Raw genomic sequence first — 57,671 nt, 5'->3', positions numbered from 1 at the left:
GGTGAGGCATTCACTCGAACTATTCGATTCTGATCGCTATAAATCGGAAGGAGCTTCTTCGCCCCAATAAAACTTATATAAAAAGTTTTACAAGCACTACTCGCACCCAATAAAAGTACAACTTAAAATAATTAAAAAAGTTCTTGCCGCTTACTTGTTTCGTGTATTAGTTTTTTCTACGTCGCGCTTCCATCGACGCTGAAAAACCTCACAGAGAAACCAGAAACAAAGGCCGCAAAGCCAGCAGCACGCAATTACTGCGAACACTTTAGTTATTCATGGACTCCGGTTCAGGCACCCGCTCGCCTTGATTAAATCTCGAGCCACCTTCCGGTCAAACATCATTGATGAGGACGTTCCAATGCAGCCAACCAAAGAGCAACTTATCCTGAAGAAACGTGAACTTGGCCTACATCCGGTTTTTTCCGAAATAACTTCAATCGACCTGTTGCGCCGCTTTATGGAAAGTCACGTGTTTGCCGTGTGGGACTTCATGTCGCTGACCAAGCGGCTGCAACGGGAACTGACCTGCGTCCAGCTACCCTGGCTGCCACCCGCCGACCCCCATGCCGCCCGGCTGATCAACGAGATCGTCCTGGGCGAAGAATCGGACGATCGTCCGGGGGCGGGCTATTGCAGCCATTTCGAACTGTACCTGGACGCCATGCGTGAGGTCGGTGCGGACACCCGGGCGATCGAGCGATTCATTGCCTTGCAACAGGAAGGCGTCAATCCCGATACCGCGCTGGACAGTGTCGAGGTGGAGCCAGCGGCGGCGCGGTTCGTCCGCCAGACCCTGCATACCGCCTTGCACGCCCCGGCCCACAGCGTGGCGGCCGCGTTCGTACACGGTCGTGAAAGCGTCATCCCGCAAATGTTCCAGCGGATGCTGGACGACTGGGGCATTGGCCTGGACCAGGCGCCGACGTTTCGCTATTACCTGCAACGGCACATCGAGGTGGATTCGGAAGATCACGGCCCGGCCGCGGAAAAACTGCTGGCCCGGCTGATCGACGGCGACCCGCAGCGCGAGACCGAAGTGCTGTCCGCCGCGCTCGCCGCGGTTCACAGCCGTGCGGCCTTGTGGGACGGCTTGCACGAAAGCATGACCCAACCGGTCGCGCAGGTGATGCCATGAGCGCGGTCCAGTACCAGTCCTTCGCCGACGCCTGGGAAACCCGCGCCACGATCCGCACCCGGCCTCGACGCTGGGTGGAAAACGACGACAAGTTGATTTTTCCCATGAGTCGTCAACCGCTGGTGCACAGCCAGACCTTTCTCAGTCATTGCCCGCAATTGCGCGACTTTGCCTTGGTGCAGAGTCTCTACAAATTCATCAACGATGTGGTGATCTTCGAGACTGAACTGGTGGACCACACCGCCCGGCGCATTGCCAAGAATCGTTTCGGCATCGAGTTCCCGTTCGCCTGCCGCTACGACGCGATGACGGTGGTGGTGGACGAGGACTATCACGCGCTGGTGGCCATGGATTTCATGCAGCAGACCATCGACATGACCGGCATAGAACCGATCCCGTTGCCTGCACAGATCGAGTTGAGTCGCGCCATACCGGCGACCCTGGCCCAGGCGCCCGGGCATTTGCTCAGCGCCGTGGAGCTGATCTGTATCGCCATTGCCGAAAACACCGTGACCAACGACGTGGCAGCCTTCGCCCGGGACGATTCGGTCAAGGCGTCGATCAAGGGACTGATGGCCGATCACCTGCTGGACGAAGGCCGGCACTCGGGTTTCTGGACGCGACTGGTGCAGATGTACTGGCGCACCGCTTGCGAAGAAGACCGCGAAGCGATCGCGCGCCTGATGCCCGGCTTCATCGTCCAATACCTGGCGAGCGACCTGCAGCAGGCCTTCGATTTCGAGTTGATCGCTCACCTGCCCGTCGACGAATCCGTGCGCCAGTCGCTGCGCGAAGAGGCCGGCGCACTGGCCTATCCCATCAATCGCTTTCACCCGCTGGTGGGCAACATCACGCGGTTTTTCCGCGGCAGCTCGATGCTCGCCTCGCCCTGCGTGCGTGAGGCCCTGGCCGACTACCTGACCCCATGAGGAGAAGCCGATGAGACGTCTCGAAATCGCAGTGTCTGGCACCAGCCTGGCCATGGCCGAACTGGCCCGCGAACTTGAATTGCACGGCCACGGTGTCGTCCACTTCCAATCTCCGGCCGACCCTGGCGCGGTCGACCTGTTGATCGACGATGCGACCGTGCCTGGCGCCATTGCCGCCCGTTCGCACCTTCACGTGCGGATGGCGTTACTGGCCGTGCCCGGCGAAGTCCTGCCGCAACCGGTGGTGGTGTTTCTCGACGCCGGGCAGCGTCCGTTATGCCGGGAGGTCGTCGCCCCGGAAAGCTCGGGCAACGGCCAGTCGTTGCGGTTGCGCACAGTGGCCGTGGTAGTGGAACACGCGGCGCGCCTGGTCAGCCATTTGTCACGGGACGAAGCCTGCTTCGCTCACTGGTCGACGGCCCCGGCCGATACCGTCGAGTCCCCCTTGCACGGCCTCGATATGCTGGAGGCGCTGGCCTTCGAGCACCGGCTCAACGGTCCAGCGGTGCCGTGGCTGCTGGCGGCCGCCGAGGTGCCGGTCATGCACGACATCGAACAGCGCATGCTCGATGACGCAACCCGATCGGCGCTTTGGGTCGAAGGCCGGCTCATCGATTACCGAGACTTGCGTAGCCTGGCGTTGAGGTTGCAGCAAGCGATACTGGAGCGGATCGGTCCATGCACTTCCCCCAGGGTGATCGGCGTCTGCCTGCCCAAGTCCGCGCCGCTGTATGCGGCCATTCTCGCGGTGCTCGGTTGCGGCGCCGTGTACCTGCCCCTGGACCCGCAACACCCGGCGCAGCGGCGGCGCTTCATCCTGGAGAATGCCGCCGCCGACCTGCTGCTGCACGATGGCGACTGCGACCTGGGCGAACTGGCGATGCCTGCGTTGGACGTGCATCGACTGCCATCGTCCCGGCCTGGCTTTCCCGCCTCGCTGATCCGCCGCAGGGTGGAGGTCGACGAGCCGGCCGTGGCGATCTACACCTCCGGCACCACCGGCCGGCCCAAGGGGGTATTGCTCAGCCATCGCAACCTCAGCCACTTCTGTGCCTGGTACGCCGATTATGTCGGGTTGCAGCGAGACAGCAGGGCCCTGCAGTTTTCCACCATCAATTTTGATGCGTCGTTGCTGGATATCCTGCCGACCTTCCGCCAGGGCGCGCTGTTGGTGATACCCGACGAGGACCAGCGTCGCGACCCGCGGCGGTTGGTGACATTGATTCGTGAGCAGCATGTCACCCACGCCTTCCTTCCGCCGGCGCTGCTGAGTGTGATGCCGCTGGATGCACCGCTGGGCCTGGAGCACCTGATCACTGGTGGGGATGTCTGCGAGCCGTTCGTGATCGAGCGCCTGGCGCCGCAGTGCCAGTTCCATAACATCTACGGCCCGACCGAAACCACCGTGCTCGCCACCACGCGACAATTCGCCGTGGGCGACAACAACCGCAACCTCGGCGTGGCCATCGCCAACGCTCGCCTGCTGATTCTGGATGAGCACCGGCAACCGGTGCCCCAGGGCACACCCGGCGAGCTCTACATCGCCGGACCGGGGGTAGGCCTGGGTTATCTGAATGACCCGGCGCTGACTGCGGGCCGCTACCTCGACCTCACACTGCCCGGCGAGAACACCCTGCGCACCTACCGTACCGGGGATATCGGCCAGTGGACCGACAACGGCATCGTGCTCTGCGGCCGGCGCGATAACCAGGTGAAGATCCGCGGCTTCCGGGTCGAGCCGGAAGAGATCGAGCATTGCCTGCGGCAAAGCCATTGGTTTCGGCAAGTGGCGGTGGGGGTGGATGAGCGGCGACGGATCCTGGCGTTTCTCGTCCATCCCCGGGAAGACCGGCCCGGCGCCGCGCTCCAGGCCTTGCGCGAGCATGTGCAACAGACGCTGCCCGCCTACATGCATCCCGCCGCCTACGTCGAATTGCCCAGCCTGCCCTACACCAGCAATGGCAAGGTCGACCGCCGGGCCCTGCTTGCCCTGCCGGTGCAGGTATCGTCCTCAGGAGAGCATCGACAGCCACAGAACCCACTGCAGGCACAGTTGCGACAGCTGTGGGCCGAGCTGCTGGAGTTGCCTGCCGAAGACATTGCCATCGATGAGAGCTTCTTCAACCTGGGGGGACATTCGATCCTGCTGTCGCAGATGTTGCTGAATATCCACCAGGCGTTCGGCCGCAGCCTGTCGATCAATCGCTTCATCGAAGCGCCCACCCTGATCACCCTGGCCAAGTTGCTCGACGATCCCGGAGCAAGTGGCGCATCGGTCCTCAGCCCGCAGGCGTTCATCGATGCCGAGGCCGAACTGGACATCGATCCGTTGCCCATCAGCCAGTGCGGGGATGTGCACAAGGTGGTGGTGACGGGAGCCAACAGCTTTCTCGGGGTGCACATTGTCGAGGCCTTGGTGGCCTGGGGTGCCACGGAGGTGGCCTGCCTGGTGCGTCCATCCGCCAGGCACAGCGCCGCCGAACGTTTTGCCCAGGCCTTGCAGGACAACCGCCTGACCCACCTGGACCTGAGCCGGGTCAGCGTCCATGCCGCCGACATCACCCAGCCGCAACTGGGCCTGCCCGATGACGTCTATGCCCGTATCGACCAGACCTTCGGCGCGCTGGTGCACAACGCTGCCCACGTCAATCACGTGCTCGACTACGAGTCGCTGGCACGGGACAACGTGGAACCGATCTTCGAATGCCTGCGCCTGTGCGAAGGACGCAGCAAGAAGGTCTTCAACTTCATCTCCACCCTGTCGGCCTCCAGTGCCCTGGACGCCGACGGCCAGGTCCTGGAGCAGCCCGCCGCAGCGACGCCGCCGATCTACATCAAGAACGGCTACAACCTGTCCAAATGGGTGGGCGAACGGATCCTGCAACGGGCCCGGGAGCGTGGCGTGCGGGTCAATCTGTTTCGCCCCGGCAACATCAGTTTCAACAGCCTGACCGGGGTCTGCCAGCCCCACAAGAATCGCCTGATGCTGATGCTCAAGGGCTCGATCCAGTTGGGCCAGGTACCGGCCCTGTCACTCAACTTCGACTTGATGCCGGTGGACTTCCTGGCCCGCTTCATCGCCTTCCACGCCAGTCGCTACCAGCCGACCCAGGCGGTGTTCAACCTGCACAATCCCGAGCCTTTGAGCTGGGACGCCTATGTGGCGTCGTTCCGTGAAAGCGGTCGTGAGTTTTCCCTGGTGAGCGTCGCGGACTGGCAGCGGCAACTGGGCCGCGTCGATGCCGACAACGCGCTGTTCGGGGTACTGGGCTTCTATCTCAACGGGTTCGAGGAAGACATCGGCGACATCTCGATGATCCGTCATGACAACGCCCGGACCGGCGTACGACAGATGGGCGCCCGCTACCCGGAAAAGTCCCCGGCGCTGCTGCGCCGCGGCGCCGACTACCTCAAGGCCATCGATTTCATCTGAAACACCCAACCGCAAAAAAAAGGAGCAAGACCATGAAGACATTCCAACCCGACACCCTGATCAGGAACCCCCGGGCCTGCCACGTCGAAACCTCGGTGGAGGTCGCCGACGATGCGGCCCGCGTCTGGGAACTGGTGGGTGATTTCGGTGGCTTCAACCGATTCATCCCGGCGCTTGCGCGCATCGAAATGACCGGCGAGGGCGTGAGGTCCCTGCGCAAGAAATTCTTCGCCGATGGGCAGAACCTGGTGGTGGAGCAGCTCAACAGCCGCGACGATCAGGCCATGCACATGACCTGGACACTGGTCTACAACACCCTGGGCATCGATAACCTGTGGGCATCGATGCAGGTCGAGCCCTTGGCGCCGAAGCGCTGTCGCGCCACCTGGACCATCATCGCCGACCACACCGACGCCCATTCGCCCTCGGGCTTCAGGGACTTCCTGCAGGGCTTCGCCGATGAGGCGATGGGCAATGTGCAGGGAATGTTCACGTAAGCACCAGCCCCTTGCTCGCGAAGGTGGTGATGCAGTCGGCGGTGATGCCCGCTGTACCGACGTCATCGCGAGCAAGCTTTCGCATTGAGTCGCAGCGAGCTCAAGATCCAGGCTCACCGCCAATCCCCTTGGGGTGCGAGCTTGCTCGCGATGGCGGTGGCCCGGCGACTGGGTCAGATCTTGAAGCTGTCCACCAGTTGCTTCAGGCGGTTGGCCTGCTGGGACAAGGCATCGCAATCCTTGAGGGTCTCATTGAGATTGGCCACGCTTTGCTGGTTCAGCAGGTTGATCTGGCTGACGTCCATGTTGAGAGTTTCCACCACGGCGCTCTGCTCTTCGGTCGCGGCGGCGACCGACTGGTTCATGCCGTCGATTTCGCCGATGCGCTGCGTCACGCTGACCAGCCGCAGGCCGGCCTGGTTGGCGACCTCCACGCTTTCAGCGCTGGATGCCTGGCTGGCGTTCATCGTGGTCACCGCTTCACGGGAACCCACCTGCAGGGAGGTGATCATCTTGTGGATCTCTTCCGCCGACTCCTGGGTGCGGTGCGCCAGGTTGCGCACCTCATCGGCCACCACCGCGAAACCGCGCCCGGCTTCGCCGGCACGGGCTGCTTCGATGGCGGCGTTCAGGGCCAGCAGGTTGGTCTGCTGGGAGATGCCCTTGATCACATCCAGGATGTGCCCGATGTTGTCGGTGCTGGCGTTCAGCGTTTCGATCTGGGTGCAGGAGAGGCTGATTTTCTCCGACAGTTCGGACATCGCCTGGATGGTTTTTTCCACCACCTGGCGGCCGTCTTCAGCCTGTTCGCTGGCACCGCTGGCATGCTGCGAGGCATCGGCGGCGTTGCGAGCGATTTCCTGGGTCGCGGCCCCCAACTGATTGATGGCCGCCGCCACGCTGTTGGTGCGGGCACTCTGCTCATCCGAACCTATGATCGACGCGTTGGACGAAGTCATCACCCGCTGCGACAAGTCGTGCACCTGCCGGGTAGCGGAGGAGACTTCAGCGATCGAGGCGTGGATACGTTCCACGAACTGGTTGAACGAGCTGCCCAGCTCACCGAACTCGTCCTTGCTCTGCACCACCAGGCGCCGGGTCAGGTCGCCTTCGCCCTGGGCGATGTCCTGCATGGCGCGTCCCATGGTGGTGAGCGGGCGCATCAGCACCTGGATCAACAGGCTCAGCAGCAGCGCAATGGCCGCCACCGCGACGAACATCGCAATCAGCGCCGAGGTACGGAACTGGCTCAGCGGTGCATAGGCCTTGTCCTCATCGATCGACAGGCCGATGTACCACTGCGCATTCGGCAGGCCCGCCACCTGTGTGAACGAGAGGATCCGGTCCTGTCCGTTCAGTTCCACTTCCTGGATGCCTTTCTCGATGCGCACCGGCGTGCCGGGGTAGATGTCCTTGAGGTTCTTCATCACCTGGTCCTTGTCCGGACTGACGATGACCTGACCGTCGCCGCTGACCAGGAAGGCATGCCCGATGCCGCCGAAATCCACCGAGTTGATGATTCTCACCAGGGTTTCCAGGCTCAGGTCACCGCCCACCACGCCCAGCAGCTCGCCGTTGCGTTTCACCGGCAGGGCAATGGTGACCACCAGGCCGCCGACCGCGGCCATATAGGGCGGGGTCAGCATGGTGCGGTCGGCGGCGACCGCCTGTTTGTACCAGGGACGCTGGCGCGGGTCGTAGCCGTCGGGCATCTTCGCGTCGGGGCGCTGGGTGAACACACCGTTGGCCTGGCCCACGTAGGTGAACTGGAAATTGGAGGTCAGCGCCGGCTGGTCCACAAGCCCCGGCAGGTCGGCACTGACGCCTTGATGGGCGATGTTCTGCGCCAGGTTTTCCAGCACCAGCACCCGGCCGCTCATCCAGTTCTGGACGCTGCTGGCCGTCAACTCGCCGGATTGCTCGATGGACGATTCGAGACTGCGGCCGATGGTGTTGCGCTGCAGATAATCGTTGTAGAGGGTGAACAGGGCGAAAGCCAACACTACTACACCAGAGGCGGCCAGCAGGATCTTATGGCTGAACTTTAGATTCATCGATGAGGACTTCTTCTGCAGAGAGTGGGGGTGCATTCCGGGTTGCAACATTCCATGTGACAGCGCGGGCGGGAGGGAACCCCGCTCCATTTTGGTGCACGCATATTCCTCTGTCGGCAAGTTCGGGAAAAAAATTAGGACTTTAAAAAACTGGGCGACGGAAGGCCGCGACAGTCGAACGGTGGTTGCAAATTCTCCGGACGCTGATGACAATGCGACCTATTATCATTTGTGACACCCAGGGCGTCGCGTTCATGTCATCTCCCGAGTTTGCAGTGCAGGCGCTCTACATCAACCATCACGGCTGGCTTCATACCTGGTTGCGCAATCGGCTCGGCAACGCCGCGGATGCGGCGGACCTGGCCCAGGATACGTTCGTGCGCCTGCTGCAGCGCACCGAGCGCCTGGAACTCAAGGCCCCGCGTGCCTTTTTGCGTACCATTGCCCAAGGCCTGGTCATCGACCACTGGCGGCGGGAAGAGATCGAGCGGGCATACCTCGAAACAATAGCCCATCTGCCGGAAGCCGAAGTCCCTGGCGCCGAAGCCCAGGCCCTGATCCTGGAACTGCTGGAGGCCATCGCCAGGATGCTCGAAGGCCTGAAGCCAAAGGTGCGCCGGGCCTTCCTGCTGGCCCAATGCGAAGGCCTGACCTACAAGCAGATCGCCGAACACATGGGCATTTCCCTGCGCTCGGTGGAACGTTATGTCGCCGATGCGCTGTATCACTGCTACGTGTTGCGCTATGACCACTGACCCCATGGGCCGCCGCAACGGACCCTCGCAGCAAGTGGTCAGGCAAGCGATCAATTGGGTGCTGCGCCTGCGCAACCACGCCGCTCATCCGAGCCTGCGTCAACAGTGCGAGGTCTGGCGCGCTGTCCATCCCGAACACGAACTGGCCTGGCAGCGGGTGCAATCGCTGCACAGCGAACTGACCTCGAACCTGCGAGCCGTGCCCGGCGCCCACATCGCCCTCGAAACCCTGGAGAACAGCGCCCGGCGACTCGACCGCAGGCAGGCCTTGAAACTGCTTTCTGGCGTGGCACTGGTGGGCTGCGCCGCGTGGTTGGGCAAAGACCTGGGCGGGCAGCCATGGACCGCCGATTTCGCAACCGCCACCGGCGAACGCCGAGGCTTCCAGTTGCCGGACGGAACACGGCTCGAACTCAACACCCACAGCGCCGCCGATCTGGATTACACCTCGCAGCAACGCCTGATCACCCTGGCCCGCGGTGAAATCATGGTCACCTGCGGGCGCGATCCGGCGCGACCGTTGCTGGTACGAAGCCGACAGGGATTGTTCGAAGGCCAGGAGGGACGCTTCATCGTGCGCCAGGACAGCGATTGCACGCGCCTGAGTGTCAGCAGTGGCCGGGTGGTGATCCGTTCCCACACTGGCAGCGATGGCGCGCCGATCCAGGTGAATGCCGGGCAGCACTATCTCGTTTCCGCCTCCACGGCGACCGTGGCACCGCCGCTGGACATGGACGCTGGTGCATGGGCGGATGGATTGATCGTCACCCGCAACATGCGCCTGGAGGACTTTCTCAACGAAGTAGGACGCTACCGCCGGGGCTACCTCACATGCGCCGCATCGATCGCCGACTTGCGGCTGTCCGGCGTCTTCCGCCTGGAGGACACCGACAGGCTGCTGGCCGTCCTGCCTCGCACGCTCGGGGTGCAGATACGTTATCGGACCCGCTGGTGGGTCACGGTGGAACGCCCTGCCTGATTTTTTGGCGGGTTTTGGGCGGCTGTCCGGCTAGGAAGGTAAGCAACGCTTTTCTGCCTTCAGCGACTCCAACGGAAACCTGTAAATGACTGAGCGCGTACACTTCAAGACCCTCTTTGGCGGCTCCTCGGACACCGGCCTGCTGCGCCAGGCCATCCGCGCCGCGCTACTGACCACGGCGCTGAGTGCCGGCGTCGCGCCGATGCTGGCGGTCGCCGCCGACAGCGTCAGCACCAGCCGCCAGAGCTACAACATTCCCGCCGGCCCCCTCAGCGATGTGTTGAACCAGTTCGCGCGCCAGGCGGGCATCACCCTGGCCAGTACCCCGGAGCAGACCCGTGGCGTGCAGTCCCCTGGCCTGCAAGGCGAATATTCGGCAGACCAGGCCCTGAGCCATCTGCTCAGCGGTTCAGGACTGGTTGCCGTCAGCCAGGACGGCAGCAGTTATGTCCTGCAGACCGAGGCCGAGGTCAGCACCTTGGCGCTGCCCACCACCGATATCAAGGGCTTTGCCCTGGGTAATGCCCTGGGCAGCATGGAGGGCTACAACGCCACCCACAGCCAGGTCGCCACCAAGACCAGTACCGCCCTGCGGGAAACCTCCCAAAGCGTATCGGTGGTCACCCGCGAGCAGATGGACGACCAGGGTGCACAGACCGTGTCACAGGCCATGCGTTATACCCCAGGCGTATTGACCAACCCCTACGGCGCCACCCACCGCTACGACTACGTGGCGATGCGCGGCTTCAACGATGGCTCGGTGGACAACATCTACCTCGACGGCCTCAAGTCCATGGGCGACAGCGGCACCTACAGTTCGATCCAGATCGATCCGTATTTCCTGGAGCGGGTCGATATCCTCAAGGGACCGTCCTCGGTGCTCTACGGTCGCAGTTCTCCTGGCGGACTGGTGGCGCTCACCAGCAAGAAGCCCTTGTACGAGGCCTATCACCAGATCCAGGCGACGGTCGGCACCCAGGGCCAGCGCGGCATGGGCTTCGACTTCACCGGCCCGGTGGACGACGACAAGCGCATCGCCTATCGCCTGATCGGCCTGGCGGACACGTCCGACACCCAGTTCGACCATAACAAGGAAAAGCGCTTCGCCCTCGCGCCCACCGTGAGCATCGACTTCACCGAAGACACCTCGCTGACCCTCCAGGCCTACCTGCAACATGACCCCGACGGCGGCTACCATGGCGGCATGCCGGCCGACGGTACCCTGCACCAGCGCAACGGCCGACGGATTTCCGAGAACTTCTTCGAGGGCGAACCGGGGGTCGATCGCTATGAGCGTGACCAGCAATCGTTCGGCTACCAGTTCGAGCACCGTTTCAATGATGTCTTCACCGCCCGGCAGAACTTCCGCTACCTGGATTCGGAGGTCAAGAACGACCAGGTCTATGCCTACGGCTGGACGACGCCCACCAGCAACGAGCTCAATCGCTATTACACCGGCGCCGAAGAAAAGCTCCACGCCTTCATCGTCGATAACATGCTGCAAGCCGAATTCTTCACCGGCGCGACCAAACACACCGTGCTGATGGGCGCCGACTACCAGCGGCGCAAGACTGTGGTGGACTGGACCAGCGGCAGCCTGGCGCCGATCAACGCCTTCGATCCGGTCTACGGCAACTCGACCATCACCTACTCCAGCCCCACCAGCTATCTGCGGCGCCTGGAGCAGACTGGCGTCTACCTGCAAGATCTGGTGGAAATGGACAAATGGCGCTTCTCTCTAGGCCTGCGCCAGGACTGGGTCGAGACCTCGGATGAAAACCGCATCGCCGAATCCGGTCGCCCGCAAGGCACCGAAATCAACGACAAGCGCACCAAGCTCACCGGTCGCGCCGGCGCCTTGTACTTGTTCGACAACGGCCTGGCGCCGTACATCAGCTATTCCGAGTCGTTCAACCCCAACTCCTACGCCGACAGCGCCGGCAATCCACTGCCACCCACCGATGGCAAGCAATGGGAACTGGGCTTGAAGTACCAGCCACCGGGCACGGATGACTTGTACACGGCGTCGCTGTTCCGCATCGACCAGGAAAACCTGGCGACCAAGCTGCCCCAGGAGAACTTCTACCGCGCCGTGGGTGCCGTGCGCTCCCAGGGCCTGGAACTGGAAGCGCACCTGCAGTTGACCGAGCAGCTCAAGCTGCTGGGCAGCTACACCTTCACCGATATCGAATACTCCAAATCAATGGTCAGCACCCTGAGTACCCCCACCGACATCATCGAAAACAAAGGCAACTCACCGACCCAGGCCCCGCGCCACATGGCATCGGTGTGGGCCGACTACAGATTCGACAGCGGCGCCCTCGATGGCCTGCGACTGGGCGGTGGCGTGCGATATGTCGGCTACAGCTGGGCCGATGCGGAGAACACCATGAAAGTGCCCTCCTACACGCTGTTCGATGCTTCGGTGGGGTATGACCTGGGCAAGGTCGGCTTGAAGGGCATGGACGTTCGCCTGAACGCCAACAACCTGACCAACGAAACCTACGTGGCCTCCTGCGCCAGCTTGAGTTACTGCTACATGGGCGAAGAACGCAACGTGGCGGCTACGGTGAGTTATCAGTTCTGACTCATTCTTCAGGTCACCCACGCCCCCCCTGTGGCGGGGGGATTTATCCCCGCTGGGCTGCGCAGCAGCCCTTTGACTGCCGCCTCGTGGTGTCAGGCCTGATTGCACTCAACCTTTTTGGGGCCGCTGCGCGGCCCAGCGGGGGTAAAGTCCCTCGCCACGGGTTGTTTTCCATCCCTGAAATTGTGCACCTCAAACCCGAACGGCCTTGCCTTCCTCCCGCACCACACCCTCCTGGCGCACGAACCGATTCGCCCGCCCGAACGTGCCAACGTCATTGAACCGCACGCCCATCTCCCGCATCACCTGGTGAGCCACCGGCACCGTCAGTTGGCGAATGTAGAACGGCTCCTTCACCACGAAATGATGGATCCCGTGACTACTGCCGAAGTTGAAGCAGAAAGCTTGCAACGGCCACAACCACCAGGGATTGAGCACCTGGGTCTGCTGGATGACATTGCCTGGCTCGATGTCGCCGTAGTAGTGCATGTTCGAGCTGATGAAGTGCAGGCAAAAGGTACGCAATACATTCGGGCCGATGATCACCACCGCGGCGATGTCGATCACGTGCATGACCGACAACGTGGTCGCCGACCAATCGATCGACGTACCCATCAGGCTCGCGACGCCGTTGGCCCCATGAAAACCGAGGAACACATACCAGGCGCCCCAGTGCAGCAACGCCAGCGGGAAGTACACCTTCAGCGTGCGCTTGAGAATGCTGCGCCTGTGGGCCCAGGTCCTGGCCCGAAGCAGGCGGATGAACGCCGACATGACGTTGTCCCCCACCATCAGCAGCCTCGCCAGCCCCCAGGGCTCGCCGTTGGTGATGGCCCGCTCTTCCAGGTCGGCTTCGCTGCCGGATACCTTGTGGTGATTGAGGTGCAGGTGGCGGCGGATCCACGGGTTGATGGTGCTCGGCCGCGCCAGCCAGACCAGCCCCATCATCAGGTTATGGGGCAGGCGTTGCTTGCGAAAATACATGCTGTGGATCAGGTCATGCTCCAGCTCATGGGTCAGGGAGGCGAAAAAGGCGTTGAGCAGCAAGCACGCCCAGCCGGCCAGATGCCCGTTGATATAGAGCAGCGCCGATCCGATCATCCCCGCCAGGGCGAACGCCAGGATGCCAGCTCCCATCGCATCCTGATGCCGCAGGATCGGATAACGCTGGCGTAACTCATCGCCCCGGGCCAGCACGACCTGGCGGATATGGGCGGCGCGTTGTTGTGCATTCAATCGGTCGGGACTTGCGCAAGTGCCGTGCATGGCTTACATCCTCTGATAACGATGTGCTCATCCTGACGGGCGTTGTTCCACAGGGTAGTAGCCGTAGACGCCAACCTGTTGACCGCAAGCGCCAATTGTCATGACTGAACCGACCACCCTTGCCAGCTGGACCCGGGCCCTGCGCAAACAGCTCGATGCGCTGGGGCTGGACAGCCACGCCCTGTGCCTGGAGGCCGGCCTCGACCCACAATTGATGGACGACCCGAACGCCCGCTACCCGCTCTCGGGCACCAGTCGCCTGTGGACCCTGGCCGTAAAGGCCAGCGGCGATCCGGCCATCGGCCTGCGGGTATCGCGCTTCGTCAGTCCCACCACGTTCCACGCACTGGGTTACGCCCTGGTGGCCAGCGGCAGCCTGCGGGAAGTGTTCGAGCGGATCGTGCGCTACCACCCGGTGGTCAGCGACGCGCTGACGCTGCAATTGCGTCGCTGTGAAGACCGCTACCGCTTCAGCCTCGACACGCCCCAGGACCATCCGGCCCCGGCCTTCGAAGCCCTCGATGCATTCGCCGCGATCTATGTGCGCACCTGTCGCAACCGGCTGGGCCGCGACTATGCGCCGTTGGCAGTCTACCTACGGCGGCCGGAGCCGGCGGACCCCGAGCCCTGGCACAAGGTGTTCCGCTCGCCGGTGCATTTCGCCGCCGCGCAGGATTGCCTGGAGTTCAGCCTCGTCGACTTCGACAGGCACCTGGACGACGCCAACCCGGAATTGGCCGAACACAACGAAACGGTACTCAAGCGCACCCTCGCCCAGCTCCAGCCACTGACCTGGGAACGCAAGGTGCGGGCCGCTATCGAGGCCCAGTTACCCGAAGGCGAACCCAGCGCCGAACGCATCGCCCAGACCATGCACCTGAGCCTGCGCAGCCTGCAACGACACCTGGCCGACGAAGGCTGTCGCTTCGATGCCTTGCTCAACGAATGCCGGGAGAACCTGGCGCTGCTGCACTTGCGCGATCCCCAGTGCTCGCTGAGCGAAGTCGGCTACCTGCTGGGCTTTGCCGATGCCAGCAGCTTCAGCCGCGCCTTCAAGCGCTGGACCGGCATGACCCCGGGGCAGTTTCGCGAGGGGCTGCGCTGAACCGGATGCGTGCGCCTCGAACTGCCGTCGTTCAGGTCCTGGTCAGGGCCCGCAAACCCTCGATGTCGAGAATCTCGATCTCGCCATAGCCCAGGTGAAGAATGCCCTGGCTCTGCAGGTCCTTGAGGATCTGGTTGGTGGTCTGGCGCGACAGCGATACCATCAGTGCCAGCTGCTCCTGGGGCAGTTGCAGGACCTGGCGCACCGCGTCGGTCTCGCCGTAGCCTTCGGCGATCAGCAGCAGGCGATGAGCCAGGCGAGCCGGGGCGGGCATCAGGCTCAGGTGCTCCAGGTTGATGAACGTGAGGCGCAGCTTGTGGCTCATCAACAGCGCAAGATGCCGCCAGTAGACCGGTTGCGCCTGCAGCAACGCCAACAGTGCCGCCTGGGGCAGGTGCAGCAGGGTGCACGGGCCGACACACACGGCGTCATGGGTCCGCGGCTGGCCGTCGAACAGGCAGATTTCCCCGAACCAGTGGGGCGCCTCGATCACACTCAACAGTGCCTCCTTGCCCTGCTCGTTCACCGCGCCTACCCGTACCGCGCCTTCCAGCACGGCATACAGGCCGCACGGCGGATCGCCGCGCTTGAACAGCCGATGGCCTGGCAGCAGGCGGCGCTCGCGGGCCATGTCCAGCAGGCTACTCTGTAACTCAACGGGCAAGTGGCTGTACCAGTGGCCGGCCATCAGCGGTAAGTGCCAGGGATGCGAATTCATGGAAACTCCGGGACAAGTGTCGGCTAACTGACAGAGCGTCGTGCAAGACCTGATGCATCATGCAGGCATCACCACAGGAGGAACAACAATGAAAAGCCTCGTCGATCATCTCAGTCAATACGCCACCTATCACCGCGATCCTCGCAATATCGCCACTCACTTTGTTGGCATTCCGCTGATCTTCGTCGCCGTCGCCGTGCTGCTGTCGCGGCCGGGCTGGTCGTTGGGTGCGCTCATGCTGTCGCCGGCCCTCCTGGTAGCGGCGGCCAGCGCCTGGTTCTATCTGCGGCTGGAGTTGCGCCTGGGTGCGCTGATGACCGTACTGCTGGGCCTGGCCGTATGGCTGGGCCAGATCCTGGCCATGCAAAGCACTCCTGTATGGCTGGCCAGCGGCCTGGGCATGTTTGTGCTGGGCTGGGTGATCCAGTTCGTCGGCCACTATTACGAAGGCCGCAAGCCGGCATTCGTCGACGATCTCTCCGGCCTGATCGTGGGGCCGTTGTTCGTGGTGGTGGAAGCAGGTTTCCTGCTGGGGCTTCGCGGTGACCTGAAGCGGGCCATCGAAGAGCGCGCCGGGCCCGTGGCGATGCGCAACCAGCGCTCGGCGGCCTGAAAAGAACACGCCATATCCAACTGCCCCTCTGTGGAAGCGCGCTTGCTCGCGATTGCGCTCGGCCAGGCACATCCGTGCCGACCGACCCACCGCTATCGCGAGCAAGCTCGCTCCCACAGGAGTTAGGCCTTACCACTCAAGCGTTACAGCGCACCGAACTCGACCCGGATGGTCAGGGCGCCGGTGTTATCGCTCAAGCCAGCTCCGTGCTGCCCGGTCAAATCATCATTGATGCACAGTTGCAGTTCCCCTTGCTGGTTTCCTGGAACCTGCGCCAGATCCCCTACCAGGAACGGCGCTCCGCCATTGCCCACACGACCGATCAGGGCGCCTTCGGCAGCACCGGGCAAGGCATAGCTGCTGTAGTCGATGTGCCTCGAACCACCCTTCCCATCGACATTGCCGCCTTGCGGGCTGGCACACCATAAACCGCTGACGTAGCGAACCAGGCGCGGCACCAACCCGTTGACCTGCACACCGGTGCCCTGCCAGGCGACGTTGGATTGGACCTGCATCGTCACCGCCTTCAGGTCGTTGGCCACGGTGTCTGCGGCCAGGAACGACAACGCTGCGATGGTCAGGCTCGGATTCGAGGTCCCGCTACTGGGAAAAACACCATCGCCCACCAGGAACAGGTTCTTGTGGTCCCAACTGCGCTGGTCCTTGTCGACCACCGATGTGGCCGGGTCACTGCCCATGCGATAGGTACCCATCAGGTGCCCGGCACCTTGGAAGCTCATAGGTTCGTTTCCGTAAGTGAACGTCCCTGGCGTAAGCGGTTTGGTCAGCTCCACGGCGCCGAGCAGGTCTTTGATAATGTGAGTGGCCAGCCGTTTTGCTTCCAGGAACCCCTTCTGGGTGTACTTGGACAATTCATAGTGGATTTCCGGCCGGGGGATACCGAGCAGGTCCTTGTAGTCGGCCGACGGCACGATGTAGCACTTGGCGTTATCCGGATCGTCTTCCACCTGCTCCACCAGGAACGCGATGCGGAACTGCCGGACGAAGATGTCGTTGAGTTTTTGCACCAGCGCTGTTCCATAAAGCGCCTCGGTAGCGGCTTTGGAGTCTTGGTCCGACTTCACCGGGTTGACGCCGTTGTTGTTCGTACCGTCGATAAAATCGGCCACCGTGTCGTAGGGATCGTTTGCCGGCCAGTTCCAGCCCTCGTTGCCGATCTCGATACGCCACGCCGCGCGTTCGCTGCGAAAGGCACCGTCACGCAAGCTCTCGATACCCGCGGTGGACAGGGGGCCACGGTAGGGAAAAATCGCCTTGCCTTCAGGCATCAGCCCCCAAGCCAGGTAGATCGGGTGGTCGGCCAGGTTACGCCCCACCTGACCGCTGCTGTTGGCCACGCCCTTGGGCCAGGCGGGCGTGACGGAGTTGAGCAATAGCTTGGGGGTTTCGATGGCATGGGCGGCGATGACATAACGTTGAGCAATGGCCTCGCCAAAGCCGGTCATCGGTCCATCACCCAATTGATACTGCTTGAATTCCACACCGAAGATGGTGCCGTCCAACCCTACGTTCAACTTGGTGGCAACCGTCCTGTACAGCACCTTGACCTTGCCGGTGGCCAGGGCCTTGTTCATCGTCACGGTGGCGTCGTACTTGGCCTGGATCGGGCAGATCGGTGTGCAGTTGGTATTGCCGGCACACACCCGGCGCCCCGCGTAGGGTTGGGAGTTGCGTCCGGCCGGCGTCGGGCTGACCACCAGCGGCAAGCCATCGAAGGTCTGCCCCGTCACCGCCGCGACAAAGCTGCCGTCGACCAAGGACAACGGAATGCTGTGCATGGGAAATTCATAGCCCTCGGGAAACGTCATGCCCAGGTAGGCCTGGTCGGCGACGTTGGCCGAGACGCCGATTTCCGCTTCGGCCCGGCAATAGGCGCTCTGCAGATCATCGTAGCCGATAGGCCAGTCCACCCCGACGTTGTATAGGGATCGCAGGCGAAAATCGTTCGGCACCATGCGCAGGCAGGTTCCGACCCAGTGCCAGGTGGTCCCGCCGCCGACTCGCTCATAAGTGCTGGTGAAAGGCATCGGGCCCTTTTGCACCAGGTAACTGACCTCTGGTTTGTCCCATCCCAGGATCAGGTCGGCGATGGTCGCACGCGGGGCGTTCTGGCCGGCCGGGTTGCGGGGCGGGTCCAGGGTGGTGACCGGTGGATAGGGCGATTCGGGGGTTTTCAGCGTGGTGGTGTAGAACCGCTCCAGGTATTGCGTCCGATTGGCAGGAATCTCCGGTCCCGACTCGAGCACCAGCACCTCCACGCCGGCCATGGCCAGTTGATAGGCAACGATACTGCCCGCCAACCCGGCGCCTACGATCACTACTTCGGCTTGTTCAATAGTCATGACCGGTCTCCTTGTTGTGCTTTGGAAGACGTGCTGGCGGGTACGCCGGTCAGGTCCTCCAGGCTCGACGGCTGTTCATTCCAGTAGCCGAAGAACGATTCGCTGTAACCCATGGGGTGGGCCTGGGCCACTTTCCACGCCCAGCTGTAGATGTAGGCCTGGTCGGATACCACCGCCGAGTCACCCTTTTTGTAGTTACCGGCGTCATAGGGTTGGTACCACACACCCAGAAACCACAGTTTCATGATGGCTCGCGCGGCTTGCGCGGCCTGGGTCGCCGCCGGCGCAGTCCCGGCCATCAGCACGCGCCGGGCGATCTCGTCCGGCGGCACCTTGTCGGCCGCCAGCGTGGCGTATTGCGCCAGCAGCGGGTCGAGTACCGCGTGGGTGATCCGTGGGGTGACGTAATCGAGAAAAAGCGGCGGCAAACCCACCGGATCGAGCTGTGGCGCCAGGCGTTCGACGGGAATACCGGTCAGGGCCGACGACAGGCCGACGAAATTGTCCAGGTCAACGCTCATTGCTTGGCTCCTTGTCCGGTGGTGGACTGTGCGCGTTCGAGCAAATAGGTGAAGTCCGCGAAGCTGGTACGCGGGGATTCGGTGACATGAGTAGCGGCGTTGCCATGGCAAGCCATGCAGCTGGAGGAAGCCTGGGGCGTGGTGCCCTGGATGTAGGTTTCCAACGTGGCATTGGCCAGGAACGACGGAGCAGGATTGCCCAGGGGGTTGGCGGCCGAGATCTGGCAGTCGGGCTGTGGTGTAGCGGTCGGCCACTGGGTGCTGATCAATTGATAATTGGCCCACACACTCTGCGGATTGACCGTGCGCAGCAGCGCCTGGTAGGTGGTGTTCAAGGCCTTGGTGGCGTCGGTCAACGGCACCTCGCGCACGATCTGCGAAGGTGTCGCCTTGACAGCCGGGTTCCAGGGCCGTGGTGGGGGCTGGTTGATCGTACTGTCGCTGGCGGCGTTGTAGAACAGGTACGGCCCTGTCCGCTGCGCCACTGGGGTGGATTGCTCCGGCACGTTGTTCACATGCTCGAATGTCGACCAGACCCACTGCGGTGCGCTGGCGGTCTTGTGGACGATGTGCAGGCCCACCAATCCGACCGACTGGGAGGCACACGACTCTTCGACAATCGGCCCGTGGCTCGGATCGCTGTTGCCCGGCGTGTAGACCAACGCATCGACCGTGTGGAAATCCTGCGGGCGGTCATTGGCACCCAGCACCTTCCACGAGGCCTTCACCATCACGGAACCGACCTGGCTCGTGTCGTTGGAGCCACAACTGAACGCCACCGCGTTTTTCGGGTTGCTGGCGAAGAACTTCTGCTGGCCTTCGATGCTGTACAGACCGTTGTCGACGATACCGTTGAACATCGATTGATTGACCACGATTTCGTTGCGCGTATAGACACCGTTCTGATCCACCAGCGGGCCGCTTTCGAAGGGCTGGATGAACTCATCCAGCACGTCGGGGACCTTGCCCATCTGTTGCAACAGGCGGCCCGGCTTGAGCTGCTTGCAGACTTCAGGAAGTGTCGCCGGAGCGTCCCAGGGCAAGGGCGCCTGCCCCTTGGCACGAAAGATCTGGTAGCTCTCCTTCCAGCTCTCCCAGACCGTGGCTCCATCCTGTTTCCCGATGGAAGTGCCGGTGTCGGGAGCGCCGTTATCCAGCGCAGGCCAGTTCAGGGCGATGAAGGTCTGCCACGACAGCGTGTCGAAATTGTCCTGCAGGCTGGCCAGCGAGATCGGTTGGGTGGCCGTGACATCGAAGGGTATCTGCGGTGATAGCGCGGGGGCGGCGCTGGCGGACGGGCACAGCAATACACTCAACAAGGCACAGCCCAGCGGGCCATGCCGACTGACTTCCATTCTCATGCTTTCTCTCCTTGGCATCAGGGTGCCAGGAGAAATCACCGGTCCGTCGTGGACTCTTACTTGCCTCCTGGCAGGTCAGAGTCTAGGTAGGGTTTGATGAGAGAATTGCGGCAGAAATAGAATCAATCGAAGCAAAGCCAGGCGGCATTATTCGGATCGCAGCGAACAGCGAGGACGCCATCGCAGGCGAGCCTCGCTCCCACACAAGGATTGAAGTGAATCCGGAATCTGCCCACGAGGCCGATCCATTGCGGGCTTGCTCCCCCAGGGATCAGCGCCGCCTTCACAGGTTGGCGACTTTCTGCCAGACCTTCGGCTTGAAGAACAGCGTCTCGCCCTTGGCCAGGCCCACCAGGCTGTCGTGATCCTTCACCACTTCGGCTTCGATCAGCTCGCTCTGGCCTTCCACTTTCAGAGTCACCCGGGTGGTCGCCCCCAGCGGACGGATATCCCGCACCTCGGCGGCATGGTGGTCTTCCAGTTCCGAGCGCGACAGCGAGACTTCATGGGGACGGAACAGCACATGCCGATCCTCACCCAGGTGCAGGCGGTTCGAGTCGCCGAGGAAGTGGTACACGAAATCGCTGGCCGGGTTCTCGTAGACGTCCCCCGGCGAGCCGATCTGCTCGATCACCCCCTTGTTCATCACCACGATCCGGTCAGCCACTTCCATGGCTTCTTCCTGGTCGTGGGTCACGAACACCGAGGTCAGGTTGATATCCTCGTGCAGCCGCGCCAGCCAGCGACGCAGCTCCTTGCGGACCTTGGCATCGAGGGCACCGAATGGTTCGTCCAGCAACAGCACCTTCGGTTCCACTGCCAGGGCGCGGGCCAGGGCGATACGCTGGCGCTGGCCGCCGGACAGCTGCTCGGGGTAGCGATCGGCGAGCCAGTCCAGTTGCACCATGTTTAACAGTTCGTGAACCTTGGTCGCGATCTGGCTTTCGTTCGGACGCTGGTTCTTGGGCTTCATCCGCAGGCCGAAGGCGACGTTGTCGAATACCGTCATGTGGCGGAACAAAGCGTAGTGCTGGAACACGAAACCGACATTGCGATCACGCACGTCATGGCCGGACACGTCCTCGCCGTGGAACACGATGTTGCCCTGGTCAGGGGTTTCGAGGCCGGCGATGATCCGCAGCAGCGTGGTCTTGCCACAACCCGACGGGCCCAGCAGCGCTACCAGCTCGCCGCTCTGGATGTCCAGGCTGATATTGTCCAGGGCCTTGAAGGCATTGAAATTCTTGCTGACGTTACGGACTTCGATGGACATGACTTATTCCTCCGCGGCGCTGGCGCGCAGGCGGTTGATTCGGTTTTCGCTCCACTGCTTGAGCAGCAGGATCAAGAGCGCCAGGATCAGCAACAGGCTCGCCACGGCGAACGCGGCCACATGGTTGTATTCGTTGTAGAGAATCTCGACGTGCAGCGGCAGGGTGTTGGTCACCCCGCGAATGTGCCCGGACACCACCGACACCGCGCCGAACTCGCCCATGGCCCGGGCGGTACACAGCACCACGCCGTAGATCAGGCCCCACTTGATGTTCGGCACGGTGACATGCCAGAACATCTGCCAGCCATTGGCCCCCAGCAGGCGCGCGGCTTCTTCTTCCTGGGTCCCTTGTTCCTGCATCAGCGGGATCAGCTCCCGGGCCACGAACGGAACGGTGACGAAAATTGTCGCCAGCACGATGCCCGGCAAGGCGAACACGATCTGGATGTCACGGTCCGACAGCCACGGTCCGAACAGGCCCTGGGCGCCGAACATCAGCACGTAGACCAGGCCCGCGATCACCGGCGATACCGAAAATGGAAGGTCGATCAGGGTCACCAGCATGCTCTTGCCGCGGAACGAGTATTTGCTCACGCACCAGGCGGCACTGACGCCGAATACCAGGTTCAACGGTACCGAGATCAGCACCGCGATCACCGTAAGCTTGAGCGCCGACAGGGCGTCGGGTTCGAGGATCGCCGCGAAGAACGTCCCCAGGCCCGACTTCAGGCCCTGGGACACCACGATGAACAACGGCAACAGCAAAAACAGTGCAAAGATCAGCCAGCCGAGGCCGATCAGGATGCGCCGCGAAACCGCGCTGCCGCGACGGGCTGCGTTGGTGGAAGCGGCGGCAATGGACGATTGGGACATTTTCGCGCCTCCTCAAGGGGTTTCGATGCGCCGCTGCAGCAAGTTGATCAGCAGCAACAGGACGAAGGAAACCACCAGCATCAGCACACCGATGGAGGTGGCGCCGGTGTAGTCGTATTGATCGAGCTTGACCATGATCAGCAACGGCAGGATCTCGGTTTTCATCGGCATGTTGCCGGCGATGAAAATCACCGAGCCGTATTCGCCCACGCCACGGGCAAAGGCCAGGGCGAAGCCGGTCAGCCAGGCTGGCAGCAACGCCGGCATCAGGATGTGGCGGAACACCTGCCAGGGCTTGGCACCGAGACAGGCCGCCGCCTCTTCCACCTCACGGGGAATATCGGCCAGCACCGGCTGTACCGTACGCACCACGAACGGCAGCGTCACGAAAGTCAGCGCCAGGGTGATGCCCAGCGGGGTATAAGCGATCTTGAAGCCCAGGTCGGTGGCGAACTGGCCGACCAGGCCGGTCGGCGCATACAAGGCGGTCAGGGCGATACCGGCCACGGCGGTGGGGAGGGCGAATGGCAGGTCGATCATCGCGTCGATGACCTTGCGGCCTGCAAAGGTGTAGCGCACCAACACCCAGGCCAGCAGCGTGCCGATCACGCCATTGATGATCGCGGCACACAGTGCCGTGCCGAAACTGAGTTTCAGCGCCGCCAGCACTCGTGGCGCCGAAATGATCGTCCAGAACTGATCCCAGGTGAGTTGGGCGGCATGCACGAACATGGCCGCCAGCGGTATGAGCACAATCAGACTGAGGTACACCAGGGTGTAGCCCAGCGTCAGCCCGAAGCCGGGTATGACGGGGGATATGCGACGCGACATAGAGGTCCTTGGTTTGCTGTGGGAGCGAACTTGCTCGCGATAGCGGTGCATCAGCCAACATCGATGCGTGAACCGACGCCATCGCGAGCAAGCTCGCCCCCACAGTTTGTGGCTTAACTGGCAGACACTAAGACAGACCGCAGCTTACTGCGCCTGATAGATCTGGTCGAACACGCCGCCATCGTTGAAGAACTTCGGCTGGGCGGTTTTCCAGCCACCGAAGTCCTTGTCGATGGTCACCAGCTCCAGTTTCGGGAACTGCCGGGCGTACTTGGCCGCCACTTCCTTGTCCCGGGGACGATAGAAGTTCTTCGCGGCAATTTCCTGTCCGGCCGGGCTATAGAGGTGCTTGAGGTACGCTTCGGCGATCTCCAGGTTGCCCTTTTTCTCGGCGTTCTTGTCCACCACCGCCACCGGTGGTTCGGCAAGGATCGACAGCGATGGGACGACGATGTCGAACTTGTCGGCGCCACCGTCCTCTTTCAATGCCAGGAAGGCTTCGTTTTCCCAGGCCAGCAGCACATCGCCCTGGCCGTTGTTCACAAACGTAATGGTCGAGCCGCGGGCACCGGTGTCGAGGATAGGTACGTGCTTGAACAATGCCTGCACGTATTGCTTGGCCTTGGCTTCGTCTCCGCCATTGGCCTTCAGGCCATAGGCCCAGGCTGCGAGGAAGTTCCAGCGAGCGCCGCCGGAGGTCTTGGGATTCGGGGTAATGACCGACACGTCGTTCTTGATCAGGTCGCCCCAGTCCTTGATGCCCTTGGGGTTGCCCTTGCGCACCAGGAATACGATGGTGGAGGTGTAGGGCGTGCTGGCCTCAGGCAGGCGCGTCTGCCAGTCCGCCGGCAGGGACTTGCCCAGCTTGGCGATTTCGTCGATATCCCCGGCCAGGGCCAGGGTCACCACGTCGGCCCGCAGCCCATCGATCACCGCCCGGCCCTGCTTGCCCGAACCACCATGGGATTGCTGGATCTTCACGGTGTCGTCCGGGTGCGCTTTCTTCCAGAAACTGGCGAATTCGGCGTTGTAATCCTGATACAGCTCGCGAGTCGGGTCGTAGGACACATTGAGCAGCTCGTAATCCTTGGCAACCGCGGAACCCGCGAAAACAGCGCTGGCCAGTGCGGCCAAGGCATAACGACGAATCGACGACATGGTGAAAGCTCCTGGGATTCTGGTTTTTATGGCTTTTTGAAATCGACTTGCCCGAAGAAAAGACCGCTGCCTGCGGCAGCTCTCTACGCCAAGCCCCCGGTAGAGGCAGCCGCAGGCGGCGATCCTTCAGCTCGGTTTATGACTGGGCTGCTGCAGACGGAATTTTTCCTTGCGCTCGATCTGGACCACCTGCGCGTTATGCACGGTGATTTCCACCGCGCCGAAACGCAGATCGCGCAATGCGCTCTGGATCTCCCGCAAAATGGTTGCTTCGTCCTGGCCGTCAACGCTACGTAGGGATGCGCTCATCATGCTGCTCCTTGAATGAATGCCGGGCAGTGGGCGGCACTGCGCGTGGCGTGGGAGCCATACTAGATAAGGCGGGATATTCTTAAAAATACTATTTAAGAATTTTTATATAACCAATTTTCAGGTAGCGTCAGAAGCGAGCCTGCTCATCAGGAGCCAGGCGCTTTTCCCCTGCCGATCCGCCATTGCGAGCAGCCTTCTGTAGCCTCAGGCGATGGCTGGAGCGTGCGCCCAATCCAGTTGCTGCATGGGCACGGGCCGGCCGAACCAGTAGCCCTGGCCCAATCCGCAGCCCTGCTCCAGCAGGAAAGCCGCCTGCTCGCGCTGCTCGATGCCTTCGGCATGCACCTGCATGCCCATGCTGCGGGCCAGGGCGATGATCACCCGGACGATGGCCGCGTCATCCTCATCCCACGGCAACCCGGCGACAAAGCCCTGGTCGATCTTGAGTTTCTGCACCGGCAAGCGCTTGAGCCGCAACAACGACGAATAGCCGGTGCCGAAATCGTCGATCGCCAGCCGCACGCCCAATTCCCGCAAGCGATGCATCTGCTCCAGCGCCACCTCAGGGTCATCCATCACCGCGCTTTCAGTCACTTCCAGCTCCAGAAACGCCGGATCCAGACCCGTGTCATGCAGCACACTGGCGACCTGTTCATACAGTTCGCGATGGGCAAACAATCGACTGGATACGTTTACCGCGACGAACGACAGCACCACGCCCTCCCGCTGCCACTGGCACATCTGCTGGCAGGCCTTGGCCATGACCCAGGCATCGATCTGGGCGATCAGGCCGGTGCGCTCGGCGATGGGAATGAACCCCGCCGGCGATATCAGCCCACGCACAGGATGCTCCCAGCGCACCAGCGCCTCGACACCGATCAGGCGACCGGAGGTCAGGTCATGCACTGGCTGGTAATGCACCCGCAATTCCTGCTGCTGGAGGGCGCGACGCAGTTCGGAAGCGATTTCCACACGTTGCTGGGCATGGGCGGTGAGTTCTTCGGTGTACAAGGCGTAGCCGTCGCGTCCGGCACTCTTGGCCTTGAACAGCGCCGAGTCGGCATTGCGCAGCAGTTGCCCGGCGTTCAGGGCATCGCCGGGAAACAGGCTGATGCCAATGCTGGCATTGATGAACAGGGCATGGCCGTCGAGCCGCAACGGCTCTCTCAAGCCATCGAGGATGCGCTGGGCAAGGACTGCCGCCTGGCCGGGCTGGGAACAGTTTTCCAGCAGCACGGCGAATTCGTCGCCGCCCAGGCGCGCCAGGGTGACGCCCGGCGCGAAAAGCCCGCGGAAGCGCTCGGCCACGCCTTTGAGCAACTCATCGCCGATGGTGTGCCCCAGGCTGTCGTTGATGTTCTTGAAATGATCCAGGTCCACCAGCAGCAGCGCACAACCACGCTTGTGCTGTTGCGCCGAGGCCAGGGCCTGTTCCGCACGGTCGGTGAACAGCACGCGGTTGGGCAGGCCTGTCAGCGGGTCGTAATGGGCCAGGTGGGCCAGCTCATGTTGAGAATCCTTGATCGCACTGATGTCGGAAAACACCGCGACGTATTGGCTGACTTGGCCGCTGTCGTCGGTTATGGCGCGGATCGTCTGCCATTGCGGGTAGATCTCACCGCTTTTGCGCCGGTTCCAGATCTCGCCGCTCCACTCACCGTTGTTTGCCAGGGATGCAAACATGTCCTGGTAGAAGTCCAGGCCGTGACGGCCTGACTTGAACAGGCTCGGACGCTGGCCCAGCACCTCGCCCCGGTCATAACCGGTGATCGCCATGAAGGCTCGGTTCACGTGCACGATCAGGCCGTCGCGGTCTGTCACCAGCACCCCTTCGCGGGTGCAATCGAAGACAGCGGCAGCCTGGCGCAGGCGCTCGCGATCGGCGCGCGGCACACCCTCTCCCACCGCCCGGGATCTGCGTACCCATACAAGGAACATCAGCCCGGCGCTGATCAGGATCCAGGTATAGCCGTTGATCAATTGCCAACGAAGCCTGTCGGCGGATTGATCGAAGAAACTGCTCAATAAATAACCAACCAACTGCAGCCAGACGACTGACAGCACGAGATAGAGCAGTGTGCCCCGCAAGGCAATACGGTGATAAACAGTCATCGGTCGTCCATGTCCCTACCAAGAGGCCGGGATTATAGAGGAAGAAACATTCTGCCACTCTTATCTGAAAGGCCGACTGGTTTTATCTGCAGGGCTGGAGATAATGCAGCGGCTGTTTCTATCTTTATCGAGGGCCCTATAGCCTATGTGGTACGAAGGTTTTCTTGGCTTGTCGCCCTGGTCACTGGTGGCGGTCACCCTGCTGATGACCCATGTCACGATCATCAGCGTCACGGTCTACCTGCACCGTTATTCGGCTCATCGCTCCCTGGAGCTCAATGCCGGTCTCAAACATTTCTTCCGTTTCTGGCTGTGGCTGACCACAGGGCAGAACACCCGCGAGTGGACCGCCATCCACCGCAAGCACCACGCCAAGTGCGAAACCGTCGACGATCCCCACAGCCCGGTCGTCAAGGGGCTCTCCACCGTGCTGCGCAAAGGCGCCGAGTTGTACCGCGCCGAGGCGGAAAACCCGGAGACCCTGCGCATCTACGGCAAGAACTGCCCCGAGGACTGGATCGAGCGCAATCTCTACAGTCGCTTCCCGCTGCTGGGCGTGGCACTCATGGGCCTGATCGACCTGTTGCTGTTCGGCACCATCGGCATCACCATCTGGGCCATCCAGATGATGTGGATTCCGGTCTGGGCCGCCGGCGTGGTCAATGGCCTGGGCCATGCCGTGGGCTACCGCAATTTCGAGTGCCGCGACGCGGCCACCAACCTGGTGCCCTGGGGCATCCTGATCGGCGGCGAAGAGTTGCACAACAACCACCACACCTACCCCAATTCCGCCAAGCTGTCGGTTCGCAAGTGGGAATTCGACCTGGGCTGGGCCTGGATTCGGGTATTCAGCTTCCTGGGCCTGGCCAAGGTCCAGCGGGTCGCGCCCATCGCCCACCGGATCAAGGGCAAGGGGCACCTGGACATGGACACCGCCATGGCGATCCTCAACAACCGCTTCCAGATCATGGCCCAGTACCGCCGGCTGGTCATCGCGCCGCTGGTCAAGCAGGAGCTGGAAAAGGTCGATCACTCGGTACGCCACCAGTTCCACCGGGCCAAACGCCTGCTGTCGCGGGAAACCAGCCTGCTGGATGACCGCCACCATGTGCGCATCCAGAACATGCTGGAGCACAGCCAGGCGCTGAAGACAATCTACGAGAAACGGCTGGCCTTGCAGCAGATCTGGGTCAAGACAAGCAGCAATGGCCACGACATGCTCGCGGCCATCAAGGAGTGGGTCCACGAAGCCGAAGCCAGCGGCATCCAGTCCCTGCGGGACTTTGCCGACCAGCTCAAGACCTACTCGCTGCGTCCCGCCACGGCCTGACACTCATCTGTGGTGAGGGGATGAACCCCTCGCCACAGGTTCAGCAGTCATGACTTGGTTGACTGCCCCCGCCCTTCGTCGCCTGAAAAGGAACTTCGCCCGCAATCCCCTATCTCAAGAGCACTTCGCCATCCAGGCGGGCTTTGGAGCAAGCGCGTGCGAACCTATAACACTGCACGCTCTTTGAGATTTGTGCCGATGGTCGACAAGAACCTGCAGGATTCATCCCAACCTCATTGGCCGGAAGCGGCCCAGATGCTCATGGCGCTCATGCATGCCAAGGGCGAGGTGGCGCGCCTGAGCGAACGCGAACAACTGTTCAGCTCGTTGCTGGTCAGCGTCAATGCGGTGCTTTGGGCGTTCAACTGGGAAACCCGGCAGCTACTGTACGTCAGCCCCGCCTACGAGCGGATCTTCGGTCGCCCCGCCGGCCTGGTACTGGCTGATTTCAATGAGTGGCGCGATGCAATCTATCCCGACGACCTGGACTACGCCGAACGCAGCCTGGCCGAAGTCCTGGTGAAGGGGGCCGTGGAAGACCGCGAATACCGCATCATCGCCGCCGACGGCCAGATCCGCTGGCTGAGCGACAAATGCTTCATCAACCGCCAGGCCGACTCGGGACAACCGGTGATCGTGGTCGGCATCGCCGAAGACATCACCGAAAAGAAGCTGCTGGAAAGCGAGCTGCAACGGTTGGCCACCACCGATGTGCTGACCCAGAGCAGCAACCGTCGACACTTCTTCGAATGCGCCCACCGCGAATTCGAGCAGGCACGACTGCAGGGAACCCCCATGGCCTTCCTGTTGCTGGATATCGATGATTTCAAGGTGATCAACGACACGTACGGCCATCAGGAAGGGGATATCGTGTTGCAGAAAATCGCCGAATGCGGGCGGACCGTGCTCCGACGTGGCGACCTGTTCGGGCGCATTGGCGGCGAAGAATTCGCGGCGGTGTTTCCCGGCTGCCCTCCAGACATGGCGATGCAGGTGGCCGAGCGTCTGCAGAGGGAAATCCAGCGCCTGACCTTCCGCAATGGGGAGCAGGGCTTCGGGATTACCGTCAGCCAGGGCCTGACAGGCATCACCGACGAAGACCAGTCCCTCGACAACCTGTTCTCCCGCGCCGACGCCGCCATGTACGAGGCCAAGCGCCAGGGCAAGAATCGCATCATCGCCGCCTGAGTAACCTGCGTCCTGGAGAGTTGGCGGGTCAGCCTATTTTCGGCGCAAGCGCATCAACTCAGGCAACCCGATCTTCAGCAAACGCGCCGTACGGCCTCGAGCCAGTTCTTCGAGCCCCTCGTGCTCGGTCAGGCGGGCCATCTGCGCCGCCATGTTCATCACCAGCGCTTCACGCGAATACACCCCGCCCCCGAGACCATAGACCGCCGCGATCAGCTCCCGCAGTTCCAACGGCAGGCGCCAGCGGGTACGCAATGCCGAGCCGAAGCCGGCGCCATGCCGTTCCAGCGCGTTTCCCACTTCTTCCGGCTCATCCAGTTCGCCACCGGCCTGCTTCCACTCCTCCAGGCAACGCAGCACCGCCAGCTCGCCCAGGCGATGCAGCAGCCCGGCGCAATAACAGCGCTCCGGCTCCAGGTCCAGCAACCGGGCGATTGTCCGGGCATACTCGGCGGTGTGCAGCGACAACGCCCAATAACGTTCGGCGTACTCTGCCAGGCATGGGACGCTGAGTCGGGCACAGCGTTTGAGCGTCAGGCCGAGGATCAGGTTCATGCTCTGGCCGGTGCCGAGCTGGTGCAATGCCTGGGCGACAGTCTGCACCGGTCCGCCGCCCTGATGCTGGGCGGCGCTGTTGGCCGCCGCGATCAGCACGGCGGTGATCTGCGGATCGGTGCGCAGCTCCTCCTCCAGCAGCTTGAGGTCCAGTCCGCCGGGGTTGAGGCTGCGCTTGATCGCCACTTGCACATCGGCCAGCAGCGGCGCGCCTTCGGACAGATCGCGCCGACGTTCGAGAAACGCACCCAGGGTCTGCGCCGTGCCGGGAGCCGGCACATCGCCAGGGGCTTCTTGCGCACCGCTCACCAACAAGCCTTGCAGACGCTGGGTCAGGTTTTCCCGGTTCAGAGGTTTGGTCAGATACGCCGTCGGCGCCAGCGGCAACACCTCACGCACGCTGGCGGTGTCGTTGCGCCGGCTCACCAGGATGAACGGCAATACCGGCGTGCGTTGCTGGTTGCGCAGCCCGCGCAGGATACTCAGGCCATCCACGCCCGGCAGTTCCCAGTCGGCGATCACCAGGTCGTAGGGACTGTGCGCCAGCAGCTCAAGGGCCTTGCGCCCTTCGTCACAGGTGTCCACCTGCGCATCGCAGCGCACGTGCGAGAGCACCTCCTCCAGCAGCTCCCGGGACGCCGGGTCGGCCTCGGCGATCAGAACACGGGGTACAGCAGGTAAATCCACAGCAGTCATGCAGCATCGCTCCCTTGCCATACATGCACCTTAGACAATGGCAGCCATTCCAGACAGCTCAAAATCCCGGCATCAGCACCCAGGCATGAAAAAACCCGCTTCGCAGCGGGTTTTTTGTGGATCAACGCACAGCCCGGAGCATCAGAGTTCGGAGAAGCACTCTTCGATGATGGCCAGGCCCTTGTCCAGTTGCTCATCCGGCGACGTCAGTGGCACCAGCACGCGCAGGACGTTGCCGTAGGTACCGCAGGACAGCAGGATCAGCCCCTTGTCGCGAGCCTTGGCCACCACCTGCGCCACAGCCGCAGCGTTCGGCTTGTGGGAGTCGCCATCCTCGAACAGCTCCACGGCGATCATCGCACCCAGGGCACGGACTTCGCCGATCACCGGGTACTTCTTCTGGATGGCCTTCAGACCACTGACCAGACGTTCGCCCACGGCCTTGCAACGATCGAGCAAGTGTTCTTCTTCGAAGACTTCCATTACCGCCAGCGCGGCGGCGCAGGCAATCGGGCTACCGGCGTAGGTACCGCCCAGGCCACCCGGTGCGATGGCATCCATGTATTCGGCCTTGCCGCACACACCGGCCAGCGGGAAGCCGCCGGCGATGGATTTGGCGAACGTGGTCAGGTCGGCGGCAACGCCCATCTGTTCCATGGCGAAGAAGGTACCGGTACGGCCGGCGCCAGTCTGGACTTCGTCCGCGATCAACAGGATGCCATGCTGGTCGCACAAGGCGCGCAGACGCTTCATGAATTCCTTGGGCGCCACATAGAAGCCACCCTCGCCCTGTACCGGCTCGATGATGATCGCGGCGATGTCACGTGGCTCGGCGTCGTTCTTGAAGATGCGCTCGATGCTGGCGATGGAATCGTCGATGCTCACGCCGTGCAGCTCGTTCGGGTACAGCGCGCGGAAGATGCCGCCTGGCATCAGGCCCATGCCGGCCGAGTACGGTACGACCTTGCCGGTCAGGCCCAGGGTCATCATGGTGCGACCGTGGTAAGCACCGGTGAAGGCGATCACACCGGCACGGCCGGTGGCGGCACGGGCGATCTTCACGGCGTTTTCCACGGCTTCCGAACCGGTGGTCACCAGCAGGGTTTTCTTGGCGAAATCACCGGGCACCTTGGCGTTGATTTTTTCGCACAGTTCCACGTACGGCTCGTAGGCCAGGACCTGGAAGCAGGTGTGGGTCAGCTTGTTCAGCTGTTCGGTCACCGCGGCGATGATCTTCGGATGCACGTGGCCGGTGTTCAGCACGGCGATGCCACCGGCGAAGTCGATGAATTCACGGCCTTCGACGTCGGTTACCGTAGCGTTCTTCGCGGATTCGGCGAAGATCGGGTGGATCTGGCCGACACCACGGGGAACAGCAGCGGTGCGGCGGGCCATCAAGTCAGCGTTAGTCTTGCTCATTACAGTCCTCATTCGCAGCTCAGGGCGGCGCGGGTAAAGGAATACGCGGCGGGGAGGCCATGGCGACAGCATGCGATGATCGACTGTCGCGGGGTTCCGGCCGCAAGAAACAGAACGGGTGAAGCACGCAAAGGGACAGCGCTCTCGTGCCCTTTGCGCTTGAAGCGGATCAGATACCCAGGCAGAGGTACTTGATTTCCAGGTAGTCCTCGATGCCGTACTTGGAACCCTCACGGCCCAGGCCCGAAGCCTTGATGCCGCCGAACGGCGCGACTTCGTTGGAAATCAACCCGGTGTTGACGCCGACCATACCGTATTCCAGGGCCTCGGCCACGCGGAACACACGGCCCAGGTCGCGGGCATAGAAGTAGGAAGCCAGGCCGAACTCGGTGTCGTTGGACATCGCGATCACTTCGGCTTCGTCCTTGAAGCGGAACAGCGGCGCCAGCGGGCCGAAGGTTTCTTCCTTGGCCACGGCAGCGTCTTTCGGCACATTGGTCAGGATGGTCGGCTCGAAGAAGTTGCCTTGCATCGGCTTGCCACCGGCCAATACGGTCGCGCCTTTGCCGACGGCATCGGCAATGTGTTCCTGCACCTTGGCAACGGCTTTTTCATCGATCAGCGGACCGGTGGTGGTGCCATCGTCCAGGCCGTTGCCGATCTTGAGCTTGGCCACTGCCGCCTTGAGTTTTTCCGCGAAGGCGTCGTACACCGAATCCTGGATGTAGAGACGGTTGGCGCAGACGCAGGTCTGGCCGTTGTTGCGGTACTTGGAGATGATCGCGCCTTCGACGGCCTTATCCAGGTCTGCGTCGTCGAACACGATGAACGGCGCGTTGCCGCCCAGCTCCAGGGAGACTTTCTTGATGTCCTTGGCGCATTCGGCCATCAGCTGGCGACCGATCTCGGTGGAGCCGGTGAACGACAGCTTGCGCACGATGGGGTTGCTGGTCAGCTCGCCACCGATGTCGCCGGCGCTGCCGGTGACCACGCTCAGTACACCCTGTGGAATGCCGGCACGGTGCGCCAGCTCCACCAGGGCCAGGGCCGAGAATGGCGTCTGGGACGCCGGCTTGATGACCATGGTGCAACCCGCGGCCAGGGCCGGGCCGGCCTTGCGAGTGATCATCGCAGCCGGGAAGTTCCAAGGGGTGATGGCGGCGGTCACGCCGATCGGCTGCTTGATCACGATCAGGCGCTTGTCGGGCTGGTGCCCGGGAATCACGTCGCCGTAGATGCGCTTGGCTTCTTCGGCGAACCATTCGATGAAGGAAGCGGCATAGACGATTTCGCCCTTGGCTTCGGCCAACGGCTTGCCCTGCTCCAGGGTCATCAGGCGACCGAGGTCGTCCTGATTTTCGATCAGCAGTTCATACCAGCGGCGCAGCTTGTTGGCGCGTTCCTTGGCGGTCAGGGCACGCCAGGCCGGCAGCGCCTTGTCGGCGGCTTCGATCGCGCGACGGGTTTCGGCAGCGCCCATCTTCGGCACCGTGCCCAGCACTTCGCCCGTAGCCGGGTTGGTGACTTTGATTGTCTGACCATTGTCCGCATCGACCCAAGCGCCATCGATAAAGGCTTGCTGGCGGAACAACTGGGTGTCTTTAAGCTGCATGTCGGCTTTCCTTAACAGCACCGCGCGCACGCGGAGCGAATTAGAGTTGTAGAAAGGCGCCTTATGGGCTGCCGTCAGGGAAATCATTCACCGGGCTGAAGCACAGAAATAACGCACAACAAGCATAGACGTGCGGTTCAGCACCCAGACAAGAGCGTTTGAAATCTCAAACGAATCCTAGGGCCGATAGGGGTGAAGGACAATAGGCTGTTCGAAAAAAAGAACGAAAAAGCCGAATTTGCCTGTTTTTTCTGATCAGCGTAGCCGATGCCCGCCCAAGGGCAGGAAAACACCGGCGAATCAGCAGCATGGACGCCCGGCATGCTTATGAGTATCATGGCGCCCGCGTTGCACCAGTAGCTCAGCTGGATAGAGTACTGCCCTCCGAAGGCAGGGGTCGTGGGTTCGAATCCCGCCTGGTGCGCCATATGAATCAAAAAAGCCCCAAGTCGTGAGACTTGGGGCTTTTTTGTTGATCGTTTTCATGCTCCGCTTGATAACGAAACCAATAAATCCCGGTGTCCGCGTACCAATGAGTTTCAGGCGTCGAGATTGACCTCAAGCTGCTCGGGGGCTGGCTCAATATCTCCCAAAGACCTCACCACAAGCCCACACTTCTGAGCCTTTGAATACAGTCCCGCATCATGAGTCCAGATTTCATCAGCGTTGGTTGCCAGGGCAGTAGCAATGATCTGACGATCGAAACGTAACTTGGCTTTCGTTGCTGCCGGATCAAGCACCTTCAGCTCGTTGTCATCAACCATTCGAGCGCATTCAACCGCTGCGATCTGATCAAACGATACGATTTCAAAACATGAAAGGCCGTTTATGACATCAAGGTGGCTCTGATGAAAATCCCGATCAATGCCGACCAGATACTCAGCCAGCGCAGGCGTTGGGATCAACACGGTCCCGCCTCTTGTGTCGACCAGTTCGATTAGGGCTTCAGCTCTAGCTTCCGCCCTATCAACACCCTGACCCGTTGCGGGATCAACCAAGACGATACCGTCCTTTGCATTTCCCAAGGCTTGGACGAGAACGTTGGTATCAAGAACTATACGCACCTCACCCCCTTAGGTTCTGAATCGTTCCATGGGGGTCATCCATCTCGCTCCAAGTGATACCACCCAGTTCTTTGAGCTGGGTAACAGCGCTACGCAAAGAGGTTTTTTCGAGCTTCTCGTAAGACTGAATGAACATTTTTCGCAACCGCCAGCCACCATGCGGCCGACTTTCCCACTCCCCCTTCCCGTGAACCCGGACGTGCTTGAACAACAACTTGCCCAGTTGTTCAGCCAATGCCGTATCGGCTTCACAAAGAAGCGTTTCGCCACCAGCCCCCTCAAGCCGAACAGGAACCGTCTCATCCTTCCCGCCTACCACATACAAGCGTCCCTGGACGCTACCTTGTTTAATGACGATCATGGGAGGAGAAGCCGCCTTGGCTTTGGGAAATTGAAGAATGTTCGCATCCGCTGCTTGCAAGACACCATCCACTCGATCTTGCTCCATCAGTGTGGATAGCTGCTGATACGCTTTTCTGGCCCGCTTAGGACCGATTCCCTGAGCCGCTTCGCGCACTCTGTTCAACACGTGGGGATATTTCTCATCCTCCACCCATGTATTCAGGCAGACACAGCCTTCGGTGACAGAGTCAAAATGAACATTATCCTGCGAGCCAAAAAGCTCAGCGAGCTCACACAGATAATCCGTCAAGCGAGCCATCGAGAGCTTGCTTGGGTCGGTTCCGTCGAGTTCGAGCATCAGCTTTTTCATGCTGGCGAGTATAGTTCCGCTCATATGATCCCGCTACGTCTGCATTTGTAACGCCAAGGACGTAACGGACGGCTTACAGCTCCACCCTGCCCGTCCCATCGACATTGCGACTTACCACCTCAAGCAGATCCGACCCTCTCGCAGGAGCAGATACGCTGCATTGGTGAATCGATACAAATCACCATCATCGATGCCCTTGATCGTGACTGAAGTGATGCTTTCCAGCAGGTCCGTCCCAGCCCTGATACGGATGAGCGCGCTGTCAACCAGCATCGCGGTAGGCATTTGGCTATCGATCAGCAGGACTGGGCATTCGGGGTTATTGGTTTGCAGCGGTATGTAATGCGACATGTGTTGTGACTCCTTGTCAGTCTATGGGTAACCGGCGACAGCTTCCATACCGGGAGCTGTGCCTTATCTGCAAGGATTCGATACCGGCCGCACGTGCAACCAGAAATCGCGCTCCTCGATCCATCGCGCCCACACAAAATAACTGAAATTCAGATATCCGAAAAGCAGATATAGCGTGACAAGGTGAATCACAACGGACGCAGCCATGACCAAAGCCATCTACCGACGAGAACATGAGATTTTTCTTCAAGTTCTCAAGCGCATGCGAGTCGAGTCTGGGCTGACTCAAGCGCAGTGTTCAACGGCACTTGGCAGACCACAGTCGTTCATGAGTGATGTGGAGCGAGGGGTGAGAAGGTTGGATACAGTTCAGTTGCGAGATTTGTGTTTCGTTCTGGGCACGGATCTGACAACTTTCTCTGCCAGTTACGAAACGGCGCTTAAGGAAGAATGATTTGAATCTCCCACGCAGAGCGTGGGAGATCATCGGGCCCTAACGCTTTCGCAACGCCTCCAATCGGGCAGGCAGATCCTCCTCGGGAAAGCGCTTGTGCAGCGCCAGCAGCTTTTCATCCGCCGCCCGGGCCTCTCCCGCTTGGCGCAGGCGCAGGACGTCCGCCAATTCTTCCTCCAGCGACGGCAGTGCGACGGAGGCCCGCTTGCTCATCTTCGCCGCAGGCTTATGCGCCTGTAGTTGGCCGGCGAGGCTGTCCGGAGCCGGGGCCATCTCGACCTGGGGGGCCATGCGGGCCATCGGCGCAGGCGCCGGCATGGCAGGTGCTGGCGCGGCGGCAGTGACCGGTGCCTGGCGGTCGGCGGAATCATCCAGCGAGGCCGGCGCGACCAGCTCATCGTGGGGCATCGGTGAACGCATCACCAACCCGATCATCAGCGCGACGCCGGCGACCGTGGCGAATGCCATTTGCCAGCGTGGCCGTTGGCAGACCTGCAGCCAGCGTTGCCACAGGCTCGGCTTGGGTGCCGGCGCCTCGCGGCGGGCGGCGGCCAGGATGAATGCGTCCAGCGAGGCGGGCGGCTCGCCGCCGGCATGTTCGCGAAAATGCTCGATCATCAGGTCGTCCTGGGGATCCTGGGTGTGTCTGGAGTCGTTCATGCGGGTACCTCATCGGCCAGCAGCCGATGCAATTTCTGCTGGGCGTAACGCAGGCGGCTTTTCACCGTTTCCAGCGGGGCGCCGGTCAGGGTAGCGATCTGTGGCAGTTCCAGTTCGCCGTGCAGGCGCAACAGGAAGACTTCCCGCTGATCCTCGGGCAGGGCCTGCAAGGCAGCGTCCAGGCGAGCCTGGTCGCGACTCAGGCTCAACTGCCGCTCGGGACCGTCGGCGTCGTCGGGTTGCCTGTGAAGCTGTTCGTCGTAGCTGTCGTGCAGCGGGTTATGAACGCCGTGTTTGCGCCAGTGGTCGATCAAGCGATTGCGCGCAATCTGGAACAACCAGGTACGAAAACTCGCCTGTCCTTGTGGCTGGGTGGAACTGCGGATCAGGCTGAGCCAGGTGTCCTGGAAGACCTCTTCGGCCAGCTCGGCCTTGTTGCTCAATGACAGTAGGAAACGATAAAGCCCCTGCCGATGGCGGGCGTACAAAGCTTCAAAACATGCCCCGTCGCCGTTGCGGTAACGGGCCAGCAGCGATTCGTCGCTGGGAGAATCCATCGTAGCGGGCATGTGGGTGGCGAACTCCTTTCGGTGTGGACGCAGTCTTGCAGACAACAAGGGCCAACTGTGGGAGCGAGCAGGTTCGCTCCCACAGTTGGTCCTCGTTGTGCTTGGGATCAGTGCTTGGCCGCAGGCTTGAGGCTCTGGGCCAACTCGACCATCTGCACGAACTCGGCACGCAGCCCGAACGGGTCATCGCCCCGGGCGGAGCGGGCCAGTCGAGCGGTGTCCTTCAAGCTCATGGCGCCAGTGTAGCGTCCATCGCCCTTGAGCTGCTGGGCGAAGGCGGCCACGGCGGCCGAGAAGCGCAAGTCTTCGCTGGCCTCGCCCTTTTCCTGCGCCGCAACCACAGGATGCTCGATCAACCGGCTGACACCGCCCTCGGCGGGCTTGTAGCGTACCCGCAACATGGCCAGCTCCCCCGATTGAACGTCCTGCCTGGCAACGCTGCCGTAGCGCAACGGCTCCAGCCAACCCTGCTCGCCCTTGGGCACGATTTCATACAACGCCGTCACGGTGTGCCCGGCACCAATTTCGCCGGCATCGACCTTGTCGTTGTTGAAATCCTCGCGCTTCAGTGCACGGTTCTCATAACCGAGCAAACGGTATTCGCTGACCTGGGCCGGGTTGAACTCCACTTGCAGCTTCACATCCCGCGCCACCACCGCCAGGGTCGAGCTGAGCTGGTCCACCAGCACCTTGCGCGCTTCGAGCAGGTTGTCGATGTAGGCGTAATTGCCATCCCCGGCGTCGGCCAGTTGCTCCATCAGGTGTTCGTTGTAGTTATCCACGCCAAAACCCAGCGTGGTCAGGGACACGCCGCTTTTGCGCTGGTCCACCGCCATCTGCTTGAGGCTGTCGAAGTCACTGATGCCGACGTTGAAGTCGCCATCGGTAGCCAACAGGATGCGGTTGATGCCGTTGTCGATATAGCTCTCCCGGGCCAGCTGGTACGCCAGCTCGATGCCCGAGGCGCCAGCGGTGGAACCGCCCGCGTTCAGTTGATCGATGGCAGTGCGGATCCTGGCCTTGTCCCGACCCGAGGTGGGTTTGAGCACCACCCGCGATTCGCCGGCATACACCACCAGGGACACACGATCCTGGTCGCGCAGTTGGTCCACCAGTAGCTTCAAGGTGCTTTTGACCAGCGGCAGGCCCTCGCGACGATCCATGGAACCGGAAACGTCCACCAGAAAGACCAGGTTGGCCGGCGCCAGCTCCGCCACCGCACGATCGGAAGCCTTGATGCCGATGCGCAGCAGACGGGTATGAGGATTCCAGGGCGAGGGTGCTACCTCGGTGGTCACGCCGAACGGCGAGCCGTCGGTGGGCAGCGCGTAATCGTAGGGAAAGTAGTTGACCATTTCCTCCAGTCGCACAGCGCCTTCAGGCGGCAGGCGGCCCTGATTGAGGAAACGTCGCACATTGGCATAGCTGCCGGTGTCGACATCCGCACCGAAGGTCGACACGGGGGTTTCGGCGACACTATGGACAGGGTTATCCGGCAGCTTCTCGTATTGCTCCCGCGGTTCGGTGCGGTAATCCCCGACGATGGCATCGTTCGCCACACTCGGGGCGACCACCGATACCGGGGCGGCCATGCGCTTGGTCAGCGGTTGGCGAGTGTGGGCAGCCTCGTTTTGTAGCACCGGGCTGGGAGCCACCGGTTCGACCGGCTTGGGGGCCTCTCGGGAAGACAACCCACAACCGGCCAGCATCACCAATAAGGTCATGGCAAAGCCCTGGGCAGCGGGACGCAGGAATGGACAGGGACGGGACATGGGCTGAACCTCGTGAATGAATGATCCGTTCACAAGCTCAGACGAGGGGTATCGGGGATTCGGGTTAAGGGTCGGGCATTATTTTACGGCGCTCTGCAATCGCAGGCCCGGCCCCCCGAAGGCGACCAGGCATGCAAACCGACTAGCGGGACGGAATGGCCTGCAGGTCATCGGCGATAAAGCGGCTCAGCACACCGGTGTAGTAACCCTCGACGTCGGCATTACCTTTGTTGGTCAGCGCCCCCATCATGCTTTTCATATTCTGCATCTGGCCCATCGCGCCTGCAGGCATCAGCCCTTCGCGGGCCTGGGCAAAGTGCAGTACTTCGGCACCGGCCTTCTTGACCTTGACCTGATAGCTGAAATCGACGCTGGCGAGGTACGTGCCGTCGGCAACGATCTTGCTCATGAAGCCGCCCTGGGTGTCCTGGATACGGCGTGTGTAGACGGCGTTCACATCCAGCAGGTAATCGGCGGTTTCCTTGCTGTCGGCATAGCGATTACCGTCGAGCAGGCGGACGATCAGGTCGGAGTGCAGCTGGTCACGGACTTTGTCGTCAGGCAGAAAACGCTCGTTCTTGCCTACGACTTCAACATTGAACGTGTCGATCCAATAGGTGGCGGTCTTGGGGATGGTCACGGGGGCGGGAGAAATATAGTAGTCCGGCTTGGAGGCACAGCCCGCCATGAGGCAAGCGGCAAGCAACAGTGCAAAAACGCGCATGTCTGAATTCGTCCCTGGAAAGTGAAGAGTAAAAACCGGCGGCATTCTAAGGGAGCCGAGCGTTTCTCACGTCACCTTTTTCACTTGCATGCGCATTTTTTCAGCGAAACGTCATCAAGCCAGCAAAGCCCAGGTCCTGGAGACTGGGCTTTGCTGGCTTCCATGGCTCATATGTCAACCACCGTCTTCCCTGCGCCAAGCCCCTGGGCCACTTGCTTGAACGCGTCGTTCACGTCGTCCAGGCCAAACCGATGTTCGTCCACCTTGATCCGCAGTTGTCCGGCTTCGACCAGTGCCGCCGCCTGCCGCAGGATCTGCCCGTGGTGCTCGCGCCCCTTGCCGGTCAGCAGGGGCATCAAGGTGAACACCCCAGAATAACTCGCGCCTCGAAACGACAGCGGTGCCAGGCTGTGCTGCCCCCACCCCAGGCAACTGAGCACGTGACCGGTGTACGCCTTCACGGCGCTGAACGACGCATCCAGGGTCGAGCCGCCAACGGTGTCGTAGACAATATCGAAGCCTTCGTCATCGGTGTGCAGGCGCACGTAGCTGTCGGTGTCCTGGATCCGGTAATCGATGGCGGTGGCCCCCAGCTCGCGAATGAAGTCCAGGCTGCCGGCCGAGCCGGTGGCATAGACCCTGGCGCCTCGGGCCTTGGCGATTTGCACGGCCATCTGGCCGACACCGCCGGCGCCGCCATGGATCAGCACCTGTTGACCGGCCCGGACGTTGGCGCGATCGACCAGGCCTTCCCAGGCCGTAATGAAGACCAACGGCAAGGCTGCTGCTTCACGCATGCTCATCGACCGGGGCTTGGGTGCGATCAGCAACGCATCGACGGCAACGTATTGGGCCAGGGCGCCCTGGATTCCGCCGATTCCTGCAGCCATGCCGAATACCTCATCTCCACGGGTGAAGTCAGTGACGCCATCGCCCAGCTCGACGACCGTGCCGGCCAGGTCGATTCCCAGCACTGCGGGCAGCGGTTGACGGGCATGGGCGCCGCCTCCCGTCGCTATCTTGGTATCCAGCGGGTTGATGCCGGCGGCATGGACCTTGATCAAGACCTGCCCCTTGCCGGGCACGGGCCGGGCAACAGGGCGGATGACCAAAGGGGCCTGGGCGGTTTCAGCGATGGCGGCGAGCATGGTGTCGTTCATGTCAGTGACCTCCAATGAGTGGGTGGAGTACATGTTGCAACCCACGATGCATTCCGATAAGTAAGCAAGCACGGATAGGTTTTATTCCATGAAGAGGCCAAATTCCGATGGATCTGTTCGACGCGATGCAGGTATTCGTACGGGTGGTGGAGCGCGGCTCGTTCTCGGCTGTCGCCAGGGAACTGAACCTGGGCCAACCGGCGGTGAGCAAGCAGGTCCGTGCGCTGGAGCGGCATCTGGGTGGCGCGTTGCTTGCCCGCAGCACCCGCCAGCTTGCGCTGACCGACCAGGGCCAGCGTTTCTACGCGCAAAGCAAGGAGATACTCGCCAGCCTGGACGCGGCCCGGCTCAGTTTCGCCAGCGGACAGGAAGAGATCGCCGGCCCCTTGCGTGTGGCGGCGCCAGTCAGCTTCGGGCGGCTATGCATCGCGCCGCTGCTGGGCGAGTTCCTGGCGCGCCATCCCAAGGTGCGGATCGACCTGCGGCTCAATGACCAGAACGAAGATGTGCTGAAGGAAAACATCGATCTGGCCATTCGCATCGGCGCGGTTAAGAACGAAGGGCTGGTGGCCGTCTCCCTCGGCGACAGTCCGCGCCGGGTCTACGCGTCTGCGGCCTATCTGCAGCGATACGGCACGCCGCTCGAGCCGGCGGATCTGATCCACCATAACTGCCTGGGCTTTACACTGCTGGAGCACTACGACACCTGGCGTTTCGACCAGGAAGGCAGGCAACACTGCGTGACGATCAAGGGCAACGTCACCAGCAACAGTAGCGAGGCCATTCGGGAAATGGTGCTGTCGGGCCTGGGCATTTGCCTTTCACCCCAGTGGTTGTTTGCCGCCGACCTGCGTCAGGGAGCCGTGTCGCAGCTGCTTGAGGATTACCAACCAACCGCCCTGCCCATCAACGCAGTCTTCAGCAGCGACCGCCGACGCTCGGCACGTACCCGGGCCTTTGTGGACTTTCTGCGCGAACGCCTCTGATGAGGCTGACCGGGCCCGCGGCAGGGCGTCGTCGCGCAAACCTAGGACTCACACACCAACGGCGATAGCGCCGACTTCGTGGCCCGCCCCGAAAAATACGCCGCCGCACCCACCCCCACCGCGCCCATGACCCCGCAATAGGCCACACACACCCATGGGCTCCAGGGCACCAGTGCAATCAGCAGCAACGGCGTCATGCTGGCCCATAGCGCATAGGCGATGTTGTAGGTGAACGAGATGCCGGACACACGGATCCTGGCCGGGAACAGGTTGACCATCACCGAAGGCACCGCCCCCACCACGCCACAGCCCAGGCCTGCCACCGCGTAGGCCAGGCCCAGCCAGGCACCGCCGCCGATCAGGCTGGCGTAGAGCAGCGCAATGCCCAGCGGCAGCAGCAGACTGTAGAGCATGACCGCGCGCCAGGCGCCGATGCGGTCGACGATAAGGCCGGCGAGGACGCAGCCGATGTTCAGGAAAACGATGCCCAGGCTACTCAGGGCGAACGTCTGGCCAGGAGTCATGCCGAAGCTCTTCTGCATGACGGTCGGGGTGATGACCACGAACACCACCACGGCGGAGGTCAGCACGCATGTAAGGATGGCGGCAGGCAACAAGGCGTGGCGATAGTCGCGCAGCACGGTGCGCAGGGGCAGTTCCGCCGCGCCTTCACGGTTGGCTTGCAGGGCCATGAAAATCGGTGTTTCGCTCAGCCAGCGACGCAGCCAGACTCCGATCACACCAAAGACGCCACCCAGCAGGAAAGGCAGCCGCCAGGCATAGTCGAGAATTTCCTCAGGAGTGAACAGCCGTGCCAGCGCCGTGGCGGTCAAGGCGCCCAACAAGTAGCCGAACGTCAGGCCGGCCTGGAGGAAGCCCAGGGCGTAGCCTCGGTGTCGCGGCGGTGCGTGTTCGGCCACGAACACCCAGGCACTCGGCACCTCGCCCCCTACCGCCGCCCCTTGCAGGATGCGCAACGCCAGTAACAGCAACGGCGCGAAATAACCGATTTGCGCGTAGGTCGGCATCACACCGATGAGCAGGCACGGCAAGGCCATCATCAGGATGCTCAGGCTGAACACCCGCTTGCGTCCCAGGCGATCGGCAAAATGCGCCATGAGAATGCCGCCCAAGGGGCGAGCCAGATAGCCGGTGGCAAAGATTCCGAAGCTTTGCAGCAAGCGCAACCATTCGGGCATTTCCGGGGGGAAGAACAGCTGGCTGAGCGTCAGGGCGAAGAAGACGAAAATGATGAAATCATAGATCTCCAGCGCGCCGCCGAGGGCGGCCAGGCCCAGGGTCTTGTAGTCGGACCGGCTGAATCGGTCGCCTGGTAGATGAGTTGTGGCAGTCATAGGCAGATAGCAGAAAGTTGAGTGAGGACGACCGTTCAGTCGTCGCCCCGGTTGTCCATGGGTCGAACCGGTGGTTGACCTGGCTCGGCGTCTTCGGCCTCGTCTTCAGGCAGGTAATCCTTGCGACTGCGCGCGATGGCCTGGCGTATTTCGTCGCCCTTGGTGGGGCAGTTCTTCAGGCGGGCGATGCCGTCGGGTTTCTGCGTCATCGCCATCTCCGGCAGTGATCAGGGGCTCGATAGTGCTCGCTTTTGCCGCCTGATGCCAATTTTGTGATGAGGGCCGCCTGGCGGCCCGGGGAATATCGGCCTTCCCGCCACGAATGACGGGGGCGTTCCGGATCAGCGGTGGTAACGACGCACCACGCTGCTGTTGCGCAACACATGGCCTTTGATCTTTTCCATCAATTGGGCACGGGTCAGGCCGGCAGGCAGCGCTTCGGGTGGCAAGTCCAGGGCGTAGATCTGGATCAGGTAATGGTGGGCGCTGTCACCGACAGGTGGACAAGGGCCGATATAGCCATGGGTATTCTTGCTGTTGGTGCCGCTCACGCCTTCCAGCGCCGACTTGGCACCCACGCCTGCCGGAATCTGCCGCGTGGAGGCCTTGATGCCGTAATGCACCCAATGGTCGACGCCCTGGCCTTTCTGACCATCCGGATCATGCATGACGATGGCGTAGCTGAGGGTGCCGGGCGGGCCGGCGTTCCAGCTCAGGGCCGGGGAAACGTTCTTGCCGCCGCAATTGTTCGCATCGCTGGCGGCCGCTGCGGTGAAGAGGCGGTCGTCCGACACACCGGGAATGCTGAGGGTGAAGCGCTCCTGCGCCTGGACGGTTGCCTGTGCGCACAACACGAGGGCAACGGCGGCCAGCCAGGGAGCAAGTGAGGTCAATCGAGTCATACCGGGCACCTTATGCGGTTCAGGCCATGGACGGCTTGCGAACTATAGCCGCAGCGCCCGCCGGGTTGCAGTGACAATTACGCTGAACCTCGTTCCGGTCCTTCGGTTCTAATGGGAAACGCCTGCCGGAGACCGACCATGCCTGTGCATCAAGTCGCCCGCTTCGCGGATGTGCGCGAGGACCGCGGCCTCGAAGTGAAGATCAACGACACGACCATCCTGCTGCTGCGCGCAGGCGACCAGGTACGTGCTTTCCAGGGCAGATGCCCACACGCCGGGGCGCCCTTGGCCAAGGGCGCGGTGTGTCATGGAAGGCTGATCTGTCCCTGGCACAAGGCGGCGTTCCGGGCAGAAGACGGCGCCCTGTGCGAACCGCCGGCGCTCGATAGCCTGGCGCGCTATCACGTCGAAGTGAAAGGCGACGAGGTCTGGGTCGATGATCAACCGTTGCCGGCCGAGAAAATCCCGCCGGCCGACGACTCACGCACCTTTGTCATCATCGGCGCCGGTGCCGCCGGCACGGCTTGCGCGGCGGCGTTGCGGGAGAAAGGTTTCGGCGGCCGCATCCAGATGATCGACCGTGAAGCGGGGGCCGGATATGACCGCACCGTGCTGAGCAAATATGTCCTGGCCGGCGACATGAGCGTCGACGAAACGCCACCGCTGCGCGATGACACTTATTTCATCCAGCAACGTATCGAACGGATCCAGGGCGAAGTCACTGGCCTGGATTGCGACTCCCGCCGGATCAGGCTCGCCGATGACCGGTGGCTGGAATACGACGCCGTGCTGATCGCCACCGGCGGCTCCCCCAGGATTCCGGATCTGCCGGGCATCGATCTGCCGCAGGTGTTCGTATTGCGCAACCTGGAACATACCCGGCAAATCCTTGAGAACGCCCGAGCGGGTCAACGAGCGGTGATCATCGGCGACAGTTTCATTGCCATGGAGGTTGCCTCATCGCTGCGCAAGCGCGAGCTGAGCGTCACCGTGCTGGCTCGCCATCCCGTACCGTTCGCCAAGCAGTTGGGCGAGAGCGTCGGCCAGGCGATCCTGGCCCGCCATCGGGCCAATGGCGTGGTGTATCACACCGATGGCGAAGCGGCGCGGATCGAAGGCCGCGGCCAGGTGGAAGCCGTGGTGCTGGATAATGGCCAGCGCTTTGCAGCGGACCTGGTGATTGTCGGTATCGGCGTGCGTCCGGCCACCGAGCCGTTCATTGAACTGCCCAGGGAAAAGGACCAGTCCGTGAGGGTCGACGCGGGCATGCGCGTGACCGATGGGGTATGGGCCGTCGGCGACATCGCGACCTTTCCCCTCGACGGCCAGCCCCGACGCATCGAACACTGGCGCCTGGCCCAGCAACAGGCGCGCATCGCCGCCGCGAACATGCTCGGCGGGGATGAACACTACCTGGATGTACCGTTTTTCTGGACCTATCACTTCGGAAAACGCTACGACTACCTCGGCCATGCCGAGCAGTGGGACGAGGTGCAATTCAAAGGCACGCCTGAACATCCGCCCTTCATCGGCCTGTTGGGCAAGAACGGCGTCGTCGCCGCCGCAGTGGCCTGTGATGAAGGCCGGGCCATGGCGGCGTTGGCCCAGCGCATGAAGCAACCATTGCCGGTAGACGAGGCGTGGCGACTTATTCGTGACTTCTCGACGCTTTGAGCCGACCGGCGCAGCAAACCGTGACGTTCGTGCCTTGTGCTGCATTGCCCCATCCTTGGAGCGGGCTTGCCTGCGAAGGCGATACCAACCCCTACGCGGGATGATCAGCCAGATGGATCACTCCCGAATGCTCCAGCGGCGCCAAAGGCGGCGGTTGCAGTTCCTTGGGGAGCACATGGAAATGCGGCACGACATGGCTGATGTCGCCGTCCTGGTTGTTATGAATGATCTTCGAACCAGGCTGGCGCAGGGTGTCCAGGCGCTCATCGGTCAATTTGAAACTCTCGCTCAGGCGTCGATCGTCCACCACCGGCGCCGGTAGCCGGCGCTGGGCGAAACGGCCGCTCTTGCGCTGCTGGTAACGTGCCCAGCCAATCAGGATCAGCGCATTGACCAGCGCCACCCAACCGTAGATCTGCAGCGTCCCGAGGGTTTCCAGCCACGCGCCTCCCAGGCGTGGGCCTGCGTGGCCGTCGAATAGCGGCCATAACCCGTTGATCAGCAGGTACAGCAGTCCGATCCACGCCAGTACGGTAAAACACACATCGATGATGACCAGAAAAGGTCGCTGGCGGGTCCTGATAATTTTCATCGGATCACTTCCTCTTCTTGCTCACCGAAGGGTTTGATGCCGCGGTCCGGACTGATCCAGCGCGCACGCTTCTGATGCTGTCCGAACAACACTTTGGGAAAGCTCACCAGGGTCGTGAACAGGCTGATCAGCCAGAACACCAGTGGGTACCAGACCACCCAGAACATGATGTGCCACAGGCCTTTTTCGTAGCGGCGATCGATCAGGATGCTCACGGCGAACTGCATCAGGCACACCACCGCCAGCAACAGTCCGGTGAAGGCCGGCGGCATCAGGTGGTCCACGGCGATGGCCGCCGGCATCTCGACGAATTTGCCGGCGCCCCAGAAAACCACCGACAGCAGGAAGGTGAACGCCCACCCGGTGGACAGGCAATATTCGAACAGCAGCGGCCACAGGTAACGATGCCGGTATTGCCAGATGCCGCGAATGTTCTTGAACAGCACCTCGGCACCGCCCTGGGCCCAGCGCAGCCGTTGCCGCCACAGACCGCGCAGGGTTTCGGGCATCAGGATCCAGCACAGCGCCCGGGGCTCGTAGAAGATGCTCCAGTGATCCAGTTGCAGCTTCCAGCTGATGTCGATGTCCTCGGTGATCATATCCGGGCTCCAATAGCCGACCCGGTGCAGGGCCGTGCGCCGGAAGGCGACGATCACGCCGGAGACGGTGAAGATCCGTCCGAAGACCCGCTGCGTTCGCTTGATCAAGCCAATGATCGAAGAAAACTCCCCCACCTGGACCCGGCCCACCAAGGTGGAGCGGGTGCGGATGCGCGGGTTGCCGGTCACGGCGCCAAGGCGGGCATTGTCCAGCATCGGCGCCACCAGGTAGGCGCAGGTATTGGGCGCCAGCAGCGCGTCACCGTCGATGCACACCAGGTATTCGCTGCGCGCGGCAATGGCGCCCATGCGCAGGGCCACGGCCTTGCCCTGATTCTCTGCCAGGTGCAGCACGCGCAGACGTGGGTCTTGCGTCGCCAACTGATCCAGTACCGCGCCGGTGCTGTCCTTGGAGCCATCGTTGATGGCGATCACTTCGATGTTCGGGTAGTGCTGGCCCAACGCTGCGTGGATGGTATCGGCAACGTTGTCGCCTTCGTTGAAGCATGGAACCAGGATGCTGATCAGCGGCTCGCCGGCCAGGGGCGGCGGCAGGGTGTCATCCTTCCATGGCCAGTGGCGCTCCCAGTGCAGCCAGAAATACAGGCCACCGGCAATCCATAAACCGGACATGAACAGCGGGTAGAAGAATACGAAGTCCATCAGAAATTGCCCGGTGACCAGGAAGATCAGGCCCAGGGGTACCCCAAGGACAATCGCCAGCACCAGCAGGGCGAGCAGTCTGTCGAGCATGTCAAGGATTCCACTTGTTGGAGAGCGCAGGGCGCACGGTTTTCACGGCGGGCTGGTCTTCGATGAAGTTGTCCGGGTAGTAGCCCAAACTGGTCACGCCCTGGCGTTTCAACACGCCCATCCATTCGGCCAGTTGTTCACCGTCGATGTCCTTGGCCGGTTGGCTGTGCCAGTCCCGTGCCTGCAGTTCGAACACGGTGCGCTGGAGCGCGCCGGGACGAGCCTTGACCGTGTTGACCAGGCGTTCGAGCCAGGGGCCGGACTGCCGGCGAGTCTGCTTTTCCATCAACGGCATGGCCATCGGTGCCGTCCAGTCGTAGGCACCAAGGAAGTCGTCGAGATTCTGGGCAAACCAGGCCTCGCTTTCAGGGTTGAGCATGGGCTCGGCGAACAGATTGCGGGCCGTCTGCACCTGCGGGCCACGGATCGCCCGGACCTTGGCAGTGAGCTCCTGGGTGAAATCGATCAGGTAGCGGCTCTTGAAGCGAGTCCAGCGCTGCATGGCCGCCGGGTCGTCCCGCAGGGCTGCGATGGAGGTCGAGAGGCCGTTGGCGGCATAGACCTTCAAGGCAGCGGGGCCGGCATCCTCGAAGTCGGAGAACACCGCGTCGTCATGGTACAGAACGCCGTCCACCGAGCTCATTCGCGCCATGTCCTCGTAGATCTCGCCGATCACATGCCGAACCTTCGGGTCGAAGGGTGACAAGCGGACGTACTGATCCTTGGCGATGCCGGTCCTGCCAGTCTCCGGGTCCCAACGCTGCACGCGCGGCAGCTTCGAGTCCAGGGCAAAACCGAGCACGGGCATCCAGGCGAAAACCTTGGCGTTCGCTCGGGTTTTCAGTTGCCATGCCACCCGGTCGAACAAGTCCGCCCGTACGGGCAGGTGACGGTTGGGGAAGTACAGCGAGTGCACCAGGCCGTCACCTTTAGGGTCGGCGAAAGCCTGCAGGAACACGGTATTGGCGCCCAGGTCGTAGATGCGCTGGATCAACTTGCCGACGTTGGCTTCCTGTTGCACGGGATCCGGGTCATAGACGTAATCCAGGTCGACATGGACCACTCGCATCGGGTCCATCGTCTGCACCGAAACCATGCTTTCGGCGAAGTGCGCGCCATCCGGATCGGAAGCCACCAGGAATCGCGGCCCGCTCATCAGGTTGGAGAGGCTGTCGAGGCCATCCTCCAGCGTCAGGGCCATCTGATAGCCGTGGTCGCCAATCACCTGCAATGCAGTACCGTCCGCTTCCCCGTACGGCCAGACCCAGACGCGCGGATTGTAGCCGGCAACCTTGCGGATCTTTTCGGAGATCGCCGCCACGTCCTGGCGCAGGCGAGCCTGGAAGTCGGCTTCGGTTTCATAGCGTCCGGTGGCGGGATCGTAGCGTCGGGTTGTCGCCGCAGGTTGCTGGTTGCCTTGCGGATTGGCAAGCACGCCTTTGTGATTGGCATCGGTATGCGCGGCGATTTCCACCAGGCCAGACTTGGAGACTTCGCGGATCTGCTCCCAGGTGAGGAACTCCGAACGCTTGCGCGGCACACCGGCGAAGTCCACCGTCTGGTTCGACGGCGTATCGATCCAGCTGCCCACCGGAGCCAGGATCGCCGGCCAGTTATAGGCACGCAGGATCGGCATCACGCGGGTGTAGAAACTGGAGTAACCGTCGTCGAAACTCAGTAACACCGCCCGTGGCGGCAACTGCGGACCGCCGTTGCGGGCTGTGATGATTTGGTCCACCGTGACCGGCTGATAGTTGTTTTCCCGCAGCCAGGCCAACTGTTCGATCAGGCGCTCGGTGCGCACGGCCACCAGCGCCTGGTCCGGATCACGGTCGTTCACATCGTGGTAGGCGATGCCAAGTACGTGGTTCTTTGGCCAGGGCGCCTCGTTGGCCGCCAGCGGGCGCTGCGAAGGAGGCGTGAAGGCCGGGGCCTGCTGGGCACAGGCGCTGACCAGCAAGACGCCCAGCAGAAGGATGAATCGCGAAATGACAGGCATCTTCAAACTCTTCTAGAAGCGATAGGTGAGGTCGACAAGCAGGCGCAGATCGCTCTCGCGATCGCCGTCGTAGGGGCGGTTGAGCCAGCTCAGCGCGGCACCGGCCTCGAGCACATCGTTCCAGATGAAACGCTGGCCGTAGCCCAGCAGGCCCATGGCACCCGTACCATGGTCGCGCTGGCTGTAGGTGCCGGCGCCGACCTGGAACTGCTGGCTCCAGGTGGTCTCATAGCGGCGGTGCAAAACATGGTTGGCGGTCAGGGTGGGCATCACGCCCAGGTCCGACTTGGGGTTGAAGTACGGGACTTCGTCGGTTCCACTGTTGCGGCTGGCGCTCACTTCCAGGCCCAGCTCCACCTGCAGCCGAGGGGCGCTGTAAAGTCCTTCGCGGCCACTCAGCAAAGCCTCGAGACGATTGTTGCCATCGCTGAAATGGGACGGGCTGACGGTCAGTCGCCACTCACGACTCTCATGGGCACGCCAGCGAACGAAACCACTGCCACCGTTGGCGCGGATGCCGCTGTTGAGGGCTCTCAACGGCGTGTTCGCCGAGAGGTAATCCAGGCTGCCGCCGTACTGCCAGTGATCGTCGATATCCCGGGCCACGGCCAGGCGTGCGCCCTGTTTATCGCCAGAACCGTAGACGTGATTCGAGACTTCCGCCTCCAGCGTCATGTCCCGGGTGCGCCGTTCCACACCAAGGCGCTGCCAGCGGTGATGGCCGGTCCCTTCCTCGAAATCCCCCGTGGCGTAGCCGGCGCCGCCGAACAGTCGCCAGTCTTCGTCGATGGGTGGGCTATAAAGCAAGGTCTCGATGCCAAAATCCCGGCTGCCGGTCACCGCGCCGGCCTCACCGTTGCCACCACCGTAGCTCTTGCCGGTGTAGGCTTCGATACGCAGCTCGGCCATGTCGTGCACCTCGCGCTGGCGTTGCAGGCGCTTGACGTGAGCGTTCTCCGGGTAGCGGGCCACCACATCGTCAGTCAGCGCATCCAGTTGCCGCCACTCCTGCAACTCCATGGCGGTGCGGGCCTGGGCGACCTCCAGGTCGCGGTTGCGCGGGGTGGTCGTCTCGACCTCCTTGAGCAGGTTTTCCGAGCGTCGCGGCCATTCGCGGGCCCGATACAGATCGGCCTGGGCCAGGCGCAAGCCGATGTTGCCCGGTCCCTGATTGACCAAGGTGTCCAAGCTCGCTTCGGCAGAGGGATAATCCGCACCGTAGGTACCAGCCTGGGCAGCCAGCAGCTGGGCATCCATCCATTCATCGTTGGGGTTACCGATGGGCAGCCCCTTGAGCTCGACGCGCGGACGCTGGGACTTTGCCAGATCCTCGGCCAAGGCCCGGGCCTCCTCTGACTTTTCGCTTTCCAGCAGGGCGTAATAAAGTGCCGTGCTGTCCTCGAAGCGATCCGCCGCATCGGCGTCCGGCGCCGTCAGGACCTGACGATAGAGATCGACGGCGATTTCGGGCTGGCGTTGCTCGAGATAGGAGGACGCCACCCAGCGCAACGCATACGTGGGGATGCTCACTCCCTCGGCGCGCAACTTCTGGTATTCGGCGATCACCTCTGCCCGATAAGCGCGAGCGTTCAGAGCGCCCATGCGGTCGATACGCCAGCGGAGCACATCATCGTGAGCCTCGGCTACCGGCGTCCAGGTCGCAAGCAATTTGTCGTAATCGGCCAAGGCACGATCAGCGATGACAAAACGCTCTTTTTCACTGCGGGTGGCCATGTCCGCCAGGCGAACCCGCTCAGCGGCCACATCGCCTTCCAGGCGCCGCTGTACACCACGCTCGATCAACCCTGGCTGCAGACGGGCCAGGCGCAACGCCGGCTCCGGCAGACGAGCCCGTTGCAGGGCGTCGATATATTCCCGGGCGATTTCAGGCTTGTTGCCGGCGCGAGTGAAGGCCTGGTCATATTCGAACAGCGCCTCATGGGGATTGCCGGCACGTGTCAGTGCATAGCCCAGGGCCATGCGACGCATCGGATCTTCGGGCTTGGCGGCAACCATGGCCCTGGCACGAGCAACGGCTTCGTCGGGCTTGCCCGCGTCAGCCTGGGTCAATGCCAGGCCGAGCTGCAGGTCGGGGTTGCGGGGATCTTTCAACTGCGCCTGGCGATAGACTTCGGCAGCCAGATCCCAGCGTTTGAGATTACGATAAGCCCGAGCCGTAGCGCTCAGCGCCTGGACTGGCAGATCGCGATAGCGACCCTGGCTTTCATAAACCTGCACCACTTCGGCATCCAGACCGGCCCAGCTGGCGATCTGCAGATGATCGCTGATCTGCGCGGTACTGGCTTGGCCGACCGGCACCCCGCGCAACGCAACCAAGGCGGGCGCATGACGACCGGCACGGGCGTCACGAACCGCTTCGTCATAGGCGGTATCGGCAAAGCCCAGTACAGGCCAGCACAATTGGCTGCACAGCACGACGCCAAACAACGGGCGCAAACCACATTGAATAAAAGGACCTACGGTACGCGGCATTCGTCAGCACCCTTACATGGCCAGCCGGGTCGCAGTGCCCCCTTGCCCATCACACAGGAAGCCGGATCAAAGGAATCCAGCCAAGCTCTAATGGGCTAAGTCTTGCATCCCCATGCGGGTCATTTTTCGGAACGCAACAATTCTTCAGAATCCGTCAGATTTGCTAACCCCTTGTGAGCGGACAAAAAAAACCGGCCCGTGCGCAATGCACGGACCGGTTCTGGATGTCGCTGGCGAGAATTACTGAACAGCGACGCCGCCACCTACCTGATTCATCACGAAAGTGGTGAACTGCTCTACAGTCATCTTCTGGCCATTGAAGTCGACCTGATCGTTGGCATAGCGCAGCCTGGTCACCACGTCATTGCCTTCCAGGGTAGCCAGCTGAGTGCCGACTGCCATCGCACTGAACATGTCGCTGGTGGCCGTCGCCTGATCGGCGATCAACTTGGCGTCGGTCTGACCTTCCATTTGTGCCTGTACGGTCGCCAGGTCAGCCAGCATCGGCTTGGACACCTTCACGTTGAGCTCCAACAGTGCGAGCAGTTGCCGCCCCAGTTCGTCAGGTGGCAGGTCCATGGACTGAGGCTTGGCCAGGTTAATGACCAGGCTGGCGCTGCTCTCGCCGTTAGGAGTGCTGAACGCCAGTTTTTCCACCGCCACTTGAGGACTGCCGGCCAGGATCTTTTCAAGATCAGCCTTGACCTGCTTCTCTTCTGCCTCGGTCAGGTTCAGCTCTGGAGCCGGCTCGCCTGCTTCAGCGGCCTCGGCTGCGGCCTTTTCATAAGGCTGCAGCTTGGTCTGATAGAGCTGCATCAGTGACATCGTAGCGGGAACGTCCAGGTTCTTCAGGCTCAGCGCCATGTGTGCCGAGCCGATAGCCTTCTCGTTGAACGACAACTCGCCGATTTTGTAATCGGCACGCCCCGAAGCATTGGTGCCGCTCTCGGTGCTGCTGTTCTTCATCTCCAGATTCTTCAAGCCCACCACCGACTTCTGCTCACCGAAGATGGCCTTGGTATTGCTCAGGATCACGGCGTTCTCACCCAGGTAATAGCCGTAAGAACTCTTGCTCAGGTTGCTGGCGAGCGTGAGCCCGTTGAGTTCAACCTGTACCGGGCTTTGATCCTCTGCGACGGTGGTCAGCTTGAGGTTGTCCATGTAGCCATCGAGCTTGATCTTCTCGGCCTGGGCGCTGGCGGCCAGGTCAAACTTGAGGCCAGAGAAGATCAGATGGGATTGCTCATCCAGCTTGGTGTCCAGGGGCAGCAGCTCCAAGGTACCGTTGACCGACTGATCGTAACCCAGGTTGAACACGCCTTTGACCGGCGACTTATCCTTGGCGGCGGCAAACCATTTATCGGTCAGCGGGTTGCGCTCGATTTCTGTATGGCTGGTCGCCATGACCGGCAGCCACTTGAGTGTCATCAAGCGCGAAAATGGCAGCGGTCCATGTTCGATATTGTCTACCAGCTGCAACTCGACCGCTTCGCCGCCAAACATCTCGCCTTCACCCTTGAGGCGATAACGGGCGGTGCTGCTGAAAATCCCTCGCTCCAGCGAAACCAGTTCAATGGAGGACGAACTGTTGGAACCGGTCAGGGCAATCGCCATCTGCTTGTTACTGTCGGCAATCGCGTTCTGCAGCACTCCTTCGAGCTTGGTGCCGGTGTACCAGGCGCCGCCCGCGCTGATCGCACCGACAACCACAACGATTCCCAGGAGTACGCTTGCTGATTTATTCATGAGTGACCCGATCGATATCCATTGGTTGAAAGTCGCCGTCTTCCCTGGCCCGCGAAAGGGGGTGGCTCGACGCCGTGAAGTGCGGGGGAGATTACCATCAGGCCCCTTGGAGGCCCAATGTTTAAAGGGGGAAAAGCGAATTCTTGAGAGGTGGTCTACGAATATTGGACTTCAATCTCGTCGAGTTGGTGATCGAAAGTCCTGAGCCGTGCCGTCCAGGTGTACACCAACACTTCAAAGTCGCGGTTGATCACCGCAGCGCCCGATGACTCGGCGCGAGGGTCACAGAAGTCCAGTTGATAACGCTCACGAGCCATAGCGTTGGCGACATCACACAACTCACGGGCATTGTTGAGCCAATGCCAACCTTCTTGCGCGACTTGCTTATCCAGGGCAGCGCATTGGACTTTCAGGGCCTCGAGACTTTTTTCCAGCGGGGTGCCGGTGAGTTCCCCCATGACCTCCTGGAATGTACGGCCTGGCTGCCAGTAACTGCCCCAGAAGTAACGATCGAACACTGTTTCGACCCGCCGTAACGCTACCTTGGTATCCCAGATCAGCACCAGGGTCTTGCCTTGGTCCAGGTGTTTCTTCTTGATGCGTTGGCCTTGCACCGATGCCCAGGCCACGACAGCGATGGAAATTACGCCAATGAGGGCGGAAGCGCTGTCTAAAAAAATCAGTGCTTTTTCGATCTGGTGAGTCAGCATGACACCATAGAAATAAGTAGCCGAAAGCAGCACCAATGCCGCGATGGCGCACCAGAACCCGGGAGCATAAGGGTTTTTCATTATTGGAATCCCCATGACCAGTGGCACATAGACCTCACGGGCTTGTTTTTTGCCGATGCCCGACATTCACAGCATAGCAACGGCCTCGGAGTTTGCTGGTCGTCGGGCGTCTCTCCGATCACCGGGCCCAAACGACAAAACCCCTGTCTACGTCAGCAGACAGGGGTTTTGGGAATTCAATCTTGACGATGACCTACTCTCACATGGGGAAACCCCACACTACCATCGGCGATGCATCGTTTCACTTCTGAGTTCGGGATGGGATCAGGTGGTTCCAACGCTCTATGGTCGTCAAGAAATTCTGTGACCGGCCCGTCCAACAGCAACGTGCCGGTAAAAAATCAGCAACTTCTACTAAAACAAAACCCCTACCTGCGTCAGCAGATAGGGGTTTCGGAATTTAATCTTGACGATGACCTACTCTCACATGGGGAAACCCCACACTACCATCGGCGATGCATCGTTTCACTTCTGAGTTCGGGATGGGATCAGGTGGTTCCAACGCTCTATGGTCGTCAAGAAATTCGGTAGCCAGCGCGTGCCTTACGGTCACGTTCCAGCGAATGGGTATGCGATAGTTTGTGTGTTGCCTGCAAGCACGTTCGAACTTTCGGTTCGTTTCGTCTTCACAACACCGCAATCTGGTCTCTGTCGAGTCGACAGATTGCTTGGGTGTTATATGGTCAAGCCTCACGGGCAATTAGTACAGGTTAGCTCAACGCCTCACAGCGCTTACACACCCTGCCTATCAACGTCGTAGTCTTCGACGGCCCTTCAGGGAGCTCAAGGCTCCAGTGAGATCTCATCTTGAGGCAAGTTTCCCGCTTAGATGCTTTCAGCGGTTATCTTTTCCGAACATAGCTACCCGGCAATGCCACTGGCGTGACAACCGGAACACCAGAGGTTCGTCCACTCCGGTCCTCTCGTACTAGGAGCAGCCCCTCTCAAATCTCAAACGTCCACGGCAGATAGGGACCGAACTGTCTCACGACGTTCTAAACCCAGCTCGCGTACCACTTTAAATGGCGAACAGCCATACCCTTGGGACCGGCTTCAGCCCCAGGATGTGATGAGCCGACATCGAGGTGCCAAACACCGCCGTCGATATGAACTCTTGGGCGGTATCAGCCTGTTATCCCCGGAGTACCTTTTATCCGTTGAGCGATGGCCCTTCCATACAGAACCACCGGATCACTAAGACCTACTTTCGTACCTGCTCGACGTGTCTGTCTCGCAGTCAAGCGCGCTTTTGCCTTTATACTCTACGACCGATTTCCGACCGGTCTGAGCGCACCTTCGTACTCCTCCGTTACTCTTTAGGAGGAGACCGCCCCAGTCAAACTACCCACCATACACTGTCCTCGATCCGGATAACGGACCTGAGTTAGAACCTCAAAGTTGCCAGGGTGGTATTTCAAGGATGGCTCCACGCAGACTGGCGTCCACGCTTCAAAGCCTCCCACCTATCCTACACAAGCAAATTCAAAGTCCAGTGCAAAGCTATAGTAAAGGTTCACGGGGTCTTTCCGTCTAGCCGCGGATACACTGCATCTTCACAGCGATTTCAATTTCACTGAGTCTCGGGTGGAGACAGCGCCGCCATCGTTACGCCATTCGTGCAGGTCGGAACTTACCCGACAAGGAATTTCGCTACCTTAGGACCGTTATAGTTACGGCCGCCGTTTACCGGGGCTTCGATCAAGAGCTTCGCGTTAGCTAACCCCATCAATTAACCTTCCGGCACCGGGCAGGCGTCACACCCTATACGTCCACTTTCGTGTTTGCAGAGTGCTGTGTTTTTAATAAACAGTCGCAGCGGCCTGGTATCTTCGACCGGCGTGGGCTTACGCAGCAAGTGCTTCACCCTCACCGGCGCACCTTCTCCCGAAGTTACGGTGCCATTTTGCCTAGTTCCTTCACCCGAGTTCTCTCAAGCGCCTTGGTATTCTCTACCCAACCACCTGTGTCGGTTTGGGGTACGGTTCCTGGTTATCTGAAGCTTAGAAGCTTTTCTTGGAAGCATGGCATCAACCACTTCGTCACCCAGAGGGTAACTCGTCATCAGCTCTCGGCCTTGAAACCCCGGATTTACCTAAGATTTCAGCCTACCACCTTAAACTTGGACAACCAACGCCAAGCTGGCCTAGCCTTCTCCGTCCCTCCATCGCAATAACCAGAAGTACAGGAATATTAACCTGTTTTCCATCGACTACGCTTTTCAGCCTCGCCTTAGGGACCGACTAACCCTGCGTCGATTAACGTTGCGCAGGAAACCTTGGTCTTTCGGCGTGGGTGTTTTTCACACCCATTGTCGTTACTCATGTCAGCATTCGCACTTCTGATACCTCCAGCAAGCTTCTCAACTCACCTTCACAGGCTTACAGAACGCTCCTCTACCGCATCACTTACGTGATACCCGTAGCTTCGGTGTATGGTTTGAGCCCCGTTACATCTTCCGCGCAGGCCGACTCGACTAGTGAGCTATTACGCTTTCTTTAAAGGGTGGCTGCTTCTAAGCCAACCTCCTAGCTGTCTAAGCCTTCCCACATCGTTTCCCACTTAACCATAACTTTGGGACCTTAGCTGACGGTCTGGGTTGTTTCCCTTTTCACGACGGACGTTAGCACCCGCCGTGTG

General features: G+C 61.5%; 46 protein-coding genes, 1 tRNA gene and 3 rRNA genes (1 of these 50 cut by a window edge). 15 read left to right on the top strand and 35 right to left on the bottom strand.

The genetic code is table 11. From position 1 onward, the window contains the following. Positions 1–361: 361 nt before the first annotated feature. The 4 genes from AC1M7R_RS12205 to AC1M7R_RS12190 are packed head-to-tail and all read left to right on the top strand — an operon-like array spanning position 362 to position 5,997. A complete protein-coding gene (locus AC1M7R_RS12205) occupies positions 362–1,138 on the top strand; it encodes a DUF3050 domain-containing protein (RefSeq protein ID WP_072398989.1) in 777 nt (258 codons plus the stop codon). After that, on the top strand, positions 1,135–2,067 hold the full coding sequence (locus AC1M7R_RS12200) for a diiron oxygenase (protein ID WP_072398988.1): 933 nt from the start codon (positions 1,135–1,137) through the stop codon (positions 2,065–2,067). The genes AC1M7R_RS12205 and AC1M7R_RS12200 overlap by 4 nt, the downstream gene beginning before the upstream one ends. A gap of 10 nt (positions 2,068–2,077) precedes the next feature. Beyond that, positions 2,078–5,500: an amino acid adenylation domain-containing protein gene (locus tag AC1M7R_RS12195; RefSeq protein WP_490610429.1), complete on the top strand. Its 3,423-nt coding sequence runs from the start codon at positions 2,078–2,080 to the stop codon at positions 5,498–5,500. Between the two features lie 32 nt (positions 5,501–5,532). Next, entirely contained in the window at positions 5,533–5,997 is a 465-nt protein-coding gene (locus AC1M7R_RS12190; protein ID WP_092182094.1) for an SRPBCC family protein, read from the top strand. 173 nt (positions 5,998–6,170) lie between these two features. Here the strand turns inward: AC1M7R_RS12190 and AC1M7R_RS12185 are convergent, their stop codons facing one another. Next, positions 6,171–8,051: a methyl-accepting chemotaxis protein gene (locus AC1M7R_RS12185; RefSeq protein ID WP_072398985.1), complete on the bottom strand. Its 1,881-nt coding sequence runs from the start codon at positions 8,049–8,051 to the stop codon at positions 6,171–6,173. Positions 8,052–8,305: 254 nt separating this feature from the next. Between AC1M7R_RS12185 and AC1M7R_RS12180 the strand changes: the two genes are divergently transcribed. The 3 genes from AC1M7R_RS12180 (at position 8,306) to AC1M7R_RS12170 (ending at position 12,372) form a co-directional block, all read left to right on the top strand. After that, complete coding sequence (locus tag AC1M7R_RS12180) at positions 8,306–8,806, top strand: sigma-70 family RNA polymerase sigma factor (RefSeq protein WP_072398984.1); 501 nt, start codon at positions 8,306–8,308, stop codon at positions 8,804–8,806. After that, on the top strand, positions 8,796–9,785 hold the full coding sequence (locus AC1M7R_RS12175; RefSeq protein ID WP_072459586.1) for a FecR domain-containing protein: 990 nt from the start codon (positions 8,796–8,798) through the stop codon (positions 9,783–9,785). The genes AC1M7R_RS12180 and AC1M7R_RS12175 overlap by 11 nt, the downstream gene beginning before the upstream one ends. Positions 9,786–9,870: 85 nt before the next feature. Next, a complete protein-coding gene (locus tag AC1M7R_RS12170; protein WP_490610428.1) occupies positions 9,871–12,372 on the top strand; it encodes a TonB-dependent siderophore receptor in 2,502 nt (833 codons plus the stop codon). Between the two features lie 192 nt (positions 12,373–12,564). On the opposite strand, the gene AC1M7R_RS12165 is transcribed toward AC1M7R_RS12170, so the two are convergent. Next, a complete protein-coding gene (locus tag AC1M7R_RS12165; RefSeq protein ID WP_072398981.1) occupies positions 12,565–13,638 on the bottom strand; it encodes a fatty acid desaturase in 1,074 nt (357 codons plus the stop codon). A gap of 100 nt (positions 13,639–13,738) precedes the next feature. Between AC1M7R_RS12165 and AC1M7R_RS12160 the strand changes: the two genes are divergently transcribed. Then, on the top strand, positions 13,739–14,743 hold the full coding sequence (locus AC1M7R_RS12160; protein ID WP_072398980.1) for an AraC family transcriptional regulator: 1,005 nt from the start codon (positions 13,739–13,741) through the stop codon (positions 14,741–14,743). A gap of 31 nt (positions 14,744–14,774) precedes the next feature. Here AC1M7R_RS12160 and AC1M7R_RS12155 read toward each other — a convergent pair whose 3' ends face one another. Continuing rightward, complete coding sequence (locus AC1M7R_RS12155) at positions 14,775–15,461, bottom strand: Crp/Fnr family transcriptional regulator (protein WP_072398979.1); 687 nt, start codon at positions 15,459–15,461, stop codon at positions 14,775–14,777. Between the two features lie 88 nt (positions 15,462–15,549). Between AC1M7R_RS12155 and AC1M7R_RS12150 the strand changes: the two genes are divergently transcribed. Further along, positions 15,550–16,074 (top strand): Mpo1 family 2-hydroxy fatty acid dioxygenase, encoded by a 525-nt coding sequence (locus tag AC1M7R_RS12150; RefSeq protein ID WP_072398978.1) that lies wholly within the window; start codon positions 15,550–15,552, stop codon positions 16,072–16,074. 143 nt (positions 16,075–16,217) lie between these two features. On the opposite strand, the gene AC1M7R_RS12145 is transcribed toward AC1M7R_RS12150, so the two are convergent. The 9 genes from AC1M7R_RS12145 to dibA all read right to left on the bottom strand — a co-directional run bounded on the left by AC1M7R_RS12145 (position 16,218) and on the right by dibA (position 26,878). Next, positions 16,218–18,437, bottom strand: a complete 2,220-nt coding sequence (locus tag AC1M7R_RS12145) for a GMC family oxidoreductase (protein WP_490610427.1) — start codon at positions 18,435–18,437, stop codon at positions 16,218–16,220. Further along, entirely contained in the window at positions 18,434–18,958 is a 525-nt protein-coding gene (locus AC1M7R_RS12140) for a sorbitol dehydrogenase (RefSeq protein WP_076405783.1), read from the bottom strand. Before AC1M7R_RS12140 ends, AC1M7R_RS12145 begins: the two co-directional genes overlap by 4 nt. Further along, positions 18,955–20,319: a cytochrome C gene (locus AC1M7R_RS12135; protein WP_072432198.1), complete on the bottom strand. Its 1,365-nt coding sequence runs from the start codon at positions 20,317–20,319 to the stop codon at positions 18,955–18,957. The genes AC1M7R_RS12140 and AC1M7R_RS12135 overlap by 4 nt, the downstream gene beginning before the upstream one ends. A gap of 283 nt (positions 20,320–20,602) precedes the next feature. Continuing rightward, positions 20,603–21,592 carry a sulfate/molybdate ABC transporter ATP-binding protein gene (locus AC1M7R_RS12130; protein WP_072398974.1) on the bottom strand — a complete coding sequence of 330 codons (990 nt, stop codon included), beginning with the start codon at positions 21,590–21,592 and terminating at the stop codon, positions 20,603–20,605. Between the two features lie 3 nt (positions 21,593–21,595). Further along, the gene (cysW, locus tag AC1M7R_RS12125; RefSeq protein WP_072398973.1) at positions 21,596–22,465 is read right to left on the bottom strand and encodes a sulfate ABC transporter permease subunit CysW; all 870 of its coding nucleotides are present in this window, start codon (positions 22,463–22,465) and stop codon (positions 21,596–21,598) included. Between the two features lie 12 nt (positions 22,466–22,477). After that, positions 22,478–23,296 carry a sulfate ABC transporter permease subunit CysT gene (gene cysT, locus AC1M7R_RS12120; RefSeq protein WP_072398972.1) on the bottom strand — a complete coding sequence of 273 codons (819 nt, stop codon included), beginning with the start codon at positions 23,294–23,296 and terminating at the stop codon, positions 22,478–22,480. A gap of 144 nt (positions 23,297–23,440) precedes the next feature. Continuing rightward, the gene (locus tag AC1M7R_RS12115) at positions 23,441–24,454 is read right to left on the bottom strand and encodes a sulfate ABC transporter substrate-binding protein (protein WP_072398971.1); all 1,014 of its coding nucleotides are present in this window, start codon (positions 24,452–24,454) and stop codon (positions 23,441–23,443) included. 126 nt (positions 24,455–24,580) lie between these two features. Beyond that, positions 24,581–24,763 carry a sulfur starvation response protein OscA gene (gene oscA / locus AC1M7R_RS12110; protein ID WP_003186967.1) on the bottom strand — a complete coding sequence of 61 codons (183 nt, stop codon included), beginning with the start codon at positions 24,761–24,763 and terminating at the stop codon, positions 24,581–24,583. A gap of 207 nt (positions 24,764–24,970) precedes the next feature. Continuing rightward, entirely contained in the window at positions 24,971–26,878 is a 1,908-nt protein-coding gene (dibA, locus tag AC1M7R_RS12105) for a phosphodiesterase DibA (protein WP_072398970.1), read from the bottom strand. A gap of 145 nt (positions 26,879–27,023) precedes the next feature. Between dibA and desA the strand changes: the two genes are divergently transcribed. Both desA and AC1M7R_RS12095 read left to right on the top strand, forming a co-directional pair. Next, on the top strand, positions 27,024–28,208 hold the full coding sequence (gene desA, locus AC1M7R_RS12100) for a delta-9 fatty acid desaturase DesA (protein ID WP_072432196.1): 1,185 nt from the start codon (positions 27,024–27,026) through the stop codon (positions 28,206–28,208). A gap of 198 nt (positions 28,209–28,406) precedes the next feature. After that, positions 28,407–29,396, top strand: coding sequence for a GGDEF domain-containing protein (locus AC1M7R_RS12095; RefSeq protein WP_072398968.1), 990 nt, complete (start codon positions 28,407–28,409; stop codon positions 29,394–29,396). Between the two features lie 33 nt (positions 29,397–29,429). Here the strand turns inward: AC1M7R_RS12095 and AC1M7R_RS12090 are convergent, their stop codons facing one another. The 3 genes from AC1M7R_RS12090 to gabD form a co-directional block, all read right to left on the bottom strand. Further along, the gene (locus tag AC1M7R_RS12090; RefSeq protein ID WP_072398967.1) at positions 29,430–30,647 is read right to left on the bottom strand and encodes an HDOD domain-containing protein; all 1,218 of its coding nucleotides are present in this window, start codon (positions 30,645–30,647) and stop codon (positions 29,430–29,432) included. Positions 30,648–30,788: 141 nt separating this feature from the next. Beyond that, positions 30,789–32,066, bottom strand: a complete 1,278-nt coding sequence (gabT, locus tag AC1M7R_RS12085; protein WP_072398966.1) for a 4-aminobutyrate--2-oxoglutarate transaminase — start codon at positions 32,064–32,066, stop codon at positions 30,789–30,791. A 169-nt stretch (positions 32,067–32,235) separates the two neighbouring features. Then, positions 32,236–33,678: an NADP-dependent succinate-semialdehyde dehydrogenase gene (gene gabD / locus AC1M7R_RS12080; protein ID WP_072398965.1), complete on the bottom strand. Its 1,443-nt coding sequence runs from the start codon at positions 33,676–33,678 to the stop codon at positions 32,236–32,238. 350 nt (positions 33,679–34,028) lie between these two features. Here gabD and AC1M7R_RS12075 point away from each other — a divergent pair. Then, a tRNA-Arg gene (locus AC1M7R_RS12075) sits at positions 34,029–34,105 on the top strand. A gap of 112 nt (positions 34,106–34,217) precedes the next feature. Here AC1M7R_RS12075 and AC1M7R_RS12070 read toward each other — a convergent pair. The 3 genes from AC1M7R_RS12070 to AC1M7R_RS12060 form a co-directional block, all read right to left on the bottom strand. Beyond that, complete coding sequence (locus AC1M7R_RS12070) at positions 34,218–34,742, bottom strand: PIN domain-containing protein (protein WP_165888000.1); 525 nt, start codon at positions 34,740–34,742, stop codon at positions 34,218–34,220. A gap of 1 nt (position 34,743) precedes the next feature. Beyond that, complete coding sequence (locus tag AC1M7R_RS12065; protein ID WP_243750491.1) at positions 34,744–35,454, bottom strand: hypothetical protein; 711 nt, start codon at positions 35,452–35,454, stop codon at positions 34,744–34,746. 111 nt (positions 35,455–35,565) lie between these two features. Continuing rightward, positions 35,566–35,805, bottom strand: coding sequence for a hypothetical protein (locus AC1M7R_RS12060; protein WP_490610426.1), 240 nt, complete (start codon positions 35,803–35,805; stop codon positions 35,566–35,568). A 205-nt stretch (positions 35,806–36,010) separates the two neighbouring features. Between AC1M7R_RS12060 and AC1M7R_RS12055 the strand changes: the two genes are divergently transcribed. Further along, the gene (locus AC1M7R_RS12055; protein WP_165888003.1) at positions 36,011–36,259 is read left to right on the top strand and encodes a helix-turn-helix domain-containing protein; all 249 of its coding nucleotides are present in this window, start codon (positions 36,011–36,013) and stop codon (positions 36,257–36,259) included. Positions 36,260–36,298: 39 nt separating this feature from the next. On the opposite strand, the gene AC1M7R_RS12050 is transcribed toward AC1M7R_RS12055, so the two are convergent. The 5 genes from AC1M7R_RS12050 to AC1M7R_RS12030 all read right to left on the bottom strand — a co-directional run bounded on the left by AC1M7R_RS12050 (position 36,299) and on the right by AC1M7R_RS12030 (position 41,144). After that, positions 36,299–36,919, bottom strand: a complete 621-nt coding sequence (locus tag AC1M7R_RS12050; RefSeq protein WP_490610425.1) for a hypothetical protein — start codon at positions 36,917–36,919, stop codon at positions 36,299–36,301. Then, entirely contained in the window at positions 36,916–37,488 is a 573-nt protein-coding gene (locus AC1M7R_RS12045) for an RNA polymerase sigma factor (protein ID WP_072398963.1), read from the bottom strand. The genes AC1M7R_RS12050 and AC1M7R_RS12045 overlap by 4 nt, the downstream gene beginning before the upstream one ends. Positions 37,489–37,595: 107 nt before the next feature. Beyond that, positions 37,596–39,260: a vWA domain-containing protein gene (locus AC1M7R_RS12040; RefSeq protein WP_076405787.1), complete on the bottom strand. Its 1,665-nt coding sequence runs from the start codon at positions 39,258–39,260 to the stop codon at positions 37,596–37,598. Between the two features lie 142 nt (positions 39,261–39,402). Beyond that, positions 39,403–39,984 carry a hypothetical protein gene (locus AC1M7R_RS12035; RefSeq protein WP_072398961.1) on the bottom strand — a complete coding sequence of 194 codons (582 nt, stop codon included), beginning with the start codon at positions 39,982–39,984 and terminating at the stop codon, positions 39,403–39,405. Positions 39,985–40,151: 167 nt separating this feature from the next. Continuing rightward, positions 40,152–41,144, bottom strand: coding sequence for a zinc-dependent alcohol dehydrogenase family protein (locus AC1M7R_RS12030; RefSeq protein ID WP_490610424.1), 993 nt, complete (start codon positions 41,142–41,144; stop codon positions 40,152–40,154). Positions 41,145–41,251: 107 nt separating this feature from the next. Here AC1M7R_RS12030 and AC1M7R_RS12025 point away from each other — a divergent pair, with 107 nt between their 5' ends. After that, complete coding sequence (locus AC1M7R_RS12025; protein ID WP_072398959.1) at positions 41,252–42,130, top strand: LysR family transcriptional regulator; 879 nt, start codon at positions 41,252–41,254, stop codon at positions 42,128–42,130. A 41-nt stretch (positions 42,131–42,171) separates the two neighbouring features. Here the strand turns inward: AC1M7R_RS12025 and AC1M7R_RS12020 are convergent, their stop codons facing one another. The 3 genes from AC1M7R_RS12020 to AC1M7R_RS12010 all read right to left on the bottom strand — a co-directional run bounded on the left by AC1M7R_RS12020 (position 42,172) and on the right by AC1M7R_RS12010 (position 44,387). Next, positions 42,172–43,485, bottom strand: coding sequence for an MFS transporter (locus AC1M7R_RS12020; protein ID WP_072432191.1), 1,314 nt, complete (start codon positions 43,483–43,485; stop codon positions 42,172–42,174). Between the two features lie 35 nt (positions 43,486–43,520). After that, the gene (locus AC1M7R_RS12015) at positions 43,521–43,694 is read right to left on the bottom strand and encodes a hypothetical protein (protein ID WP_168199064.1); all 174 of its coding nucleotides are present in this window, start codon (positions 43,692–43,694) and stop codon (positions 43,521–43,523) included. Positions 43,695–43,826: 132 nt separating this feature from the next. Beyond that, on the bottom strand, positions 43,827–44,387 hold the full coding sequence (locus tag AC1M7R_RS12010) for a YbhB/YbcL family Raf kinase inhibitor-like protein (RefSeq protein ID WP_072398957.1): 561 nt from the start codon (positions 44,385–44,387) through the stop codon (positions 43,827–43,829). Positions 44,388–44,525: 138 nt separating this feature from the next. On the opposite strand from AC1M7R_RS12010, the gene AC1M7R_RS12005 reads away from it, so the two are divergent. After that, positions 44,526–46,061: an FAD-dependent oxidoreductase gene (locus tag AC1M7R_RS12005; protein ID WP_103894845.1), complete on the top strand. Its 1,536-nt coding sequence runs from the start codon at positions 44,526–44,528 to the stop codon at positions 46,059–46,061. A 91-nt stretch (positions 46,062–46,152) separates the two neighbouring features. Here the strand turns inward: AC1M7R_RS12005 and pgaD are convergent, their stop codons facing one another. The 9 genes from pgaD to AC1M7R_RS11960 form a co-directional block, all read right to left on the bottom strand. Next, entirely contained in the window at positions 46,153–46,653 is a 501-nt protein-coding gene (gene pgaD, locus AC1M7R_RS12000) for a poly-beta-1,6-N-acetyl-D-glucosamine biosynthesis protein PgaD (protein ID WP_072398955.1), read from the bottom strand. After that, on the bottom strand, positions 46,650–48,005 hold the full coding sequence (pgaC, locus tag AC1M7R_RS11995; protein ID WP_072398954.1) for a poly-beta-1,6-N-acetyl-D-glucosamine synthase: 1,356 nt from the start codon (positions 48,003–48,005) through the stop codon (positions 46,650–46,652). The genes pgaD and pgaC overlap by 4 nt, the downstream gene beginning before the upstream one ends. Before the next feature lies 1 nt (position 48,006). Further along, entirely contained in the window at positions 48,007–50,004 is a 1,998-nt protein-coding gene (pgaB, locus tag AC1M7R_RS11990) for a poly-beta-1,6-N-acetyl-D-glucosamine N-deacetylase PgaB (RefSeq protein ID WP_490610423.1), read from the bottom strand. Between the two features lie 12 nt (positions 50,005–50,016). Next, positions 50,017–52,497 (bottom strand): poly-beta-1,6 N-acetyl-D-glucosamine export porin PgaA, encoded by a 2,481-nt coding sequence (pgaA, locus tag AC1M7R_RS11985; RefSeq protein ID WP_490610422.1) that lies wholly within the window; start codon positions 52,495–52,497, stop codon positions 50,017–50,019. Positions 52,498–52,737: 240 nt separating this feature from the next. Then, positions 52,738–54,243: a YdgA family protein gene (locus AC1M7R_RS11980; RefSeq protein WP_072432187.1), complete on the bottom strand. Its 1,506-nt coding sequence runs from the start codon at positions 54,241–54,243 to the stop codon at positions 52,738–52,740. Positions 54,244–54,398: 155 nt separating this feature from the next. Continuing rightward, positions 54,399–55,034, bottom strand: a complete 636-nt coding sequence (locus AC1M7R_RS11975; protein WP_072398950.1) for an NADH:ubiquinone oxidoreductase subunit N — start codon at positions 55,032–55,034, stop codon at positions 54,399–54,401. A gap of 180 nt (positions 55,035–55,214) precedes the next feature. Beyond that, a 5S ribosomal RNA gene (gene rrf / locus AC1M7R_RS11970) occupies positions 55,215–55,330 on the bottom strand. Between the two features lie 108 nt (positions 55,331–55,438). Then, positions 55,439–55,554: ribosomal RNA gene (gene rrf, locus AC1M7R_RS11965) — 5S ribosomal RNA — on the bottom strand. Positions 55,555–55,713: 159 nt separating this feature from the next. Then, positions 55,714–57,671 (bottom strand): 23S ribosomal RNA (locus tag AC1M7R_RS11960) (it continues 934 nt past the right edge of the window).

It is taken from the genome of Pseudomonas sp. MS01C9, assembly GCF_058202755.1.
This window is presented reverse-complemented; position numbering and strand designations above follow the sequence as displayed.

Excerpts from the sequence above, each read along its gene's own strand:
- AC1M7R_RS12205 (WP_072398989.1), top strand. The coding sequence starts at position 362 with ATGCAGCCAACCAAAGAGCAACTTATCCTGAAGAAACGTGAACTTGGC.
- AC1M7R_RS12200 (WP_072398988.1), top strand. The coding sequence starts at position 1,135 with ATGAGCGCGGTCCAGTACCAGTCCTTCGCCGACGCCTGGGAAACCCGC.
- AC1M7R_RS12195 (WP_490610429.1), top strand. The coding sequence starts at position 2,078 with ATGAGACGTCTCGAAATCGCAGTGTCTGGCACCAGCCTGGCCATGGCC.
- AC1M7R_RS12190 (WP_092182094.1), top strand. The coding sequence starts at position 5,533 with ATGAAGACATTCCAACCCGACACCCTGATCAGGAACCCCCGGGCCTGC.
- AC1M7R_RS12185 (WP_072398985.1), bottom strand. The coding sequence starts at position 8,051 with ATGAATCTAAAGTTCAGCCATAAGATCCTGCTGGCCGCCTCTGGTGTA.
- AC1M7R_RS12180 (WP_072398984.1), top strand. The coding sequence starts at position 8,306 with ATGTCATCTCCCGAGTTTGCAGTGCAGGCGCTCTACATCAACCATCAC.
- AC1M7R_RS12175 (WP_072459586.1), top strand. The coding sequence starts at position 8,796 with ATGACCACTGACCCCATGGGCCGCCGCAACGGACCCTCGCAGCAAGTG.
- AC1M7R_RS12170 (WP_490610428.1), top strand. The coding sequence starts at position 9,871 with ATGACTGAGCGCGTACACTTCAAGACCCTCTTTGGCGGCTCCTCGGAC.
- AC1M7R_RS12165 (WP_072398981.1), bottom strand. The coding sequence starts at position 13,638 with ATGCACGGCACTTGCGCAAGTCCCGACCGATTGAATGCACAACAACGC.
- AC1M7R_RS12160 (WP_072398980.1), top strand. The coding sequence starts at position 13,739 with ATGACTGAACCGACCACCCTTGCCAGCTGGACCCGGGCCCTGCGCAAA.
- AC1M7R_RS12155 (WP_072398979.1), bottom strand. The coding sequence starts at position 15,461 with ATGAATTCGCATCCCTGGCACTTACCGCTGATGGCCGGCCACTGGTAC.
- AC1M7R_RS12150 (WP_072398978.1), top strand. The coding sequence starts at position 15,550 with ATGAAAAGCCTCGTCGATCATCTCAGTCAATACGCCACCTATCACCGC.
- AC1M7R_RS12145 (WP_490610427.1), bottom strand. The coding sequence starts at position 18,437 with ATGACTATTGAACAAGCCGAAGTAGTGATCGTAGGCGCCGGGTTGGCG.
- AC1M7R_RS12140 (WP_076405783.1), bottom strand. The coding sequence starts at position 18,958 with ATGAGCGTTGACCTGGACAATTTCGTCGGCCTGTCGTCGGCCCTGACC.
- AC1M7R_RS12135 (WP_072432198.1), bottom strand. The coding sequence starts at position 20,319 with ATGAGAATGGAAGTCAGTCGGCATGGCCCGCTGGGCTGTGCCTTGTTG.
- AC1M7R_RS12130 (WP_072398974.1), bottom strand. The coding sequence starts at position 21,592 with ATGTCCATCGAAGTCCGTAACGTCAGCAAGAATTTCAATGCCTTCAAG.
- cysW (WP_072398973.1), bottom strand. The coding sequence starts at position 22,465 with ATGTCCCAATCGTCCATTGCCGCCGCTTCCACCAACGCAGCCCGTCGC.
- cysT (WP_072398972.1), bottom strand. The coding sequence starts at position 23,296 with ATGTCGCGTCGCATATCCCCCGTCATACCCGGCTTCGGGCTGACGCTG.
- AC1M7R_RS12115 (WP_072398971.1), bottom strand. The coding sequence starts at position 24,454 with ATGTCGTCGATTCGTCGTTATGCCTTGGCCGCACTGGCCAGCGCTGTT.
- oscA (WP_003186967.1), bottom strand. The coding sequence starts at position 24,763 with ATGAGCGCATCCCTACGTAGCGTTGACGGCCAGGACGAAGCAACCATT.
- dibA (WP_072398970.1), bottom strand. The coding sequence starts at position 26,878 with ATGACTGTTTATCACCGTATTGCCTTGCGGGGCACACTGCTCTATCTC.
- desA (WP_072432196.1), top strand. The coding sequence starts at position 27,024 with ATGTGGTACGAAGGTTTTCTTGGCTTGTCGCCCTGGTCACTGGTGGCG.
- AC1M7R_RS12095 (WP_072398968.1), top strand. The coding sequence starts at position 28,407 with ATGGTCGACAAGAACCTGCAGGATTCATCCCAACCTCATTGGCCGGAA.
- AC1M7R_RS12090 (WP_072398967.1), bottom strand. The coding sequence starts at position 30,647 with ATGACTGCTGTGGATTTACCTGCTGTACCCCGTGTTCTGATCGCCGAG.
- gabT (WP_072398966.1), bottom strand. The coding sequence starts at position 32,066 with ATGAGCAAGACTAACGCTGACTTGATGGCCCGCCGCACCGCTGCTGTT.
- gabD (WP_072398965.1), bottom strand. The coding sequence starts at position 33,678 with ATGCAGCTTAAAGACACCCAGTTGTTCCGCCAGCAAGCCTTTATCGAT.
- AC1M7R_RS12065 (WP_243750491.1), bottom strand. The coding sequence starts at position 35,454 with ATGAAAAAGCTGATGCTCGAACTCGACGGAACCGACCCAAGCAAGCTC.
- AC1M7R_RS12060 (WP_490610426.1), bottom strand. The coding sequence starts at position 35,805 with ATGTCGCATTACATACCGCTGCAAACCAATAACCCCGAATGCCCAGTC.
- AC1M7R_RS12055 (WP_165888003.1), top strand. The coding sequence starts at position 36,011 with ATGACCAAAGCCATCTACCGACGAGAACATGAGATTTTTCTTCAAGTT.
- AC1M7R_RS12050 (WP_490610425.1), bottom strand. The coding sequence starts at position 36,919 with ATGAACGACTCCAGACACACCCAGGATCCCCAGGACGACCTGATGATC.
- AC1M7R_RS12045 (WP_072398963.1), bottom strand. The coding sequence starts at position 37,488 with ATGCCCGCTACGATGGATTCTCCCAGCGACGAATCGCTGCTGGCCCGT.
- AC1M7R_RS12040 (WP_076405787.1), bottom strand. The coding sequence starts at position 39,260 with ATGTCCCGTCCCTGTCCATTCCTGCGTCCCGCTGCCCAGGGCTTTGCC.
- AC1M7R_RS12035 (WP_072398961.1), bottom strand. The coding sequence starts at position 39,984 with ATGCGCGTTTTTGCACTGTTGCTTGCCGCTTGCCTCATGGCGGGCTGT.
- AC1M7R_RS12030 (WP_490610424.1), bottom strand. The coding sequence starts at position 41,144 with ATGAACGACACCATGCTCGCCGCCATCGCTGAAACCGCCCAGGCCCCT.
- AC1M7R_RS12025 (WP_072398959.1), top strand. The coding sequence starts at position 41,252 with ATGGATCTGTTCGACGCGATGCAGGTATTCGTACGGGTGGTGGAGCGC.
- AC1M7R_RS12020 (WP_072432191.1), bottom strand. The coding sequence starts at position 43,485 with ATGACTGCCACAACTCATCTACCAGGCGACCGATTCAGCCGGTCCGAC.
- AC1M7R_RS12015 (WP_168199064.1), bottom strand. The coding sequence starts at position 43,694 with ATGACGCAGAAACCCGACGGCATCGCCCGCCTGAAGAACTGCCCCACC.
- AC1M7R_RS12010 (WP_072398957.1), bottom strand. The coding sequence starts at position 44,387 with ATGACTCGATTGACCTCACTTGCTCCCTGGCTGGCCGCCGTTGCCCTC.
- AC1M7R_RS12005 (WP_103894845.1), top strand. The coding sequence starts at position 44,526 with ATGCCTGTGCATCAAGTCGCCCGCTTCGCGGATGTGCGCGAGGACCGC.
- pgaD (WP_072398955.1), bottom strand. The coding sequence starts at position 46,653 with ATGAAAATTATCAGGACCCGCCAGCGACCTTTTCTGGTCATCATCGAT.
- pgaC (WP_072398954.1), bottom strand. The coding sequence starts at position 48,005 with ATGCTCGACAGACTGCTCGCCCTGCTGGTGCTGGCGATTGTCCTTGGG.
- pgaB (WP_490610423.1), bottom strand. The coding sequence starts at position 50,004 with ATGCCTGTCATTTCGCGATTCATCCTTCTGCTGGGCGTCTTGCTGGTC.
- pgaA (WP_490610422.1), bottom strand. The coding sequence starts at position 52,497 with ATGCCGCGTACCGTAGGTCCTTTTATTCAATGTGGTTTGCGCCCGTTG.
- AC1M7R_RS11980 (WP_072432187.1), bottom strand. The coding sequence starts at position 54,243 with ATGAATAAATCAGCAAGCGTACTCCTGGGAATCGTTGTGGTTGTCGGT.
- AC1M7R_RS11975 (WP_072398950.1), bottom strand. The coding sequence starts at position 55,034 with ATGAAAAACCCTTATGCTCCCGGGTTCTGGTGCGCCATCGCGGCATTG.